The sequence below is a fragment of the Neobacillus camarae genome (genome assembly GCF_054950115.1).
In genome coordinates, this window is record NZ_JBUCKX010000003.1 from 1 (window position 1) to 57,671 (window position 57,671).

Annotated in this window: 39 protein-coding genes and 2 pseudogenes (1 of these 41 running past the window's edge); 7 read left to right on the forward strand and 34 right to left on the reverse strand. The window is 39.6% G+C overall.

Going from position 1 to position 57,671, the window contains the following annotated elements:
• A partial coding sequence (locus ACY8D0_RS15200; RefSeq protein WP_462411377.1) for a TetR/AcrR family transcriptional regulator occupies window positions 1–626 on the forward strand: 626 nt, incomplete at its 5' end.
• A gap of 149 nt (window positions 627–775) precedes the next feature.
• Here ACY8D0_RS15200 and ACY8D0_RS15205 read toward each other — a convergent pair.
• The 6 genes from ACY8D0_RS15205 to ACY8D0_RS15230 all read right to left on the reverse strand — a co-directional run bounded on the left by ACY8D0_RS15205 (window position 776) and on the right by ACY8D0_RS15230 (window position 9,143).
• Window positions 776–1,828: an acyl-CoA dehydrogenase family protein gene (locus tag ACY8D0_RS15205; RefSeq protein ID WP_462411378.1), complete on the reverse strand. Its 1,053-nt coding sequence runs from the start codon at window positions 1,826–1,828 to the stop codon at window positions 776–778.
• Between the two features lie 397 nt (window positions 1,829–2,225).
• Window positions 2,226–3,698: an aminotransferase class I/II-fold pyridoxal phosphate-dependent enzyme gene (locus ACY8D0_RS15210; RefSeq protein ID WP_462412469.1), complete on the reverse strand. Its 1,473-nt coding sequence runs from the start codon at window positions 3,696–3,698 to the stop codon at window positions 2,226–2,228.
• 80 nt (window positions 3,699–3,778) lie between these two features.
• Window positions 3,779–5,092, reverse strand: coding sequence for an aminotransferase class I/II-fold pyridoxal phosphate-dependent enzyme (locus ACY8D0_RS15215; protein ID WP_462411379.1), 1,314 nt, complete (start codon window positions 5,090–5,092; stop codon window positions 3,779–3,781).
• A gap of 29 nt (window positions 5,093–5,121) precedes the next feature.
• Window positions 5,122–6,228: a histidinol-phosphate transaminase gene (gene hisC / locus ACY8D0_RS15220; protein WP_462411380.1), complete on the reverse strand. Its 1,107-nt coding sequence runs from the start codon at window positions 6,226–6,228 to the stop codon at window positions 5,122–5,124.
• Between the two features lie 208 nt (window positions 6,229–6,436).
• A complete protein-coding gene (gene pdxR / locus ACY8D0_RS15225; RefSeq protein ID WP_462411381.1) occupies window positions 6,437–7,879 on the reverse strand; it encodes a MocR-like pyridoxine biosynthesis transcription factor PdxR in 1,443 nt (480 codons plus the stop codon).
• A 388-nt stretch (window positions 7,880–8,267) separates the two neighbouring features.
• The gene (locus tag ACY8D0_RS15230) at window positions 8,268–9,143 is read right to left on the reverse strand and encodes an endonuclease/exonuclease/phosphatase family protein (protein WP_462411382.1); all 876 of its coding nucleotides are present in this window, start codon (window positions 9,141–9,143) and stop codon (window positions 8,268–8,270) included.
• A 345-nt stretch (window positions 9,144–9,488) separates the two neighbouring features.
• Between ACY8D0_RS15230 and ACY8D0_RS15235 the strand changes: the two genes are divergently transcribed.
• Together ACY8D0_RS15235 and ACY8D0_RS15240 are read left to right on the forward strand one after the other, a co-directional pair.
• Window positions 9,489–10,763, forward strand: coding sequence for an FAD-binding protein (locus ACY8D0_RS15235; protein ID WP_462411383.1), 1,275 nt, complete (start codon window positions 9,489–9,491; stop codon window positions 10,761–10,763).
• Window positions 10,764–10,794: 31 nt separating this feature from the next.
• Window positions 10,795–10,977, forward strand: a complete 183-nt coding sequence (locus tag ACY8D0_RS15240) for a hypothetical protein (RefSeq protein ID WP_462411384.1) — start codon at window positions 10,795–10,797, stop codon at window positions 10,975–10,977.
• Window position 10,978: 1 nt separating this feature from the next.
• Here ACY8D0_RS15240 and ACY8D0_RS15245 read toward each other — a convergent pair whose 3' ends face one another.
• The 6 genes from ACY8D0_RS15245 to ACY8D0_RS15270 all read right to left on the reverse strand — a co-directional run bounded on the left by ACY8D0_RS15245 (window position 10,979) and on the right by ACY8D0_RS15270 (window position 15,522).
• Window positions 10,979–11,107 (reverse strand): hypothetical protein, encoded by a 129-nt coding sequence (locus ACY8D0_RS15245; RefSeq protein WP_462411385.1) that lies wholly within the window; start codon window positions 11,105–11,107, stop codon window positions 10,979–10,981.
• Window positions 11,108–11,228: 121 nt separating this feature from the next.
• Window positions 11,229–11,414 (reverse strand): hypothetical protein, encoded by a 186-nt coding sequence (locus ACY8D0_RS15250; RefSeq protein WP_462411386.1) that lies wholly within the window; start codon window positions 11,412–11,414, stop codon window positions 11,229–11,231.
• A gap of 66 nt (window positions 11,415–11,480) precedes the next feature.
• Window positions 11,481–12,479, reverse strand: coding sequence for a type II toxin-antitoxin system SpoIISA family toxin (locus ACY8D0_RS15255; protein ID WP_462411387.1), 999 nt, complete (start codon window positions 12,477–12,479; stop codon window positions 11,481–11,483).
• A gap of 348 nt (window positions 12,480–12,827) precedes the next feature.
• Complete coding sequence (locus tag ACY8D0_RS15260; RefSeq protein WP_462412470.1) at window positions 12,828–13,250, reverse strand: DUF1643 domain-containing protein; 423 nt, start codon at window positions 13,248–13,250, stop codon at window positions 12,828–12,830.
• Between the two features lie 493 nt (window positions 13,251–13,743).
• Window positions 13,744–14,532, reverse strand: a complete 789-nt coding sequence (locus ACY8D0_RS15265; protein ID WP_462411388.1) for an enoyl-CoA hydratase/isomerase family protein — start codon at window positions 14,530–14,532, stop codon at window positions 13,744–13,746.
• Between the two features lie 585 nt (window positions 14,533–15,117).
• Window positions 15,118–15,522, reverse strand: coding sequence for a MerR family transcriptional regulator (locus ACY8D0_RS15270; RefSeq protein ID WP_462411389.1), 405 nt, complete (start codon window positions 15,520–15,522; stop codon window positions 15,118–15,120).
• Window positions 15,523–15,617: 95 nt separating this feature from the next.
• On the opposite strand from ACY8D0_RS15270, the gene ACY8D0_RS15275 reads away from it, so the two are divergent.
• Window positions 15,618–16,448, forward strand: coding sequence for an SDR family oxidoreductase (locus tag ACY8D0_RS15275; protein ID WP_462411390.1), 831 nt, complete (start codon window positions 15,618–15,620; stop codon window positions 16,446–16,448).
• 291 nt (window positions 16,449–16,739) lie between these two features.
• Here the strand turns inward: ACY8D0_RS15275 and ACY8D0_RS15280 are convergent, their stop codons facing one another.
• Complete coding sequence (locus ACY8D0_RS15280) at window positions 16,740–17,222, reverse strand: hypothetical protein (protein WP_462411391.1); 483 nt, start codon at window positions 17,220–17,222, stop codon at window positions 16,740–16,742.
• 557 nt (window positions 17,223–17,779) lie between these two features.
• Complete coding sequence (locus tag ACY8D0_RS15285) at window positions 17,780–18,322, reverse strand: ECF transporter S component (protein ID WP_462411392.1); 543 nt, start codon at window positions 18,320–18,322, stop codon at window positions 17,780–17,782.
• 136 nt (window positions 18,323–18,458) lie between these two features.
• Between ACY8D0_RS15285 and pdxR (ACY8D0_RS15290) the strand changes: the two genes are divergently transcribed.
• Window positions 18,459–19,868 (forward strand): MocR-like pyridoxine biosynthesis transcription factor PdxR, encoded by a 1,410-nt coding sequence (pdxR, locus tag ACY8D0_RS15290; protein ID WP_462411393.1) that lies wholly within the window; start codon window positions 18,459–18,461, stop codon window positions 19,866–19,868.
• Between the two features lie 200 nt (window positions 19,869–20,068).
• On the opposite strand, the gene ACY8D0_RS15295 is transcribed toward pdxR (ACY8D0_RS15290), so the two are convergent.
• From ACY8D0_RS15295 to ACY8D0_RS15305, 3 genes are all read right to left on the reverse strand, one after another.
• Window positions 20,069–21,970, reverse strand: coding sequence for a hypothetical protein (locus ACY8D0_RS15295; RefSeq protein ID WP_462411394.1), 1,902 nt, complete (start codon window positions 21,968–21,970; stop codon window positions 20,069–20,071).
• Window positions 21,971–22,320: 350 nt separating this feature from the next.
• Window positions 22,321–23,496, reverse strand: a complete 1,176-nt coding sequence (locus ACY8D0_RS15300) for a GNAT family N-acetyltransferase (protein WP_462411395.1) — start codon at window positions 23,494–23,496, stop codon at window positions 22,321–22,323.
• Between the two features lie 268 nt (window positions 23,497–23,764).
• Window positions 23,765–24,205, reverse strand: coding sequence for an Lrp/AsnC family transcriptional regulator (locus ACY8D0_RS15305; RefSeq protein WP_462411396.1), 441 nt, complete (start codon window positions 24,203–24,205; stop codon window positions 23,765–23,767).
• Between the two features lie 121 nt (window positions 24,206–24,326).
• Between ACY8D0_RS15305 and ACY8D0_RS15310 the strand changes: the two genes are divergently transcribed.
• Complete coding sequence (locus ACY8D0_RS15310; RefSeq protein ID WP_462411397.1) at window positions 24,327–24,878, forward strand: cysteine hydrolase family protein; 552 nt, start codon at window positions 24,327–24,329, stop codon at window positions 24,876–24,878.
• A gap of 214 nt (window positions 24,879–25,092) precedes the next feature.
• Here the strand turns inward: ACY8D0_RS15310 and ACY8D0_RS15315 are convergent, their stop codons facing one another.
• The 3 genes from ACY8D0_RS15315 to ACY8D0_RS15325 form a co-directional block, all read right to left on the reverse strand.
• Window positions 25,093–26,244, reverse strand: coding sequence for an NADH:flavin oxidoreductase (locus tag ACY8D0_RS15315; protein ID WP_462411398.1), 1,152 nt, complete (start codon window positions 26,242–26,244; stop codon window positions 25,093–25,095).
• Between the two features lie 353 nt (window positions 26,245–26,597).
• Window positions 26,598–27,581: a phosphotransferase enzyme family protein gene (locus ACY8D0_RS15320; protein WP_462411399.1), complete on the reverse strand. Its 984-nt coding sequence runs from the start codon at window positions 27,579–27,581 to the stop codon at window positions 26,598–26,600.
• 74 nt (window positions 27,582–27,655) lie between these two features.
• Complete coding sequence (locus ACY8D0_RS15325; protein WP_462411400.1) at window positions 27,656–28,030, reverse strand: hypothetical protein; 375 nt, start codon at window positions 28,028–28,030, stop codon at window positions 27,656–27,658.
• Window positions 28,031–28,283: 253 nt separating this feature from the next.
• Here ACY8D0_RS15325 and ACY8D0_RS15330 point away from each other — a divergent pair.
• Window positions 28,284–29,480 (forward strand): annotated as a pseudogene (locus tag ACY8D0_RS15330) (IS256 family transposase).
• Between the two features lie 376 nt (window positions 29,481–29,856).
• Here the strand turns inward: ACY8D0_RS15330 and ACY8D0_RS15335 are convergent.
• The 14 genes and pseudogenes from ACY8D0_RS15335 to ACY8D0_RS15400 form a co-directional block, all read right to left on the reverse strand.
• Entirely contained in the window at window positions 29,857–31,824 is a 1,968-nt protein-coding gene (locus tag ACY8D0_RS15335; RefSeq protein ID WP_462411401.1) for a hypothetical protein, read from the reverse strand.
• Window positions 31,825–32,235: 411 nt separating this feature from the next.
• Window positions 32,236–36,696 carry a hypothetical protein gene (locus tag ACY8D0_RS15340; RefSeq protein ID WP_462411402.1) on the reverse strand — a complete coding sequence of 1,487 codons (4,461 nt, stop codon included), beginning with the start codon at window positions 36,694–36,696 and terminating at the stop codon, window positions 32,236–32,238.
• The gene (locus ACY8D0_RS15345; protein ID WP_462411403.1) at window positions 36,689–37,447 is read right to left on the reverse strand and encodes a DUF6063 family protein; all 759 of its coding nucleotides are present in this window, start codon (window positions 37,445–37,447) and stop codon (window positions 36,689–36,691) included. Before ACY8D0_RS15345 ends, ACY8D0_RS15340 begins: the two co-directional genes overlap by 8 nt.
• A 30-nt stretch (window positions 37,448–37,477) precedes the next feature.
• A complete protein-coding gene (locus tag ACY8D0_RS15350; protein ID WP_462411404.1) occupies window positions 37,478–38,965 on the reverse strand; it encodes a hypothetical protein in 1,488 nt (495 codons plus the stop codon).
• The gene (locus ACY8D0_RS15355; RefSeq protein ID WP_462411405.1) at window positions 38,962–40,050 is read right to left on the reverse strand and encodes a Wadjet anti-phage system protein JetD domain-containing protein; all 1,089 of its coding nucleotides are present in this window, start codon (window positions 40,048–40,050) and stop codon (window positions 38,962–38,964) included. Before ACY8D0_RS15355 ends, ACY8D0_RS15350 begins: the two co-directional genes overlap by 4 nt.
• 422 nt (window positions 40,051–40,472) lie before the next feature.
• Window positions 40,473–40,796: a hypothetical protein gene (locus ACY8D0_RS15360; protein WP_462411406.1), complete on the reverse strand. Its 324-nt coding sequence runs from the start codon at window positions 40,794–40,796 to the stop codon at window positions 40,473–40,475.
• A 443-nt stretch (window positions 40,797–41,239) separates the two neighbouring features.
• Window positions 41,240–43,145 (reverse strand): annotated as a pseudogene (locus ACY8D0_RS15365) (DNA/RNA helicase domain-containing protein).
• 232 nt (window positions 43,146–43,377) lie between these two features.
• The gene (gene drmB / locus ACY8D0_RS15370) at window positions 43,378–45,087 is read right to left on the reverse strand and encodes a DrmB family protein (RefSeq protein WP_462411407.1); all 1,710 of its coding nucleotides are present in this window, start codon (window positions 45,085–45,087) and stop codon (window positions 43,378–43,380) included.
• Complete coding sequence (gene drmA, locus ACY8D0_RS15375) at window positions 45,080–48,460, reverse strand: DISARM system helicase DrmA (protein ID WP_462411408.1); 3,381 nt, start codon at window positions 48,458–48,460, stop codon at window positions 45,080–45,082. Before drmA ends, drmB begins: the two co-directional genes overlap by 8 nt.
• A gap of 152 nt (window positions 48,461–48,612) precedes the next feature.
• Window positions 48,613–49,989, reverse strand: coding sequence for a hypothetical protein (locus tag ACY8D0_RS15380; protein ID WP_462411409.1), 1,377 nt, complete (start codon window positions 49,987–49,989; stop codon window positions 48,613–48,615).
• Between the two features lie 24 nt (window positions 49,990–50,013).
• Window positions 50,014–52,299 (reverse strand): hypothetical protein, encoded by a 2,286-nt coding sequence (locus tag ACY8D0_RS15385; protein ID WP_462411410.1) that lies wholly within the window; start codon window positions 52,297–52,299, stop codon window positions 50,014–50,016.
• Between the two features lie 19 nt (window positions 52,300–52,318).
• Window positions 52,319–52,804 (reverse strand): hypothetical protein, encoded by a 486-nt coding sequence (locus ACY8D0_RS15390; protein ID WP_462411411.1) that lies wholly within the window; start codon window positions 52,802–52,804, stop codon window positions 52,319–52,321.
• Window positions 52,805–53,119: 315 nt separating this feature from the next.
• Complete coding sequence (locus ACY8D0_RS15395; RefSeq protein WP_462411412.1) at window positions 53,120–56,419, reverse strand: helicase C-terminal domain-containing protein; 3,300 nt, start codon at window positions 56,417–56,419, stop codon at window positions 53,120–53,122.
• Window positions 56,416–57,671, reverse strand: partial view of a phospholipase D family protein gene (locus tag ACY8D0_RS15400; protein ID WP_462411413.1) — the 3' portion only. The gene runs 517 nt beyond the window's last position; only the last 1,256 of its 1,773 coding nucleotides appear in the window; its start codon lies beyond the right edge, outside the window — the gene reads right to left on this strand; its stop codon occupies window positions 56,416–56,418. The genes ACY8D0_RS15395 and ACY8D0_RS15400 overlap by 4 nt, the downstream gene beginning before the upstream one ends.

Genomic DNA, 57,671 nt, shown 5'->3' on the forward strand with positions numbered 1-57,671 from the left:
TCGCTTCCATTGGGGGATACAAAATGGCTTCATTCAGGGAACAAAAAACGGCCAAGAAAAAAAGAGAGATCCTGCGTTCTGCCGCAGCGGTTCTGGCGGAAAAAGGATATCATGGCACCACTATGGAAGAAATTGCCGCCCAGCTATTGATGACGAAGGGTTCGATGTATTATTATTTTAAAAATAAAGATGACATTCTCTATCATTGCCATCAAATGATCATGGAATTGAGCCTTGAAAAAGTGGAGGAAATTGCGGAAAGTGATTTGAATCCTGTTGATAAGCTGGAGAGTGCCATCAAAGCTCATATCCTGCTTTCTATTGAAGAAAAGTCGATGTTTATGATTATGGATAAACCCTCTCAAAAGTTTACCCCTGAACAGTTTAAAGAAGTACTGGATTCCCAAAAGAATTATGCCCATTATTTTGACAAAATTCTTCAAGAAGGGATTGAAAAACAGGTTTTTGAAATGCAGGATATCAAAATGGTCCGCATGATTATTCTCGGTGCTTTGAACTCCATCCGGCATTGGTACAACCAGGATGGCCCGCAAACAGCGGAAGAAGTTGCCGAAGCTTATGCATCAAACCTCATGAGAATGGTCGTTAAACCCTCCTATCGTTGACTGGAGGGTATATTTAAGTCATTATAGCAATAATAAAAACTAAAGGGGGCTAATCAATCATTAGTCCCCTTTACTTGTTATCCGTTATTTAGGTGACAGAACTACAGGATCCCTCTGTCCAATTAATAAAAAATTTATGTTATCAAAAGCTAACAAAGTGTTTCTAATTGCATGATGGTTGGGCTTAAATTTACTAAGAAATATGACTCTCTTAACCTTCGAAATGTATCATTACCTTGCAAATAGGCCTTCCCGCCTGAGTAAAGCATTTCTGCATGTACCACTTCAGGGGTTAACTTGGCTATATCAAGCCGTGTTGATAATATGTCCCTCCCGATCCTGCTTAAATCCTCATAGCGGGTATATCCATACGTTTTATCTCGTATAATCTGTAATTTATTAATCAACTCTGTAGGCTGAGGTTTTAATTGCTGTTTTACTTCCTTATTTTTCATATGGCTTTTAACAATGGATTCCATAGCAGCCTGTGAAACTCCGATTCCTAAAGAGATTTGGTAGAGCGCCAATATGGGACGGACTTTTGGTATAAATTCGTCCGCGTCATCGGAGATTACCCATTTATCAAGAATAAACACGTTTTCAAAGTAGCAGGCGTATGTTGCACTGCCATTTAATCCTATATAATTTGTTTTACTTTCTAAAGTTAACCCATCTATATGGACGGGTAGTGAACAAATGATTCGTTGTTTTTCATTTAGGGATGCCATGATAACAAACCAGTGATCATCAGCCAAATTTGAAACGTTAAGTAAACTTCCGCTTATCGTAAATCCCCCTTCTGTCCTTTTTGCTGCAAGTCGAACCCTTTCCAGGCCGGCATAATATTTTATGGCGTTCGATATTCCAGTTCCGGCAAGCAGTTCTCCTGATTCAAATAAAGGAAGTAAGTTACTGTGGATATAGGGGTTGCTGCTCAACCTGAAAGACGCCAATGCGGCTAAATGACACCATAAAGTAAACGCTGACGTCATGCAAAACTTTGCGGTTTCCTCTATTAAAAATAGCTCTCTACAGCGGACATCTTTCTGCTGTATAAAGTTTGATTTAAAGAAACCCGCTTTACCCACGGCACTGAGAAATTCTCTCGGATAATAAGCCTCGTCATCAATTTGTGTAATATACGGTTTTATGTGTTGCTGAAGCATTTGGTTAAATATATCCTGTTCTGTCATTTTATCCACCTAGTTCACTCCTGATTAGTTGCTTTCCTCTATAGCTTAATCAAAATACCATATATTGATAGGGTACGGAAAAACGCCGAGTTCCTAATGGAAGGAATTCGGCGGTAGAAAATGAGTTATTTCTGCCAAAGCGTCTTCTCTTGTTTTACTTTGTTAACGAACAATTATGGAAAAAATCTACTAATTGCTATACCCATATGTATCTCAATGTTTATGTTTCACCTAATATGGGCTATTACTGAGTTATCTGAATCCGAAAGATGGCAATAATCAATGCTAAACGCAAGAACATTAAGCTCTTGCGTTCTTTTTATCACCATGAATAGCCTTATTTTTTATAAAATATATCTTTGATAGAATGTGGTGAATTAACATAGAATAAAAACAAATATTTATTTTACTTGAACATGGAATGTTCTTTAATCACACGGATGGTTTTCAATTCCTCATCTTCTGCTCCTTGAACAGGAAGACCGGCTTCGATATTTTTTCTTGTATAGATGATATTATCTTCTGTTATGATTTCCCCTGGTATAAAGATAGGAATTCCAGGCGGATATACCATTACAAATTCTGCAATGATCTTTCCCGCAGCCTGTTCAAATGGAATCACTTCCGTTTCAGAATAGAATGCATCGCGTGGTGTTAACGCTAATGCAGGAATCTCCGGTAACAAGACAGAACTGTCTACATTGGCATCAGCTTGTTTCTTATATTCTTGTGAAAGTTCCGATAAGGCCTGTACTAGTGTCATCAAATTTTCTTCAGAATCCCCTGGTGTCACAATACAAAGGATGTTGTATAGATCAGATAATTCCACTTCAATAGTAAATCGATTCCGAAGCCACTTTTCCACTTCATAACCTGTGATTCCCAGCTCTTTCACAGAAATTAACAGTTTAGTAGGATCCATCGCTACAGCCGCACTGGAATCCAGTATTTCCCGGCCCATACAGTATAGATGGTCTATTTCATTGATCATGGACCGTGTTTTTTCTGCTTTTCGAATCGCGTCCTCCAACAGGGCTTGTCCTTCTGTGGCTAAGGATTTTCTGGCCACATCTAAAGAAGCTAATAATAGATATGAAGTGGAGGTTGTCGTAAGCATACTTAATACCGATTGGACCCGATTGGATGACACCAAATTACCGCGCAGATTCAAAATCGAACTCTGAGTAAGGGAACCTCCTAATTTATGCACACTTGTTGCAGCCAAATCAGCCCCGGCCTCCATGGCGGATAACGGGAGCCCTTGGTGAAAATGAATATGCGCGCCGTGCGCTTCATCTACAAGTACAGGAATATTCCTGGAATGGGCAAGCTTCACTATTTTCCTTAAATCACCCGATACGCCGTAATACGTAGGATTGATTACAAGAACAGCTTTTGTATCCGGGTGTAATTCTAATGCACTCTCAATAGAATCAGGTGCAATTCCATGAGAAATGCCAAAGTGGTGGTCCACTTCGGGATGAAGAAAAATCGGAACGGCTCCAGAAAAGACAATCGCACTCATAATCGATTTGTGAACGTTTCGTGGAACCAAGATTTTATCCCCTGGTCCGCAAACGGACATAATCATCGCCATTATGGCACCACTGGTTCCTTGTACCGAGAAGAAGGTATGCTCGGCACCAAATGCTTTAGCTGCTAACTCTTGTGACTGTTTAATGATTCCTTTTGGGTGGTGTAAATCATCAAGGGGGCCGATGTTGATTAAATCAATGGAAAGTGCATTTTCTCCAATAAATTCTCTGAATTCAGGATCCATTCCCTTCCCTTTTTTATGGCCGGGTATGTGAAATTGGACTGGATTCTTTTCGGCATGTTTTTTTAAGGCTGTAAATAATGGCGTATCAAATTGGTTCATCAATGCGGTGTCACACCCTTTCTCATCTTATATTTTGTAAAATCAAAGTTGCAGCAGATGATTAAGAAGTTGCCGTTGCATCAAACATTGTTTTCAACTTCACTTGTTACTAAATCTTTTATACCCATATAAATCAATTCAAACAGTTCCTCTAAATCTTCTTCTTCCACACAAGAAAAGGCAATTCTTAAGTCTGTTGAGTTAATAGCAATCGTACCCACACCATATTGATTTAACAAATGAAGTCTTAGCTCTTCCGCATCTACATTTAGAAGCTTTAAACACATAAAATAGCCTGAGTTAAATGGATAGAAACTCCAGACAGTCTGATACTTTGTATTTCGTACAATTTCTTTTACCTTAAGTGCTCTTCGTTTCATTATCTCATGTTTTTCCTGCTTTTCAGCTTCAAAACGTCTCGATTGGAGCGAATGCAAAATAATCGTTTGAGACAGGTGGGAACTACTCGAAATCGTTCCTCTAATGAGGCCTTTTGTTTTTTGCTCTAGTGCATCTAATATTTCAGGGCTTTCGGAAGCAAAAGTAAGGAACCCTACTCTTAACCCCCACACATAATTCTCTTTTGTTGCCCCGTCTACTTTAATCGGTAATAAGTTTGGATGAAGCCCGGCTAATCTGCCAAACAAAGATTCCTTAACCGAATCCTCATAAAACATTCCAAAATAGGCATCATCAAGGATGACAGCAAGATGGATCCCTGCCTCTGCTGCTTCTTTTAATACTGACTCAATTCCTTGGACCTCTTCCTCACCTGGAGTATAGCCTGTCGGATTGTTAGGAAAGTTAAGCAGCACGATGGCTTTACCCGTTTCCTTTTGTTCCATTAATCTATCCCTGAGTGCTTGAACATTAAATTTATTACACCCATCAAATAGGCTAAAGGTCTTAAGCTGTCCCCCTCGTCGAATGTGAAAAATCGTCTGATAGTTCCCCCAATATTGATCCGGTAGGATAATCTCGTCATTCTTATCAACAAAAAGATCAGCAGCAATGCTCAACCCATGAGTTAAGGCATTCGTTGTAATGGGCAGGCCGAAATGTTTTTCCCTTAAGGAAGGATTATCCCTTAATAATTTTCGTTTCCATTCCAAACGCAAGTCCACTTTGCCGGGTGGCGGGGCATAAGGATATACTTCATCTGGTGAATAACCGTGTAACGTTTCTTGAATATGCTCAAAATGCATTGGTGCCTTATTTTCGGTTGCCATTCCGATTGTTGCATTAAATCGGGTTGCTTTTTGGCTGGCTTCCGCACTCTGGCTTAAAATTCCTTTTGGATAAAATAGCTTTTTTCCCAATTCAGATAATAGCCTATAGATGGAAGGATTGTATTTTAATAAGTCATCGTTTAGCTTCTTGGCAAGGGCGTTCATTTTGATTCTCCTTTGAAGTTTACTAACTTTCATTTCACGAGGATGGAACCGATGGCCTCTATTAATATCTTATTCTCTTCGCTTGTGCCAACAGATATTCGGATATGTCCCGGTAATCCCCATGTATCCCCATAACGGACGATGACACCTAGAGCTAAAAGCTGCTGATAAACCTCTTTTGCATTGGCTCCAAATTCTACCAAAATAAAGTTACTCATGCTTTTTATATACTTAATCCCAAGTTCTGTCAGAGCATGGTAAAGCTGTTCGCGGCCTTCTGTATTCACTTGTTTTGAATGATAAACATGTTCCTCGTCTGTTATAGCGGCAGCTGCTGCAGCCTGTGCCAGACTATTCACATTAAATGGTTCTTTCACCTGTAGAATGCTTTGGATAATAGACTCTGGTGCCGCACCAAAACCTACCCTTACACCAGCGAGGCCATAAATTTTAGAAAAGGTTTGTAATACGATAATCGGATAATTGGAACGGACAAATTCCAATCCATTTGAATAATCTTCATCTGTAGCAAAATGGCAATAGGCACCATCAAAAACAACTAAAATTGTCCTAGGGAGAGAATCAAGCAGCTTTTCTAGCATCGACTTTGGCATATAAGTACCAGTTGGGTTGTTAGGAGAACAGATATAAATGAGTTTTGTATTTTCCGTCACTGCCGCTAAGATTGCTTCCATATTAAATTGATAGTCACAATCAAGAGGTACTGGAACGACCGTTGCTCCCATTAAATGGGCACCAAAATCATATTCACTAAAGGATGGGAAAGGGACAATAATCTCATCACTTGGCTCAAGATAGGTTTCAGATAGTAAGGTAATTAATTCATCCGCCCCATTTGTTATGATTAATTGTTCCGTTTTTAAAGCCAAGGAAGCAGCAATAGTCTCCTTTAGCTCAACAGCATGTGCATCGGGATAACGATTCAGTTCATTCAGTATATTAGAGATAGCTTCCATCGCTTTTGGCGAAGGGCCAACTGGATTTTCATTGGATGCCAATTTGATGACTTGTGGCAAGCCTAATTCCTGTTTTACTTCCCATAAAGGTTTGCCTGGTGTGTAGGGCTTAATACGATTTAGGGCACCACGTTTCAAAATCTGATTCATTTGAATCACACCTTTCCCTTAATAGTGTTCATTGTTGTGAACTAATTCACACATTTAACTGAGTAACTTCATATATGATCCACATCAATAGACATAGAATAATCCACTTCTTCCATCTTATCGGATTTACAATTTTTATGACCATCCAATAAGCTACTTTTTTTACCATCCACTTGTTTGTTTATCAAAAAAGGATCACGTCCATCACATGATCCTTTTAACTTTCATTATTAATAGATCTAAGTGCTTCCGCAAACCTTTTGATTCCTTCATCAATGGATTCTTCATTTTCCCTGGCAAAGGTGAAACGAACAAAGCCTTTTTTAGATCCCATCGTGTAGCCAGGGACATAAATAATTCCCTTTTTGATGGATTCCTCCAATAATTGTGTTTCATTGATCTCTTGTTTAATCCTGCACCAAATATGAATGCCGCCCGTTGGGGTGGAATAATCCACTTCATCCTTTAAATAACATTCCAGACTTCTTATGATTTGGTCTCTTCTTCTTTCTAATTGTTTGTTTAAATTTGTAATATGGGTATGAAAATTTTCGGATTCCAAAAAATCATTGGCAATCCATTGAGTAAAACTTGCATGGCCAAAATCAATTTGCTGCTTCGCATCTGAAAGTCTCTCAATCACAGAGGTTGGGCCGATGATCCATCCAATCCTTAATCCTGAAGCAACAATTTTTGACAAGGAACTTATATATAGTACATTTCCATTATCATCCATTGATTTTAAGGTGGAGACCTTTTTGCCTGTAAAGGATGTTAAACTGTAAGGGTCATCTTCCACCACCGGAATTCCATGCTCTGATGATAGTTCAAGAATCGCTTGTCTTTTCTTTTCACTAAGGAAAGCACCCGTAGGATTTTGAAACGAAGGATTCAAGAATATCATTCGTATTCGATGTTTTTTATGCAAGGAAAGTAAGTCATCCGGGTTAATCCCATCATGGTTTACAGGAATGTAATAAGGTTTCAGCCCTGCTGATTTAAAAATAGGAAGGTTATAGTTGTAAGAGGGATCTTCCAATGCCACTGCATCACCTTGTTTCAATAGGCATTGAACCACCAAGTGCAAGGCTTGTTGTGCGCCAGATGTAATCAAGATGGATGACGGGTTGGTTTCAATATTTCGATACTGCTTAACATGGTTTGCAATGGTTTCTCGTAATATGGCGTTTCCTTGCGGATGATCATAACCTAGGCTGCCAATAAACGACCGGGAAGAGGTAATTTCCCTTAAGTATCTCAATGGAAATAAATCCTCTGACAGTTCTCCGCTAGCCAGATTGATTAACTTATGCTCCACTGCTTCTTTTCTAATCCTCTGGGTGACAGGTAAGTTAGGTAAAAAGGATCCTGCTTCAATATACCTGTTCCAGGAAGGAATACGTTTTTTGGTAATACCCCAGATATCTTTACTTATGGTGGTGCCGCTTCCTCTATGTCTTTGAATAAGCCCATTTGATTCCAATTCATCATAGGCAGCCACTACTGTACTTCTATTAATATTGAGTTCCTTAGCTAAAGCTCTCTCCGATGGTAATGGCTTATCTGGAGGAAATGTACCATCCGCTATTCCGCTTTCAATATATTCTGCCAGTTGTTTATAAATCGCTTTTTTGACTTGGCGATCTGGTTTCCAATCCATTTTTTTCAGTCCTTATGATGTAGTGGTCCCTTAGTATTATCTTTCTCTTTATATATTTTTAATCCGATTCTCAAGTTCAAAAAAACCTATCGTATAGAACAATAGGTTATTAGGATTACTAGGTAAAACATAATAAATACATAAAGTTATCTTAATGATAGTAAATTTTCTAGCAGTGTTCACCATCCAATCTTTTGTGATTTTCACCATCCACTTTCTGCGCACCTATCGAATCAGTCCAAATGAAGTCGTGGCCATTGGTGACGAACCCATGATATCGTATGCTTTGTCATGTCGGTACTGATGTGGCAATGAAAAAAATGAGAGATGTGATCTAAATCAATAGATTCACAGCTCTCATTTTTTATTTCCTTTCAGAGCATTTGCTTTACTTAAGGCCATTATTAAATGGCTGAGTTCGCTCCAATACAATTTCAGCCGTTATTGGCAAGTGATCCGATGCTAAGGTGTTGATGACTTCTTTTTGTTCTGTTTTAACGTCTGCTGATGTAAAAATAAAATCGATCCGTTTGGTAGGATTGGCAGACGAATAGGTAAAAGCTTCAGGATGATCGGCAAATACATCTTGAAACTGTTCATACATCGGCTGGATTTCCACACTTTCTGGGACGGCATTGAAATCGCCGGTAATCACTTTTGGTCCTTCTGATTGTCCTGCAATCTCCATCATTTCCTTCATCTGGATTTGTCGTTCTGCCGTTGTTAAGGCCAAGTGTGTATTATAAAAGTGAAGCTGATTTCCTTTTACATTAATAGTCGCCTCAAGGAGTCCTCGCTGTTCCGTGTTACCGATCTTTGTAAGGGGATGATTCTCAGAATACAAAATGGGATATTTACTTAAAATCGCTGTCCCATACTGACGGCGCGGCTCGCCTTCCTTTAATGGATCATTGTCCAAATTGGCTGCATACACATAAAACATCCCCAGCCGCTCAGCCAGCCACTTTGCCTGGTCTTGAAAATCGCTGCGTTCCGACCAGTGGTTGTCCACTTCCTGGAGTCCGATTATTTCAGCCCCTTCATCCTTGATGGTTTTGGCAATGCGCTCCAAATCCAATACTCCGTCAACACCTTCAGCGTGATGGATGTTATAGGACATGACTTTCACATTGACCGCTTGCCCTCTGGCGAACTCCATTGGATTTTCTTCAGCCTCTGTTTGCCTTCCTGTGAAAGAAACCATACAAAAGGCAATTGACAGCAGACATAATAACCATTTTCTCCGTTTCTTTATCCTTTTCATCCAAATCATTCCTCCCTAATAGATTTGATTCTATTAAATGGTAGCGAATAAATATGAATGTTTAGTTTATTGAGTGTAAAAAGCGAGTTAAAAAATATTAAGAATTGGTGAAGTATTCAATTAATTTTTAAAAATAGCACTTCAAAGAGGAATATCAATCTCACCAATTCAGTTATAATATTTCTTATTTTACTGTTCAAGGTTTGATGAACGGTCGGTTTTTACAGTCTTAAAGCTCTTCAATTCCATTATGTGTTGGTGTGTAGAATGAGATATTGATTGAAAATTCTTTCTCTTTATGTATATAGTTAAATTCAGTAAAGAAGTTAAAATGGAGTGGAATTCATGGATCGGAAAAGAAGAAATTGGGCTGGTAATTTTGAATATAGTACGACGAACTGGCATGAACCTACATCTGTTGAAGAAGTTCAACAATTGGTTTCAAGTTTAAAAAAGCTGCGTGTAGCCGGAACACGTCACTCGTTTAATAGGATCGCAGATTCTAATGAGAATATCGTATCCTTGCAGAAGCTAAACAAGGTAATAACCATTGATAAGGAAAAGCACACTGTAACCGTAGAAGCAGGAATCAAATATGGGGAACTTTGTCCTGTGCTTCAGCAAAATGGCTATTCTTTACACAACCTTGCGTCCCTTCCGCACATTTCGGTTGCTGGCGCTTGTGCAACAGCCACTCATGGTTCAGGGAATGATAATCAAAATTTAGCGGCAGCGGTACGTGCGATGGAAGTGGTCACGGCTGACGGAAGGATTGTCACTTTTTCCGAAGAAAAAAAGAAAGATGAATTATATGGCGCGGTTGTTGGATTAGGCGGATTAGGTGTAGTCACAAAGTTAACGATAGATATCCATCCAAGCCACCAAATGAGGCAGGATGTTTACGAAAGCCTTCCGTTATCACAATTAGAACAACATTTTGATGCGATTTCTTCTAGTGCCTATAGCGTTAGTTTGTTTACCGATTGGAAGGATGAGAGGTTTAACCAGGTTTGGCTGAAAAGCAAACTGATGGATGATCAGACTGTTTCGTTCGGAGAGGACTTTTATGGAGCAAAAGCGGCCAAAGAAAATCTACATCCTGTACCGGGGGTTGGATCTGAGAATTGCACAGCCCAGCTCGGGGTGCCAGGGGATTGGCTTGATCGCATGGCACACTTCCGGATGGATTTTACCCCTAGTAAAGGTCAGGAGCTGCAAAGTGAATATATAATGGCCCGCGAGCATGCCTACGACGCTCTTCGTGCGATTAGTGAAATCCGTGAACTAATTGCGCCACATTTATTTATATGCGAAGTGCGGACCATTGCGCAGGACGAGCTTTGGTTAAGTCCATCCTATAAGCAAGATTCCGTTGCCATTCACTTTACGTGGCAGGATAAATGGGCGGAAGTTCAACAGGTGCTGCCACGAATTGAATCCCAGCTGGAGCCTTTTCAAGCCAAGCCACATTGGGGAAAATTGTTTACTGCCTCCCCTGCAAAAATACAGTCACTTTACGAAAAGATGCCTGCCTTTCAACAGCTGCTTATAAAGTATGATCCGAATGGCAAGTTTCGCAATGATTTTGTAAATAAATATATATTTAATAAGTCAGAGTGAATGTGCTAAGCAAAATAGGGCCCTCTTCCGAATGAAGGCAAGAGGTCTGCAATCATTTTCCGGCATCTACTTTCCTTGCAAATCAAATCCAGTTGTAATATCGGCTGCTTGGATACCAGGTGTTCCAACATCGGTGAATAAATCACGTAAAATGATTCATGTACAAGAAGGAAAGTATGGCATTGGCCAACTCAATGAATCGAATGATTGGTAGTTCACTTTAACTTCCGTTCAAGCACAGCGATAGCTTTATCAATTTTCTTTATCGTATTACCGAATCCAAAGTTCGGAACTTTGGTTTGAGGTAGAGTGGTTTTTCTCATTTTAGTCCGTTTTAAACCCATAAACTTCCCTCCTGTATAACAACTCCTTGTTATCAAGGCTATACAGGAAAGTGGGTTTTTATACTACAAAAAAAGCAGGGAAATTGTCGAATCCCTACTTTTCTTTTAACCTATTATCTTTTTATCTATTATATATGAGCTCAACGGCCTTGTCATTTGCAGACAATACTTCATTAAATCCTCTTGCTACTGCAATACGTGTTTTCGGTTTTAAAGAGTTATTGGATGCACTTTTTCTTCTGACTTTTACTCTGCCTCTACTTTGTCCTGTTGACTCATGGGCAACTACTGCAACTCTTCTTGTCATCAAAGCATCCCCCTTTACGTTTTATTCTAATTTCATTATAACATACTATGTAACATTATTAATGGTTTAATTTCCACTTGGCCCTGAATGTTCTGGTTGGATTTCCTGTTCCTCTAGTTCAATAGACAACGTTTCTGCTCCTTCATCTTCAACGGTATCAATGTCTGTCATATACCAATCAAAAATCACTAACATATTGAGGATGTGGGAAGCATCAATTCCATCTACCACACCGTTTTTGCTTTCTATCGTCACAATCATGCTATAAAAATCCCCAAAGTACGGTATTGCAATCAATTCTCCTTCTTTAAGAATTAAGGTTTCTCCCACTGAAAAAGAATTCAACATCGCCTCTTTATCTTCCTTCTTCGTCGAAAATTCAATCGCATGTCGGGAGCTAATGTCTCGAATTTGACGCTGAATGCTTTGTTTTTTCTCTTCCTCTGTAAAGGGTGTTTCAAACATGAAAAAAGAAGTAGAAAAGTCCATCACGTTTGAATAGAGCTCAAAATACGCTTTGACTTGTTCTTTATATTCATTCATATTGGTTGGCAATGGTTTATTGTCAAAATAAACATCGGTCTGTTGAATGACCTGAGAAAACTTTTCTACTTTTTTAGAATTCTTCAAGATCACCTTTTTACTTTCCAATAAAGCTTCCCTAACTTCATCATCGTGTTTTAGCTCTGTGTTCCATATTTTTAAGATATTAGGATTTTGAAAGACAGCTAAATCCACAAATAAGGCCAATGCTGATAATTGTGTAAGGAGCTTCCAATTTGTATAATCAATTTTCCCTGAAATATATCCGAATATCATAAAAAGCAGATAAATCGTGTAGAAAGTCCTTCTTATACGGCCTAAGTTGTTGTAATACCCTTTGCTGTTCGTCCAGTAGTATGCCAGTACCACAAGCAGTAATAGAGCAATTCCCCCAAATACAATCTTCATAAAAGAAATATCTAAACCGTACAACAGAAGAAATACAACTCCTACCAATAGCCCCACTGAGCATAAAAACACCCATATAAACTTAATCTTCCACTTCCAAATCTGTACTTCCATCTTTACTCCCCTAACAATAGACAACAATCATTCAATGTATTTACTACTTCATTGTATCAAAAATCGCTCTTTTCCTGTTTTTTTGCTCGGATCGATTTTTAAACAATTAAACCAGAAGGTGAAGTAGATTCATGCTACCGCCATTTCTGTGTGTCCGCTCAAACCTTTTTACAATTCCAGAAATTAATATTTGAAAAGCAGTCAGAACATATTAACTTAGTGAGTACTTCTCAATTTTAAAATTATAAGGGTTATCGGTAAGATACATACTCAAATGTGCAGGATTATATATTTTTCCGTTCTTATCTTCAAATACAATACTATATATTTTCTCCTCATATCCTTGATCTAACAATTTACTCTTCCTAAAACCGTTCTTCGAGCATCATATTTTTCATCAATTCCCCAAGCTATAATTATTTTTGATGCGTTTTTACACTCTTGTAAAATTATTTCGTCATTATTATAATGATTAGCAATCTCCAACTTCTTATTTAACTGCTGTTTATCTTTAGTTATGAGAGGAAACATATTTAATATAACAAGTTCGCTATAGTTCTCTTTTACAGTAATATTAGAGGCTAGCATATTGGTTTTGTCGAATAATAACTCATCAGCGTAAGATGGATTTATTAATAAAAAACATATTTTCCTAGTTGTAATTGATTTTCTATCGGTAAAGTAATTTCTCCTTAGAACAAATCTATGTTTATCGTCTTTTGAAAATATACTTTCAATATTTAGTATGCCTGAATACTGGTTTAATTCTATTAATAATCACTCCAATGAAAATAATAGTATGAATGAATCAAGAATAAATTATTATCACAGATGATTATAACAATTTTCGACATTCGCCTGACAAATCCTTCTAAGAACTTGATTTTATTTTTCAATTGACAATTGAATAACTTATTAAGAAAAAAAAGACCGAACATGACTATTAAGCTCGATCTTTGGTATTACAGCATTTAGATTAATCTATTTTCAAGTCGAGCGGTGCCAGGCATGGATAATTAGGCAGAGTAAAAGTGCTAAGCAAAATAGGGCCTCTTCCGAAAGAATGGAAGAGGCCTTGGCCCGTTATCTGAAAAAAGTCATTCCTGTTTGAGCGTGTGCTTTAACAACTTCCGCTTTCCTTTTGGGGTAAAGTATAAAGGAATTCTATTTCCGCCGGCAGCTCAATCGGTCAACAGTACTATTTTCTTTTCCCATGTTTCCAAAGGAGCCTACAAATCCATCTATTTAGTCTTTATGACAGAAGTTATTCTCCTCGGAACACAGGCTTTCTCTTCTCAGCAAAGGCTTGAATCCCTTCCTGAACATCTTTGGTTCCAAAACATTGTTTAATGAAGCTGTATTCTTGTTTTAGAATCGTTGTAAGATCATTGTCAGGGCTTGCAGCTAGCAATCTTTTAGAAAGCGTCATGGCTACCGCCGGTCCTGCTGCTAATTCCCTGGCAAAATTCATCACCTGTTCCTGAAATTCTTCATCAGGGAATATCCTGTTTACCAATCCAATTCGTTCTGCTTCCTCAGGGTAAATGTCCCGGCCAGTAAAGATCAATTCAGCAGCCTTTGCCTGCCCCACCAATCGCGGTAAAAAGTAAGTCATCCCAGCATCAGGGCTAAGACCGCGGCGAATGTATCCGGCTGTTACCCTTGCATCAGCAGACATGAAGCGGATGTCACAGGCTAGTGCTAGCGCGAATCCTGCACCAGCCGCAATCCCATTGATGGCAGCAATTACTGGCTTATCACATTGAACAATTCCCAGTGCTTGACGGCCAACCCAACCCAATTCATCTAATTTTTGATGACGAGATTGAGCATTAGGATTTCTCTTCGCATAATCACTTAAATCAAGACCTGCACAGAATCCTCGTCCACTGCCGGTAATGACAATGACACGGACTTCATCGTCAGCGGAAGCCTCTGCAATTGCCTGGATAATCTCATGACTAAGGGTATCGTTTACGGCATTCAGGCGCTCTGGTCTGTTCAGCGTTAGTGTTCGGACCCCATCTTTCGTTTCGATAAGAATATGTTCCATGTTTCATTCCTCCTCCATTTCTTTCCCCGGCCCTTTATATTTATAGACTATTCTGACTATTAGTAGTATAACATACTACCCAATTATCCAAAATATCAATCTGCTAGAATAGAAGAGATAATGGGCAAAGAGTCCATTCTCCTTTGAAAATGGCTGCTGTTGCGCATTTTACAAGTTATACTTAACTACAAATAGTAATGAAAGAAGATAAAAACCACGTGAGGGTTATTTCAGAGGACGGACTATCATCCCCCCATTGAAATGGAGAGGATTCTCTTCCTCGTTTCCTAAACCTATTCCGGCACTGACTGGGAATTAATTTATTTCATTTTATTTCTTCGGCTATAATAAAAGTAGATAATGAAAAAATTAAAAAAGACCAGACATGCAGTTACCTGTCCGGTCCAGCACGGTTCCATCAGAATGGGATCGGCTATTATGGGAAAGAGAATCCACCCCGAGCCGCTAACTAAAGGGTGGGTTATTTTTTTTGGTTAAAAGACAGTATTGCAACGATTAGACTGGCAAAAAAGAACGTATGTTCGATAGAATTAAAACTCAGTTGGGTTCAAACTAATGCATGACTTACTCAGTTTGTCGGGCCGTTAACAATGCGTAAGCCTTTTGAGGGTCTTTCTCCAATGTCATTCTGTATTCTAACATGAAGTTAAGCGTATCAAGCATTTGATCATATTCCTCCCTCTTACGTTCAATCTCACTTATCTTTTGGCGAATCCATTCCATTACTTGTCGATTGGTACGAGTATTTGTATCATGATCCAGTAAAATTTCCTTCAGTTCAGTAAGCGAACAGCCCACGCCCTGAAACTTCTTTATGAGTTTCAGACGTTCGATCACCTCGTCTGAATAGTTACGATAATTATTGTCGTCTCGACGGACATGCCGATTGTCAAACAAGCCTTCCTTTTCATAAAAGCGAATGGTATGGGCGGTTAAACCTGTCTTCTTAGCCAATTCCTGAATTTTCATGTCTATCTCTCCTCAAAAAGGCTTGCCTTAGAGTTCACTCTAAAGTTTATACTATCCATATTCAAGACATTAAACAACTGGAGGAGGATTTCATAATGCGCATTTTTGTAACAGGAGCAACAGGCTACGTCGGTTCAGCCGTCGTCCGTGAACTCATCGAAGCGGGTCATAATGTCGTCGGACTTACCCGATCAGACATTGGGGAAGCGAAACTGAAGGAAGCTGGGGCCGAGGTGCACCGAGGCGATCTTGACGACCTCGACAGCCTTCGCAGCGGTGCGTCTGCTGCGGACGGCGTAATTCACCTAGCGTTTAAGCACGACTTCTCGGACTTCGCTGCCTCGCTCGCAACCGATTTACGTGTTATTGAGACGATAGGAAAAGCGCTCGAAGGCTCCGGCAAGGCGTTCGTGACCACCGCTCATGCGAAAGGGACAGCATCAGATAACGCCGTGATAGCACTGGCAAAGCGTGGGGTACGAACATCAGTCGTTTCACTTGCCCCATCTGTGCACGGCGAGGGCGATAAGGGCTTCGTTCCAAGACTGATCAACACCGCACGCGAAAAGGGCATATCGGCTTATATCGGTGACGGCTCCAACCGCTGGCCAGCAGTGCACCGACTTGATGCCGCACAGCTTTACCGCCTCGCATTGGAAAAGGCACCAGCCGGTTCACAGCTGGATGGGGTAGCAGATGAAGGGATCCCATTTCGTGACATCGCGGGTGTCATCGGTAAGCAACTTAACCTGCCAGTCGTTAGCATTTCACGCGAAGAGGCATACAACCATTTCGGCTTTCTCGGAGAGCTTGCTGCTCTTGACATCCCTAGGTCGAGCGTACAGACTCAGGAACTCTTGGGGTGGCGTCCTATGCACCCCACTCTGATCTCGGATCTCGAACAGGGGCACTATTTTAAGAAGTGAACGCCTTTCAGCTTTTATGGGAGATCAATTAGGTAGCTGTTCCTCTAAAAAAAAAACTCAATAAGGCAGAATGCCTTATTGAGTCAATGGGCAGGAAGGAACTTTCAAGGTGTAGCCCCACCTGATATATTTAGTAAGCGCATTAATCAACTTTAAGTTGCCGGAACTACTCATAATCATCGACCTATGTAAGGGCTAAGAATTACCGGCATAAAAGAAGACCATTTCAATGGATGGATGGACGGACTTAGAGTAATAAAAAAACACTAAAAGGGTCTCCGGGCTGTCGTTTCAGATATTCATCTCAATCTCTCTCTTTCCCTTTAATGACATACTTCCCGCCGTGAAAAGCATTAGACACGGAATGAATAGAAATGGATTAATGATAAAGGTGATAATCCCTACCCAACTAAGCCATCGTCTATTTACCCTGGGGTTCTTTCCTAATCTTTTGGGCAAACTTTTCGCTAATGTAATGACATAAAGTATGTATGCAATAATACATTGAAAACTAGCAATCAGAAACCCAACACTCAAATAGGTGGGAGGAATGGCAAAAGGCTTTCCGCCATCTTCTCCAATCAATACTTTCCCCCAAAATGTTAGCCCGATGGTAAAATAGGACCAATTGAATTCGAAGGTGCCATTAGAGCCCCTCGTTTCCATTAACACATTCGCCCAAATTTCAGAGCCTGCAATCATCCAGATGAGGGATAACACCATCCCTAAAACAGAACCACAAACCCCTAATATCACTGATTTTCTGACTTTCATCTCTGCCCCTCCCCCAAATCACGCCTATCTCCTCCTTCGTACGAATGTATATGAGTAAATAGTCGCAATCATTCATGGGGAACTTTCCAAAATTAAATCAATTTACAGTGAAAGAGGTGGAGAAGAACCATGTGACTGAACCAGTATTTATCGGTACCCCTTCATTTTTATTTATGTGAGGCAACTATGGTCTTTAATCAACAAAGAAAGAATCAATCCCACGAAAATCTCGAGGGATTCTTTTTCTTGCCGATCCCTTTTCAACCTTTATCGAATTGCTTTGATTAACCTCTTTGTTCGCACCATAGTATTAGCAGACCAACCACTGGCGTATAGGACCCATGGTCATCTGGAGCTCTCTAACCTATCCAAAGCCTCGTTTTTTTCAAAAATATGCATATTCGCCCTTACTAAAACTATATCCTTTATTATTAGTTTACATAATGTTATTAATGTCTACCATTCTTCGTTTAAACGTTTAAACGAGTAAAGTGGTCCTTATTTTTATCGAAAAATAAAGAAAGCCGTTGAAATTTTATTTCAACGGCTTTTTCATCTTAAATCTGGGTTTTGTCCAGCCTCTTCTGCTGGCCAACCCTATGCTTAAACGCACTTGCAAGTGGCACGACAATGATGCCGGCGATGACGACCTGCATAATGTTGCCAGGGATGGAACCGAACGGCTGGATCCAGTTGCCATAAAGGATGACTTCTGTAAAATAGTAGCCAACGATTTTAATAATCAAGGCAGCCGCAACTGCCAGTGAATGAACGAATGCCTTTTTTCCAGGCATTTTTTCAGCAATAAGGCCCGCTACAAAGCCCATTGCCCCAACGATAACAAACGTAAACGGAGACCATAACGCCCATCCCGAAACAATATCAAACAGAGCCATTCCGAAGGCGCCTGCTATCGCACCAGATTTTTTGCCAAAAACAAACGCAGCAATCAAAAGCGGCACGTTGCCCAAATGGATGAGGCCCCCGTTTCCCATTAGCGGAAGTCGGATGTTGATAAACATAGTGGCCAGAAACGTTAAAGTAATCAGTAGTGCATTAAGAACCAGCATTCTCGTTTTGTTATGTTCTGTCGTGTACATGTAAATCCCCCTGTTTGTGTTCAATTAATAAAAAAGATTCTCCTCTTCTTTCATGATTACTAGTATAATAAAAACTGACAATATAAAAAGTGTCACTTTTTGAAAAAATAACGTGGTCAGAGAGGAGAGGCCCCGTATGGATATGCTTATGTTTGAATTGAATAAAAACACCACAAAACCCTTGTATGAACAGCTTTATATTGGGATCAAAACGGCCATTATGAGCAAACAAATTGAAGTTGGTACGAAACTGCCCTCGAAAAAGAAATTGGCCGATTTTTTAAATATCAGCCAAACAACCATTGAAGTTGCCTATGCCCAGCTGATTGCAGAGGGCTTTATTGTGGCAAAACCGCGGATTGGTTTTTTTGTAGAGGATATTGATGAATTACCGTATATCGAAACCGAACAGGCAGAGTGGCCAGAAGAGGACGCCAAGGAAAAAACAATTCGATTTGACTTTCACCCGGGAAAAATTGACACGGACTCCTTCCCTTTTTCACAGTGGAGAAAGTATGCAAAAGATTTATATGATCGTCCATCAAAGAACCTATTACAGAGTGGAGAACCTCAAGGGGAATACACGTTACGGACTGAAATAGCAAAATACCTTTATCAATCTCGGGGGATAGTGTGTCAACCAGAGCAAATTGTAATAGGTTCGGGAACGGAACAACTCCTTCCGATGATTTTACGACTGCTTGAAAATAATTCAAAATTCGCCCTCGAGAATCCCGGCTATTCAGCCATACCAAGAAATCAACTGCAAAATAGCGCGATCCCGATTCCGGTTGATGAAGATGGATTGATAGTGGATGAGCTTGAAAAAACAAATGCGAATGTGGTGTACATTACGCCTTCCCATCAATTTCCGACCGGTGCGGTCCTTTCTGCAACAAGAAGAACACAGCTATTACATTGGGCAGCAAAAGCTGAGAATCGTTTTATTATTGAAGACGATTATGACAGTGAATTCCGTTACACCGGAAAACCCATTCCCGCCTTGCAAGGGATGGACCAAAATAATAAGGTCATCTATCTGAGTACGTTTTCCAAGTCATTAATGCCTTCATTACGAGTGGCTTATTTTGTTTTGCCTTCCACCTTGCTGAAAAAATATAGGGAAACGTTCAGTTATTATTCAGCGACTGTCCCGAGATTCGATCAGCATATCGTTGCCAGCTTCATGAGAGACGGCTATTTTTCAAAGCACTTAAACCGGATGCGGAAAATTTACCGTAAAAAACTGGATAAACTGACCCATATCTTTAAAAAGTATTATCCTAAAGTCATCATCACGGGAGACCAGGCCGGGATGCACATTTTAATCTCCCTTCCCCTGTCCATAAGTGAAGATCAGTTAAAGAAAGTGGCGGCAGAATGCTCTATCGCCATTTACCCTTTATCGGCTTACTTGTTAAAGCCAATCGAATATAAGTATCCAACCTTTCTGTTAGGGTTTGGCGGCATCCCATTAGAGAAACTGGAGGAAGGCATTCACCAATTAATGCAATGCTGGGGAATAGAAAAAAAATTTAGGCGATAGATTTCATATTTTTCCTATTCAATCAAAAAAATACCGGAGTGAATCTCCGGTATAAAAGTTAAAAGAAATTATAAAATGAGAATTTCATTGTCGGGACCTTTTTTTTCTCCAATCCTTTTTCTTGGTTCTAATTAAACGGTCGAATAAATTTCGTACTGAACTTGTAAAAGAGATTGCACCCTCTATCGGAGGTGTACAAATTAATCAATATAGTCAAACATGAAATATAGCCCCCAATCTTGATCATTAGACCAAGGATCATAGAATCCACCTTTTATTCCATTCACTGTGTATGGGGTTAGTTTTGCACATGACGCACTTCCATCTGCTGAAAATAGATTTAATACTCCTCGTAAAGAAGACTCAGCTTTTTTATAGTATTCAGGATCGCTAGTGATTTCAGCTAAATTTTGATATACCCGTCCCGTATAGGCACTCCAATAATGTGGAAATGTGTCGCCGTACAATTCATTCTTCCCAAACCAGTATCCATCCCAATGTCTGATCGCCGTTTCGTAAAGGTGATAATCGGGTTGAAGACCATTAAACAGTTCTAAAATCTCCACATGTTTTTTTGCTTCATTAAGAAACCTACTATCATTCGTTAATTTATACATTTCTAATAAAAGATTTGCTGCAGGTGCCACAATGGTCTGTTCAAAATTCACTTCTGATTTGGGATAATGGATGCCATAACGAATGATCGTATTCACATGCTCTTCAAAGTAATAAAAAATTTCGTCTCTTTCAGTGTCTAATTTCGCCTCTTCTAGCAAGTTAAGCATTTCAAACATGGGCACCTCAATCGGATAAAAATTTGCTCCACCTTGCTTGTAGTAGGCCAATAATACTTTGGACATGTCCTTCAAATAGTCCTCGCTCTTCCATGTAAAATATAACTCTTTAAATAGAACAGCAAACCAAGAATAGTTATATAAACGATGATAATCATTATTCCTTTTTATGTCATTAAAAACAATTCCTGTCACTTCGTCATAAAGCTCTCGTCTTATATAATCAATATATTTTTTTAAGCTATTTTCCATTTGTTCATTCTCATGGTTTTTGAGATAACGAGCGAGTAAAATCCCCATTCCTACCCTTTCTCTGCCCCCATTGTGGTCATTACGGTGAGAGTAATAAATCTGCTGATCTTCATTATCATAAATTAGATAGGCGCCATCTAAATGGCTATTTACTTTATGGTACTGCTGCTTATTTACAATAAATTCACATCTACTATGAGTAAGTCGATTTATATCGGGCAGGACAAGAATCTTTACTTGAGCAGTTATTCCACTTATTCTTACAGAATAGCAATATTCGCCGGGAACCAAATTTCCCTCTCTAATTTTTAACCTATTTTTTTCTTTCGTATATTCAATTGGACGTCCATCTCTAGAAATGGTAACTTCATGGTTGATTAGACTTTTATGAAACCTGATTTCTATATTCATTTCTTCATGTTCAAATAGGGTGTAATGTTCAGCTTGTATATCTATGTAGTTGGGATAGGCTAATAGTTTATTATAAAAGTCTATTTTACCTTCGTGCCAAAATAGTTCCCATTCAATACGATAAGATTCTCCAGGTGCTAATTCAAATGGAGCTACATGTAACAAAAAGTCTCCCCGATCATTACTCATTAAGGATAAATCACGCTCAACACTATAAGATTTTAAGCTTCCTTTTGTTAAGATTAATCCTAAATGAGGGGCTTCCCCTCCCATTCTCAATCCCATAATATAACTTACCTCTCCGCCACACCAAATGTGAGCATGACATTTTTTCACCGTACAAACCTCTGCTGATTCATAATCATCATTAAATGTTGTGTATATAGAGGTATCCCCTAATTGTGAAAAAATATCAAATTCCGTATTATTCGTAAACGTGTAAACCTCCCGAAGAGTGTTATTTTTAGTAAAAGTCCGCATAACCTTTGTATCTATTCCTTTTGGTGCTCTAATGGTTCCCCAGAATTGTGTTCCTTCCACCCAATTCATTTGATAGGGATCATCCTTATGAGATAATGAGCTTATATATCTGTCTTCCTTATACTCAATGTGAAAAGAACTTTCTATTTTTTCATCCCTATTCATGTGAGCGCCTCCAATTTTAATCATTCATCCCTACCATAACCCTTTATTATTTCTTAATTGCCTGAATTGATTATATGAAAAACATAATTCCTATTAAATATAAAATTCAGTCTTTTTTAATTAAATAGCAGTCCATTTCTATAAAACAGAAATTCTTCTATGTAAAAATTGAGTAACTATGATATTGGGATAATCCTTCCTACCATTTTTATATACCAGAAACATTAATCCAATAAGAAAAAATAGAAAGCCAAAAATAAGTAAGTTTTTCAAGCACTCCTTGCTGATTTTTGGCTTTCTTCAATCAAGAGAGACCGTATTCAGTTGGAGAAGCTCCGTTTGTAAAATGGTTAAAAGAAATCGTAAAACGACGTTTTCATCTTCGGGACCTTTTTTTCAAAAAGCTCCACTTCACTTTTTGAACCCTTTAAATAGCCCATTTCAAAAAGCTCCATTGGTCTTTTGTAACCAAATAAAATGGCGGATAGAGAATTAATCGTTAACTGAATTCCTTTTTTCGGAGGATGGGAACACTGGCCTCCCGTTTTTTCTTTATAGACTTTCATTTCTCCGTTGCCAAGAAAATAGCTCCCGTTATTCCAGGTGGCAAAGGAATCTTCAAGATGCAGGAAGATCGGTTCATTCTCATGCAAGAAAGAAAGTCTTCGTAAGCATGCTTCCGCATCCACCACTCTAGCCATAAAATAGGGTGTTACCTCGGTTTTTACCTTTGGCTGTGGGAGAAAATAAGGAAAAGGATCCCCGCTGTCCAGAGTAAGCGTCACGGTTTCTACCATAGAATCATGCTGGCAGATAAAATTCCAAAGCCCTACTCTCGCTTCCTGGTCAAGGGCAACGAACTCCTCCACTTCCATTTTCCTCTGCTTGACTTGATAGAGGAGATATCCCTTTGGCTCGTTCTCGGAAGTGGAATAGACAGCCACCTGTGAATCCTCATCATAGACATGGTCTTTCCACCATTTAGTGTCCCGCTTTAACATTCCCGTATGTCTGGTGCAAAATTGCTCATACATCTTTTCGATGGCTTCATGATGCGTCTGTTTCGAAAATCTCCTTATGGAGCCTGGCTGGAGTTCGAGGAACTTTAAGTTTATTTTTTCAATGGTTACTTTCTTCTGTTCATTTAAGATTTCCCAGCCAAATTTCCGATAAAATGAAATATCAAATGGGTGCAAAAGCGATACGATTTGATTGTCGTCTTTCAGGTGTTTTAACGCAACCGTGATGAGGGCTTTGACATAACCGGTTCGTCTGTACTCGGGATAGGTAGCAACCCCTGCGATTCCACCCATTGGCCATTCGGCATCCTTCATAAAAATCGTGAAGGGAATGATATGCAGCTTGGCAGCCAAACGATCTTCATCCCATATTCCTAAAATTTTATGGTTTTTCATGGCTTCTTTTCTAGCCGGTATGTCAGCTTCCTGAACCTTATATTGAAATGCATACATGGAAAGGTTCAGTGATTCTACGTATTCGTTTTCCGTGAGTTCCCTAACCTGCATCAAGACCAACCCCTTTGTTTACTCCATCTCAACTATTCTATGAATGTAACTAGAAAATAATATCCAGTTCGTTCCATCGTGCCATTTACGAAAAGACGTATCTTTCTTTGTACCGATAGCAGCTTCCTCTACTGAGTTCCATTCGATTAACCTCCTATCTCGGCTTTATACTACAATACCTATGTAGGGTATATAAACAAAAAATTACTTTTATGACGCATACTACCCAAAAGGATAGTAATTTCATCGGTAAAACCAACATTCTTTTTCATATCGAGGTCAAAGGATTATGTTTTTTAATCTCTTTTATGGATAAAAGTATACTATAATTCCCATATTCGAGAAGTTCATTAAGAAATAGATTCAATTGATCTTGGGATTTAACTTTTATGTTTAAATGGTAACAGCCTTCTCCCGATACTCGGTGAGCTTCAATTACCTCTTTTCGATCATTAATAAAACGTATAAATAAGTCATGGTTTGCTGTTTTCATATAAATAATGACAAACGCTGTAAAGTTCAGTCCTAATTTCAGTTCATCTACTAGTAGCGTGTAGGCTTTAATGACACCACTTTCCTCAAGTTTTTTTATACGATTTCCTACAGCTTGTCCTGTCATATGAATTTTTTGACCTAGGTCTTTCCATTGAACACGTGAATTTTCGGATAGTAACCGAAGGATTTGAAAATCAATATTATCAAGTTCCATAATAAATTCCTTTCACCATGAAATGATTTGTTATAAAAGGGTTTCATCAAAGTATCGATAAAAATCAAGATATTATTTATCATCATTATTGTAATAAATATACTTTAATGAGGTGAAAAAAATGAGTACCGCTTTAATCATTGTCGATATTCAAAATGACTATTTTCCAAATGGTAAGATGGAATTAAGTAATCCTGAAAAAGCAGCCGATAATGCCGCTAAAGTTCTTCATTGGTTTAGACAAAATAACAAAGATAATATTTTTCATGTCCAGCATATCGCGAGTAATCTAGAGTTAGGCTTCTTTCTTCCAGATACGGAGGGAGCTGAAATAAATAATGCTGTTCTCCCATTAGAGCACGAAAACATTATCGTTAAAAATTTCCCTAACAGCTTTTTAAAGACTGGTCTAGAAGGAAAATTAAGAGAAAAAGATGTAACCAAGGTAGTAGTTGTTGGGATGATGACACATATGTGTATTGATGCAACCGTTCGAGCTGCAGTGGATTTTGGTTTTGAAACTACCCTGATTGAAGATGCATGTGCGACAAGGGACTTATCTTATCAAGAGAAAGTCGTTCCAGCAGAACAGGTTCATTTTGCATTTGTCAGCGCACTGAAAAGTATGTACGCCAATGTCATTTCGACCGAGAATTTCCTACAACTAAACTAGACTTGATTAACCACTAAAAAAGTCTATACAAAAGAGGAATTAAATAGGAAGCCTAACATAAACAAGTTGTTAACAACTACTACTTGCGTATGTTTGGCTTCCTTATCTTATAAAAGATATAAAATCATATATTCAGTTGAAAAGGATTTCCCCGTCAACTTTTCTCTTAACTACAACGACGAGCGGCAGTGCTTGCATGGCTTTACAATCTCGTTCAGATTAGATATTTCTCGGATTCTTTCGTATAATGTGTCACTAGGTCAAGTTGACCATTCTTAAGTTTCACTGCCCATTCGGGATCAGCCAGCACTGCACGACCGACTGCGACATAATCATATTCACCTGCTCTAATTTTTTCATCAATCAGTGCTAAATTGTCTACAATGGTCCTGTCAGCATTGTCCTGATTACTCAGGAAGGCACGGTTAATCCCGACAGAACCGACCGCAATCGTTGGCTTTTTCGTAATCCGTTTCGTCCAGCCGGCTAAATTTAAGGATGGATCTTCATCATTAAATTCAGGTTCCCAGATTCTTCGTGTAGAGCAGTGGAAAATATCAACGCCTGCTTCCACCAACGGGGTAAGGAATTGTTCAAGCTCCTGCGAGTTATTCGCTAATTTCGCTTCATAATCAGTTCCTTTCCATTGTGAAAAACGAAGCACAATCGGAAAGTCTGGGCCCACTTCCTTCCGGCAAGCACGGACGATATCTGCCGCAAATTTGGTTCGCTCCCCTATACCCCCGCCATACTCATCATGACGCTTGTTCGTTCGTTCCCAAAAAAATTGATCAATTAAATAGCCATGGGCCCCGTGCAACTCAATTCCATCAAAGCCGATACGCTTTGCGTTCGCGGCCGCTTCAGCGTACCGATCAATCATATCAAGGACTTCCTGTTTTGTTAGCGCTTTTATTTTCTCATTGCTTTTGCCTTTTAAAGTAAATCCAGACGGACTCACAGGTGGTGCCTCAATATTGGGTTCACTGCCTGCTTTTCTGGCTGCGCCTACATGCCATAATTGTGGAATGATTTTGCCACCTGCTTCATGGACTTCATGAACCACACGTGACCAGCCATTTAAGGCATCCTCACCATAAAAACGGGGAATATCGGAGCTTTGTACGGCTGCTGGGTGGTTAATCGCTGTCCCTTCTGTTATGATGAGCCCAATCCCATTCTGTGCACGTTTGCGGTAATATTGTGCCACATTTTCCCCAGGGACCCCTCCTGGCGAAAAAATTCTTGTCATGGGGGCCATCACTAATCGACTAGCTAACTTCTCATTTCCAAACGGTACTGATTGAAACAAAGTATGACCTGCGTACGTTTGATCCAAGGCGAGCACTTCCTTCCACTGCTTCATTTTATTACTCTACCTTTATTTTACAATTGTAATAGACATATAGAAACCGATAAGTCTTATGTTTTTTCACAATCAACATTCGGCAAAGCCAGGCATCCATAATGTCTACCATCCATGTAATAAGGAATTAAATAGTACGCCAAAAATACGCAAGTGTTGCTTCACCACTTGAATAGATCTGACATTTTAACATTTATAACAGGTGTGGCCAATTAAAGATTTTAAAAGAACGATGGATACAGGAATCGATTAGAATGAATTCTCTTTCTGAAATTACGATAAGACCTTTTTATCTTAGAATAAGAAAATCATAACAGTAATTTTCATTATTCACTTATCCCATTTGCTCTGCTTTAGAAATGAATCAATGGTACCCGGTTCTCTATCCTTTCACGAATCGCATCCATCATTTGTTTTGTCTGTTCAGTTCGCTGTTCCGGATGAATTTTCTTATGGAGCACGGCATACAGCAGGAGATCCCGCAGCCGCATCATCAGGGGCAAATGCTCTTTCCATTGGGGCGGTAAAGCGGTGACCGATTCGTAGCCTTGAAGGAAAGAATCCAGAAACTTTTTCGCAAACTCATTCCGTTCGTCCTGCTGCCCCTCGGGATATCGGAAAAGAGCCGAATAGTAAACCGGAATGGCGATGTCGGATGTGAGCCAATGATAGCTGCAGTCATCAAAATCGAAAACATGGATATCCTGTCCGTCATAAAAGAAGTTCCCGGAATGAACGTCCCCATGGATTAGATTGAAAAATTCCTTGCTTGTCGGGAGCCGGTGAAGCTCTCCCAGCAATTCAGCTGCCACCGTCACAAGCTGCTTCTCGCAATCCGGTAGGTAGGTTTCAAAATTCAGGATCAGGTCGTCTTCATTCCAGCGCGGCCTTCTCTTGATACCATCAGGAACCTCATAGGTTTTCGTGACTTGATGCATCTTCCCTATCGTTTTTCCCCATGTAAAAAATAGGGGGGAATCGAATTGTTCCGCTTGAACACTTACAGCTTTCCCCTGCACTTTAGAAAACAGGACGGCGGAAAATGGCGAGGTGCCGATTTGAGCAACCAATTCCCCGTCAATGGACTGAAACGCTTCCGGCACATGGACGCCATTCGCATGAAGAAAGTTCATCCAATCCAGTTCAGAAACAATTCCCCCCTTCTCCCGATGGGACGAATGGGTCAACCTCAAAATAGCTGGTTTTCCTTCCCTCTCTACTTCAAAGACAAAGTTTTCGAAATCACCAAGCTTTTCCCCGATTCGATCCAGGCCAAACAATGTTTGTGCTTTCTTCAAGAAATCATCCGTAAGCAATTCATGGATATAGGGCTCCATTTTCGCCCTCCCCTTTCAGGAATTTATATGTATTGAATGAGTGCATTGCAAAAAGGCTTAAGGTACCTATCAATCTATGTCCTTTTCCTAAATTTTACCTCATCTTTAATATAAAATGGTGTAGAAATTACTCCTAAAATAAGCACATAAGAACCGATTACTAGGTAAGTGGAGGCTGAATAATCCTTAAAGCTAAACAGGCTTGGAGTATTCGTTAGATTGTATAAATATTCCATGACGACAAAAGTATTTAAGACAGTGGTAACAATGACAATTCCTATAAAAAGGAGTTTCTTACCCTCGTGTTTAAACTTCCAGACCCTTAATAATGTACTTAAAAATAGTGAAGGTAAAACATATCCGATGACCAATGCAAGACTTGCACGGATAAGCCACCATATACCATAAAATAACGCATAAAATAGCAATAACATTGCATTCAACTCCATACTAAAAAAAGAAATCTCCTTATTTATATACTATTCTCTTAAACAATTACAGGGAATTTCCACCTGTTTTTTATGACATGGGGCAAGATATTAGGATCTGGAACGAAAGGGATGTAAATACGAAAAAACCCCCTAATACCAAATTAAGGGGTTTTCCCTGACAGTGCGGAAAAAGCTGTGTAAATAAGTTTGTTATCAATCCTCCTTGGCAAGAATTAGGATAAATAATACTTGCTAAGGAGGATTTTTCGACATGAAAATTCCAAAGGAATTGATCAAAGAAATCATAAAGGAACAGAAGTTCACAAGCACCAATCAAATCATGGATACCATTAAAGAAATGTTTGCAGATATCCTAGAGGAAGTGCTCCAATGTGAAATTGAAGAGCAGCTAGGATACGAAAAACACCAACGTCGTGGTAATGAACCTAACAATTACAGAAACGGATCAACCAAAAGGAAATTAAAAACACAATTTGGCGAAGTGGAAGTAAATGTTCCTCGGGACAGAAAGCTCGTACGAGCCACAAATCTTGGACAAATATCAAAGGAATACCGACGGAATGGAAGATAAAATACTGTCACTATACGCTCATGGCATGTCCACAAGAGATATCCAGGAACAGGTCAAAGATCTCTATAATATTGAGATTTCCTCCGAGTTAGTTAGTAAAATCAGTGAGAAAATTATGCCACAAGTGAACGAGTGGCAAAATCGAGCACTTGAAGCCTATTATCCTTTTATTTTCATGGATGCCATTCATTATAAAATTCGAGATAATCATCAAATTGTTTCGAAAGCAGCATATGTTGTTCTAGGAATCAATAATGAAGGGTATAAAGAAATTCTTGGCATCTGGGTTGGGGCAAACGAGAGTAGTAAGTTTTGGTTAGGCGTGTTGAATGATTTGAAAACCAGAGGAGTCAAAACGGTCAATCTTTTCTGTGTGGATGGGCTTTCAGGGCTTAAAGAGGCCATCCAAGCTGTGTATCCTTTTGCCGGTATTCAGCGTTGTATCATTCATCCAAATCCGTTCAAGTACCAAATATGTTTCTTATAAACATTTAAAAGAGTTTGTCGCTGACCTTAAAAAAATATATTCTTCAATTAACGAAGAGTCTGCTTTAGAAAGACTCACTGAATTTAAGGATAAATGGGGCAAAGAATATTTCTGCGGTTAGGTCATGGGAGGAAAATTGGGATATTTTAGCTACCTTTTTCGCATATCCGCAGGAAATTAGGAAAATAATATATACTACGAATATTATTGAAGGACTTCACCGTCAATTTAGAAAAGTAACAAAAACCAAGTCTATTTTTCCAACTGATGATAGCTTAAGAAAAATGCTTTACTTGGCATCTCAAAACATTTCGAAAAAATGGACCATGCGTTATCGAAACTGGGATATGATTTTAAATCAGCTTGAGATTCTGAACCAAACATCATAATTGGGGACTCTGTCCCCAAACCCCTGAAGTTTATCGCTTTTGTTTTCCCTAAAACGGACAAAAAAACGGACCGCACTAAGTCCGGTCCGTTTTAGGGTAAAATCCATAAAACCGCTCAGGTTGCACTTCTGCATTGCCCTATCCTGTTTTATGGTAAAAGCCAATATTATTTTTGACAAACGATGTTTTTTTATACCTATTTATTCTTGCCTTGCGAAGATTGTCAAATAATACTTACACAAGATTTTCCGCAGACCCTTTTCCCTTCATAAAATGATAGTGTGTAACAGTTTTTACTAATTTCATTCGTCCACGTAAAACGGGTATCTACATCACGTAAAAAGGCTGCTTTTAATTGTTGTTAAGCAGCCATGAATTATTTCTCTTCTTTCAATCTTCTCTTTATAGTATCTTTACTCACCTTAAAGTAACCACTTATTTCTTTTAATGTTTTCCTATCTTCGTAAAACATTTTTTTAATCAAGTTGACATCTAAGTCAGGTTTTTGCATTTTGTTGAGATGGAATGCTATCCTTTCATCTATGGTTCCGTTCTCTTTCCAGACTATAAGAAAATGTCTTCCAACACCGAGAAATTCAGACCATTCTTTGAGCGTTTTCTTAATGCCATTCCATTCATAAAAATTATCATAAAACTTAGCAATCCTGCCTTCCATTTTCCCTTTCCTATAATTTCGGATAATCGTATCAGTTGTCACATTCATTTTCTTAGCCCAATAGTCAACATCTCCCGTTTCACCTTTAAACGTAATGGTGATTTTTACAGGCATCTTTTCTATTTCATTTAGATAGTTATTTAATTCATCAATTTTTCTTATATAGTATGTTTGACGAGACCTCGGGAGTTGTTTTATAAATTTATACACACTAATATTACGTGTTTTATTGGTAATCATTACATCTAATTTACTATTACTACTTTCTCTCATGTACACCAATGTTATAAATTTAAAGACCGGTTCATATTTTTCTAGAGTTGGACTACCAGCAATTGTCCATTCTGACAATTTAGCATCTAACACATGGTAATCTTTTAAAATAAAGTCTGGTTTTAAACCATGAATTGTTTTATTTTCAAAAGGAATCCTCAACTCCGTTAACAGTTCCGAAACTAATGTTTGGAACCGATAGCCACAATAACGAGTGGTGTCAATATCATTTCGAACATGATTAAAATTGATTCCAGATGCAATGACAGCTTTTTCCCAAGATCCAAATAGGTTCCCCGCCGTTGTGTACATACCACTATAATACTTTTTGGCATACATCGAGTTTAAAGGAAAATCATTCTCGTGATATTCTTGTATCGTTTGAATGACTTTTTCTTTTGACCAATACCCTTTTTCTTTTGTTAACCTAATATTGTCATATTCAATTCCGATTAATTCTAAGGCTGTTTTTAACTCACCATAATAACGTCTGATTGCTTTCATTAAAGCAGGATTTTTTTTACGAATATTGTTTTCATTTGGATTTTCTTTTTTTGAAAATGTTTTTAACTTTTCTAGAACAAGTTCCTTATTCCATCTCTGAACTTTTCGAAAATCTTCATAGGAAATTCCTGCCCTTTTCAGTGCTTCTTCCCAATTACCAAAATACTTTTGCGCCGCTGCATATAAATCGCCATTGTTCTTACTCACATGGCTCATGCTTAAGTCGAAGTCTTCTTTTTTCAATTGTTTTATGTCCGATATCACTCTATGTCCCGTCCAATACCCATTCGCTTTTTTCAAAGAGATTTCATCATAATTGAGTCCAGCTGCCTCTACGAAATCCTTATAGGAGGAAAAATACGAACTGAATCCATGATAATATTCTTTATGATTTTTTCTGAAAGCCGCATCATTAACTTGTTCGCCTTTACGATAAGAATCTTTCAATTTATGAATTAGTTCATCTTTTGTAAACTTTGAAGTATCAGTACGCATCTTTTCATAATCTAATCCGGCTGCCCTTACTGCATTTTCAAAGCTACCGAAGTATTTTGCAGCTGCATCATACAAATTTTTATATTGTTTTAGTATTTCAATGATCTTTTTATCTTGATTTTTCTTTAATTCATTGATAATCTTCTCATTTGACCATTTTGTATTTTTCAATTTCGTTTCTTCTTTAATTTTTTCATAATCAATATCTAATTTTTCAAGTGCCTCTTTCCAACCACCGAAATAACGTTTGGAGGCACATAATAAATTATTATGGTTATTTCTAATGTAGTTTATATTTAGTGGTACATTTTTATTAACTAAATGATTAATTTCGGATAAAACTTTATCGGCATTCCAACTTACCCTGGACAATTCTTCCTCTCCTTTTTCCTCCAATTAATATCCACTATTTATTTTAAACTAAAGGAGCGATTTTTTTGAAGACCATTATTCCCTGGAAACATTTGAGGAAAGAATTAGTAAAACAAGTCCAGTCTGTTGTTAGGACGTTTTACCTCTAAGCATTTAGACTGTATAAAAAAGGACTTCCCGATTTATTGGGGAAATCCATCATCAGTCCTTATTAAAAAAAGATAAACGTACAATTTCGATTGTTTAATTATTTTCAATTTTCAATCAATGTTAGGGTGATGACTAATAATCATCACCCTTCACCAATTTTTAACCAGTCAGAAAGCAGTAATGAAAGTAGAAAAAGGAATTAGCAGATGATTATAGCTTTGAAAACTATAGTTATATTGCTGAGCCGTTATTAAAGTTGAGATCTTTAGTGCAGTAGAATCTACATTAAAACAAACTCAACTCCAATTCCTCAAATGTCCGTCCACCATGCTGCAAGACTTCCCTAATCATTTCCCCATGTCTCTGCTGGCTCAATTCCAACTTCCAATAAACAGGAAAACGGCGACTTACGTCCAGTTTAATCAATTCAGGCGGAGCCAAGACAATCCATTGAAACCGTAAAATATCGGCGATGGAGAAAATCGGATCCAAAATATGCGCGGATACCGCTTGGCCAAATGGATTATCGGTAATTAAAACAGACCAGTTGTTACTGTGTTCCTGACGTTTGAACGTCATGATCATCATCATAATCATCGTTCTGGCAGCCAGCAGCTGACCGCCGCTCCCCTTGGCTTCCACCTTCGAACCTTTGTTTAACGTCTCCCAATCGGTGTAGTGATGCTTCCTTGGTTTTTCATATAAAAATGCATTGGTCGTCTGCGGCTTATAAATCGCCAGTTTCGGGTAACGATTCCGGAGCGAAATCAGTACTAACTGATTATCATCGATATGTTTCTTCAAAGTACTTTCAGGAATATTTTCAATCGATTCGTCGCTTTCTAGCAGTTGCTCGATGATTTTAGTAAAATACTCTCGCAGTAAGCGGCGATATTCTTCTTCATCAGCGGTTTCAATTTCTTTTAAACGCTCGATTTCCACAAGCGGAAAGGTGTACCCTTCTTTGTTCTTAATTTTCATCCTTTTAACCATGTCTTTTAAGGATTGAAAAATTTGAATCACACGGTAAACGGCCCGGTCCACCCAAATTTCCTGGGCATTCTCGGCTTTTTGTTTGTCATCCTTCAACTTCAGCAACTCGTTTTGGATAAACTCCATCACACTTAAAACAATATTTATCCCCGAATGAATGGAATCACTTTCCAACTGTGGAAGGAGATGATGAAGGCTGCTCCTTAATGGTCCATCAATCCTCTCATCCTGAAGAACCTGGCTCAGATCCTTCAATCGTTCTTTAAACCCTTTATGGTATTGGGATTGCCGATTGGTTAATTCATTATTCCGGCCGATCCATTTATGAATCAGTTTTTCCGGTTCCCGCTTAATGGGGTCTTTATATCCGTCCGGTATTTCACCAACATGCTTAAAATTCGGGACATGCGTTTTTAAAATATCCTGTTGCTTCACTAATTGCTGCCTACGCCATATTAAGTCATTTATAATCTTTTGTTGGTCATTCAAATCTTGCTTGATTTTGGTCAGTGACTCTTCGATTTCTTGCTCTTTATCGGTAAGGTTTACTTCCACCCAAGGCTCGGCACCGCGGTGGTGGTTTTTTAGAATTTGCTGTTCCAGCTTCAACTTATTTTTCTCAATTTGTTCTATCCGTCCGCCAAGACGTTCGGCCTGTCTCTGTTCAGATCCCAACTGACCAAGGAGCTGTTTCAATTCCAACTGTTTTGCTTTAAGTTTTTCCTTCAAGATTTCCTTTGGCACCATTGGGATAGACTTATCGATCCATGCCGGCTCAAGTTCTTCTAAAGCTGTCTTTTTCTGTTGCTGTTCCTTGTGTTGATACTGTCTTTTCGCCTTCTCCGCTGCTAATTCACTGTCCGCATTATGAATCTTTTGCTGAAGGGATTGCCAGCTCTTGACCATCGGACCAACTTCATCAAAGATGAAACGACTAAACAGTGGCGTCTCCTCCTCATTCGTATGGAGAGCCGTGCTTTTTGGAAACTCGATATCAGGAAGAACCTCTCTTAAGGAGCCCGTTTGTAGCTCAGAGTGAATTTTCCATTCATCAAAAGCCCTACTCCAACTGGTTAGACTCCTCTCCCGCTCTTGTTTATCCTGCTCCAATATACTTAAGCGTTTTACCAGTACCGCTTCTTTTGTCTGAGCCTCCGATTTCAAAGAACTATACTCTTGAAACTGCTTGAAAGCCGTTATCCAAGACTCGATCTCGTTTAATTTCTTCAGGCCATTTTGCCGGTCTTGGTCATTTTGTCTCATCTTTTTCACAAGCTCTTTAAAGGTCGAGTCGATTGAAACTAATTCTTCGTCTAATTGCTTCTTCTGACCCTCGAGGTCCGCCAATTGGCCGTTGAGATTTTCCTCTTCCTGAAGGATTTCCTGATAAGTAGTGACCGAAAGAGCTTGGGTCTTCTCCACCAGTTGACCAACATCCGTTTGCCGGGACCTTACCTTCTCTAAATCACGGGTAAAACCAACTGTCAGGTCGGACAGATTTTCCTTCCAGCGGTTCCATTGATTCTGATTGAACGCCATTGAAATTCCTTGTTCCCGGAAAATCTCGAACGGCAGAGCGTATTCCTGATTCATCCGTTCCCGCATAAAAATCGGTACTGGGGAATGAAGCAATAACGTTTGTACACTAGCTTGATGGATGTTCTTTTCCCAATCCTGCTGATGAACCACAATCCCATAGGCCAATAACGGATAACGTTCCATAACTAAGGATTGTTCTTCCTCACTCAACTCCTGAAGCAACTGAGTCCCATACATAGCCGGGATGCCTTCATCCGACAGCAGGTCGGCAATTTTTTTAACATCATGGTTAGCCACCCAATACTCATCATTCACCAAAGATGTATCCAATTGGTGATACCAGTACTCTTTTTGGATATGGTCATATTGGGACCGCAATTTTTCCTCTTCCTGTTTCAACTGCTCGGGGATGTCCAGCCAATCATCAGCAGTAAAAGGTTGAAATTCCTGATCGGATAAAAAATAACGGCTCCAATTTTTGTGAAAGGAATGTTCCGCTTCAATTCGGGCTTCTTTTTTCTGTTTTATTTTTAGCAAGTCAGCTTTTTTACCGCTAATGAGGGCTTCAATCTTACCTAATTGATGCTTTGTCTGCCCCTGCTTTTGCTGCAACAAAGTACTTTCTGCTTGCATTTCTTCTAAAGCCGCCACAAGCTCCTGCATTTCCCTCGAAAGTTTACGCTGAACACTCTCCGCATCACGGTTAACATCCCGCCCGTATTTCTGCTCCATCCCTATCGCTTTTTGGTTATGGGCCTTGATAAAATTCGTATAAGTCCCCAACTTGGACCGAACACCATTCAACTCTTGTTGTTCAAGGTTCGTTTGCGATTGAATGGATTTTATTTCTTTTTCGATTCTCGCCTCTAATGAATGGAACTTCACCATATCATCTCGTATTTCTAGCTCAATCGACTTCCAATTTTCCGCAAGCTGCTGCTCGATTTTTTCCATCTGAACTTTTTCTTCATTCAAATTCTGGGTTTCTTCTAAAAATTGAATCCGAGCATCAATAGATTCCAACGCCTGAGTGGATTCAGCATAATCCTTAAGAGCGATGTCCACCTTCAATCCATGTTCTTCTGTTTCCAGTACTTCTCGCTTCTCTTCTAATTCCTGAACATGCTCTTCAGCCAGTTGAATTTGCCCGGAAATCTCCTCAAACGAACGACATTCTTTTGCAAACTCCAAATTATCCTTTTGCCATAAAAATTCAGCCTGCTGCTTTTCGGTAATCCGCTGATCTTCTTCCCACTTATTCTGGTCAAATTGATAGGTCTGCTTCTGTTCTTCCATTCCAAAATAAAGATAATTCGCTCGGTCGTGATGCTCTTGCACCTCTACCTCCAAGCTTTGCCCTTCTTCCAACGTAACTTTGATCGGCACCAGCTTTTCCTGAATCAGTTGATAAGCTTCCTCCCGTTTTAAAAGCTGGGGCAATTTTTGGGCAATAATCGAATTATCCCGAAAAATCTTAATGAGATTTTCTTCTTGATCCTCTTGCAAATAAGCGCTAATTTCCGGAATAATCAGATGGTGAAACAATCCAAAGTTATCCAAGCCTTTTTTAAAATAATGCTCTATTCCGCCCTCATCCCGGTTAATCTCTTTCATCTGTCGCCATTCCCCTTTTTCTATCCCATAGGACGAGAGATATTGGAAATAGGCATTTTGTTTAGGGCGGGAATAAAATTGAAACTGCTGCTTATGTTTCTTCAGCCAATTCTCCCACTCCTCATAAGTAGTGGTCAGCTTTTTTTCCTCATCATATAAAGGAATCGTGTCAATTGTCCAATCCTCTGGCTTGCGGTATTTGCTCGTATATAAAAAGTACTGCGGTTCGGTATCGACTTCTTCGTTGTCTTGGGCCGTCTTGCGTGCCGTCACACAAATTCCGGTCACTAACCACTCAGCGGGATCCGTATCCAACCGCCATTCTAGCGCCACATGAAAGGTATAGGGATCAAATTGCTGCTTTTCATTATAAAACAGGGCATCAATATGGTTCTCCCCATTCTTTCCCCAAGTTGAAAGCGGCATCAACGCTTGAAAAATCATCTGCAGCAGCATCCCTTTACCGCCGCCGTTGACCAGAGTTAACAAGGCATGCTGCGGCTCTTCCTCATGGATAAAATCAAAAATCGTATTTTCATAGTGTTTTTTCATCTTGTCATAACGCACACCGGTAATCCGCACTTTTTCAATTCTAGGCATCTCTTTCACCCCCACCCGTTAACGTCGTCAGCACAAGGCCACGCATTTCTTCATAGCGCGCCTGCTGGTGATAGCCTTCCTCCAACCGTTCATATAACTCTATTCTAGGAATCACGCGCTTTTCATCCTCGATGATATAAACAAGTCCTTCGTCTCTAAGTACTCTTACCGCTGTATGAATAAGACCAATATGTGTCCTTCTCGTAGAGGAAATTCGTTCGTCCTCGCTATCTGTGTCCGAATCGACCGCCATCGAGCCCCACAGCTCCGCCATTTCATTGATCGCCAGCCCATAGGACTCACTAAACTTCCCTTCAGTTTCCTTGTTCTCCTTATACCACTCCGCCAATAGCTGGGTCATATTTTTTTCCAGCAAATAATAAGAAACACCGGCATGCTCCCAGCGAAGATTGGAGGTAGATGGAATATCAATTTCCGCTAGAAAAACAAAGATAATCAAATTCATTAGGTAAAAATGCCTCTTCGTTTCCACTTCCCCATATCGTTTCTTAAATTGGGTATAAGAAGTGGCAAAAATGGAGCCTTCCGGTCGGGCGACCAGATGAATGCGGTCGGCCGTTTGGATAATCCGTGTCCTCGATTCCTCTGCTAAAACTTTCAAGGCATCTCGAACCCCGTCTTCTTCAAAATAAGGACTCATCATCGGGTCACTCGTCAACACCATTTTCCGATTCAATAATTGAAAAAAGATCTTTGAAGCATTCTGCAGCTGCTGTGTTGAAATACTCAAAACATCACTTCCTTTAGGTGCCTGGCACCATTACTCCGTTATCCGCAAGACAAACGGGGAAATACTTACACCTTTCCACTGAATCATGGGCTGATTGGCGTCAATCGAGGAGGAAATGGTCTTCCCCTCTAGCTTGAAAAATCGATCCTGTCGGCTAACTAAATGAGTGAGCAGGATTAACCGTTCATCCTCATGCTCTTTCTCGGCATCCAATTCCGGAACCACCAAAGACTCACTGTGAAACAGCATCCACAAATCGACCGTTTCCTTTTGTTCCAACCACTTCTCCTGAAGCGACTCGGGAATATCTCGCAATCTGGAAAGATGGAACTCTTCTCTTTCCAGCAGTTCGACAAAGAGTGGTTCCCATAATCGGACTAGTTTGTCCCAATCGACTTCCCGCTTATGATGCACTACTTCTTCGGTTTCCTCTTCGACAACGTCTTCTTTTTCATCTATTAGAATATCGGTTTCCTGTTCCATCCAACCCCAATCCAGCGGGTAAATAAAATGAGGTTTTGGCGAAAACAAAGGTTCTAACAGCATTCCCATATCATCCGGGTGTGGAAGTCCTTCGAGCACCAGCCAATCCTGAAAATAACTCTTCTGAAACGTCACATTCTGCTGTTTCCAAAAGAGATTCGGAAATTCATAGCGGAGCTCAATTTCCAACCGCATATTCTCCACCACATAACTTGCCAACTGGTCATGAACCCGTCTGGTTTGTTCCAGTTTCTCAGCAATTTCATAGTGTTGGTTGGAAGAAGAAATCCGTAGCAGCAGCTGGCGCATTTGCTGAAATCGAGTCCGCTCTTCCTGGAATTGCTGCTTTACCTCTTGTTCGCGGCCGCTCCTAAGTTCATGCTCTTGTTGAAAAATAATCTTCGGATTTCGCTTCATGCTTTCCCGATAATCTAATTCCCTGGCAATCATCCGTTTTACCCGTGCCATCAAATCATCCAAACCGGAAAGCGCCTGTTGGAAATGGCCATTTTTCACTAAGTGCTCAATATACAGCTGGTCAATCGTAATCTCCAGTTCCTGAAGGATTTCCCGGCTCATAAAAATTAATTCTTTTGCTTCATCCGAGCAGCGATACACCGTCTTGCCGCCTTTTTCCCATTGAGAGGTTTCCCGGTCTTCCACTAAATAACGAAACCGATGTTCCTTGATTTCCTGTTCTTTTTCATCAAACCACTTGGCAGTAAACGGCTGATGCAGTTCAGCTTGTCCACTCCATAGCAGCCCGTCTACAAACCTTTGAATCAATTCTTCCTGATTATCGAGCATCAAGCTGATCTGTAATTCGTCAATACAAGATTTCGTAATTCCTACCAAATCCTGCTTTATTCGATCTGGATTATTTTCAATCTCGCGGTAAAAAACCTCCAAGAGGACACTTAGGGCCAGCATTTGTGCATAATCCTTCAAAGCTGCTAGCTGCATGCCAGATCCCAAATTCCATATCGGGTTTAACCGCTTCATTCGTTCCCCAAAGCCTTGCCATCGCGCTTTCATATTGACTCCTTTTTCCGTCCAATATTATCAAGAGACAGTACTTCCTGCGGAACCCTCCGCTTCAACTCCCAAAGCTGTTGGATCTGTTCACCCAAGTCCGGTCGACCATGCTCCTGAAACTCCTCCACAACCCGCTGCAAATAGGTACGATTCTTATTTTGGTTCTTTTCAATGTGGTTACATAATTTTGTATTAAGCATTGCTTCATATATTGAAATAGCCAACTGAATGTTGGCAGATGGATAGGTTTCTTTTAACCTCACATAAATCCCCCATCCTTCTGGATCGATATCCCCTACATAATAAATCGTCATGTCATCTATGTTGGAGATATCATGTAAGAAGTTAAAGCTTTTCTCAATCTTTTTTCCTTCTCCATAAATTAATAAATCCGGTTGAATCCCATTCATATCCTTGCTATGATTCATTAATAATCTACATGTGTGATAAAAAGATTGATTCTCTACGATAAGAACTGTCTTGGCTTTTCGGATGTCACCATTTGGTGCCGGCCAAAAAGCAAACGGCTCACCATATACCTTGGCTTTCAAGTCCTCCAAAGTGATCTGCAACCGTTGCAACAAGGAAGCCCCCTGATTGGCAAGGAATTTCTCTTCACCAAACAGCTGAAACGATCGCTCCTCCCGTGTTACCCAGGAGTATTGTTCGATTTGTTTAAAAAAAGAATAGAGGATTCCGATTCGCTGCCATTCTTTATCTGTTTGCCATTCAGGATGTTGCCGGTATTTGGAGAGATTGAGAACGTCAGATATGGCCAGCATTTGATTGTCACTCCACTGAGCCTCCACAACAGCCTTTTCCAGCCACCAATAATTATGAAGGCTGGGCCTTCTGCCGTTTAAAGGGCTTTTTTTGACGGGTGTGACAATCCCTTCTTCCGTTAACTTATTCATGATTTGAACAAGAGAGTGATAACCGTTTTCCGCTTGATAGCGGATTGGGTCTTTTAATCTATACGTGATGAGGAAATTCTCCAGTTCTTGGATATGTATCTTTTTTCGTTTGTCATGTACTTGACGCCTTTTCAGATAGTCCATTAACCAAATTTTCATCTGATCCTTCATGCCAGTTTCCACCTTTCAGTCTTCCCCTACTATTTTACTAGATACGACAAAATGCGCCAACATTAATTGGCACCACAGGAAAAAAGCAAAAAGGACTAACATGTACCACATGTAGTCTAAATCATAAGCTTTAAATAGTAATATGAACCATTGTACATCACAATTTCAAGTGATTCCGTTTTACACTGACTCTTTTTTTCCTTAATTTGCTAGCATCTTATTCTTATGGTTAAAAAATAACTCGGATAACCACCAGTCAGCCTATTCTATTTTTCGGTTTATTGTTTATCACTTTTTTGATTAGTTTGTGGAACAACGTGTCAATCAAGAAAAATCAGGCGGTCCCTGGTACAGCATTAAAAACATTGTAGGTAAAAGATAAATAGAACGGTTTGGTAACTTGGTACCTTCCCAATGAATGATTAAAAATAGCTTCTATAATGGATGATCATGACAATGAAAGAAACGATGGTGTAGATTAGCGATGTTAGAAAAGCAATAGTAGGTGTAAATTTAAAACTTTGCTTTTTCAATTTGAAATTGGTGGTCTGTGATTGAATCTTTGAGTCTGTATATTGTGATGTAAATCCTCCCTCAGAACGAAAAAACCCAATAATTACAGTGACAACTAATCCAACAAAAAAGGAAAAATCAACGAACTTTACGTTCAAAAAGTAAGTTACCCCATAACTCAAACCAAATAAAACCACCAAAGTACCTACGATGCTTAGTGCCTTTTTCACCATTTCGAGTAATCCCCCCAAGATTCTTGATATGTTAAAATTTTACCACAAATCCCCAACCATAATATAAAAATGGTGGAGGTACATTCCATAATTCAGTTGTGTTCAAACCCTGAATACTCTTCATCTGGAGACTCTTTAGATTATAAGAAGGAAAAAGGAACCAAATCTTATCAACCTTGGTCCCTTTGAAATAATGTAAATTGACTCTGTTCGGATTTTGTATTTCCAACTAAAAATCCCCCATGATTCAACAAAAATTATTTAAACACTAGAATTAATTTGAACCGCTCTAATTCCTATTTATCAATAGGAGTAAAGTCTGCCCTATCAAGTATATTTTTTGCAGCAGTTATTTTATCTCTATATGTTACACTTGGGTCATTTAATACTTTTAATAGCATTTCCGAGCCCGTCTAAAGGGAGAAAGAAAAGATAAACTTGAATTAATACTCGTCCCCATACTCAGCTACACCTTGATAGGACGTAGATAGTTCATAACCAGATTTTTTACCCATCTCATAGCGATCCTTGAGATATAGTGCTAATTTTGAATCTGTGCAGTAAACAAAACACCCCTTTTGGCCCCGTGTCATTAAAGTGCGGTAAGTGTTCCTAATAATCTCATCAGCAAGCTTTTTCGCCTTTTTCGGGTCCTCTTTCAACATTTTTTTCAGACCTTTTAAAGAATTGTCAGTTTTGGCACGTTTCGTATGGTCTGTTATGACATCCCCATTTCGATATCGCATATCATTTCCGATTATCACTCCTACATAGTCAAACTCCAGCCCCTGGCATGTATGTATACATCCGCACTCACTTATCGAGTTTTCATCAATGGCCCAGGTGGCGGTATTTCCTAAATTCCAACTCATTTTAAAGTCATATTTCGGCAATTCGATATCAAAATAATCCGGATTTGTTTGACCGACTTTATCCCAGTTCCAACAATAGCCAGCAACTATCCGGGATTTATTGTTCTTTTTATTTAGCCGCTCAATTTCTTTTCTAAGTTCATTTGGATCGGTGTATACCCTAAAATCATATTGTCCCCCAATAAAATCAGCATTAGCTGTTTCTCTTATCTGCAGCACATCATCTATCCAAGCTAAATACCCATCAGAGCCATTGCAGCGGAATTGAGATTCTAGATTCATGATTGTCAATTCAGCACCGTTTTCCGAAGAGTATTTTTTTATTTCATCAATACTACCTACATCCTTTAAGGTTACTCGCTGCCGTTCATCAATAAAGAATATGGAAAAATTTGAGGCTTGAATTATTTCTTTAGTTTGGTTTTCTCCAAGATTAGAGAACATACCGGATTTTTCATTTAGCCTGTGTGCTTCATCTACAATCAAGGCATCAAACTCATCTTTAGGAGCATCTACATAGCTCCCTGACCCTTTAAATAAATTATCAATTAGCCCTTTTCGGAAATCTCCCTTTAGCTTTGTAGCATAGATGTTTCTATGCGCCGCATTTTTAGTAACATATTGACAGACCATACTCTGTTTTGTTAATTCAACTAGTAAATTGATGGCTAAGACAGACTTACCTGTTCCGGGACCACCTGTGACCAATAGAACTTGTTTAGTATTCGTACGAAGAGCCTCTTTAGCTAGATAGACAGCTTGTTCAAAAACGACTTTTTGATCATCAATCATGACAAATTCTTGGTTCCCTTTTAGCATGTTACATAAGGAATCCTGTAGTGATTTCGATGGTCTTATCCGCCCATGTTCAATTTTATACAGATTCTCTTTATAATCGCCGTATGTTATGTATCTCTTAATAAAATTACGAAGTTTTTGTGCATCTCCTTTTAGAAAAACCGGAGCCTGCTCTATGTAATATTGGTAAACTTTATCTGTTAGAGGATTATGTTCGCCGCTATAACTATAGTTATGTAAATAAGCACAGGGGTACAAACCAATTTCCTCATTTTGTGCATTCTCATTATAATCCTTGATCAATGCTGCATAGGACCATGCTTGGTAGGAAGGATGGGTTGTTTCAACCTTTGCTCTATTTATCACCGTTTTAACAATTGCCTCTTTCCCACTAATTACTTCAACAGCACTCCACTGTTTTAATTCAACAATAACGACGGGATTCTTTTCACCTTTTTTGCCGGAAATTAAAAAGTCAACCCGCTTTGATGTATATGGGATTTTGAATTCAATGGCTACTCCAGCATTTTTTTGGAATCTCGTTATCGCTAAGTACGGGATGCATGAATTGCATGGAGTTATTCCAAGCACGAACTTCCCGTTCATTCACCTTTCCTATTTTGGAATTATAGCTACGACAAATGTTATCTACCAGCTGATCCTGAAAAACATCGTTAATAAATTGTGATTTTGTGGCTTAGTATACAATCAACACAATCATCCTTAATTATTTAATTACTACTAATTATTTTACTTTCTTACGTTATTTTCAAGTCGAATTTTCCAATTAACAAAAAAGAGACAATCCTAAATTTGATTGTCCCCCATTTTTATAATATTCTTATTGGCATCTTTTTGCTTATCAATTATCCGTAACTCTTCATAACCTGCTATTAGACCATAACAGAAACTTACATACGAAAATAAGCTAGCTCTTCGTAGCCAATGATAGACGTTAACATCCGTCTATCTAATAATTGATTATTCCACTCACAAGAGGTCTCAGAAACATAGCTGCAGGAATGGCACGCTGCCCCATTGATGGAGGTCTGCAATTTGAAATCTCCATCCGCACAGTGTGGGTCAGAGGAACAATACTCCATTTTTTCAAGGGCTCTAATAAAAATAGGAACCAATTTCTCTGGTGTTGTTAATTCAATGAGTCCTCCCAGGCTGCCCTCGGAATCAGAAGAGGCCGTATAGATGAGGACTCCCATCATTTCATCACTGCAATATAAACGTTCCCTTAAAGAAGTCGTAGCATAGCCCGAATGAGAGGCAAATTCTTTGATCATCATATGGGAAAAGGTATGAATCAGAATATGTCTCGGCAATAGGGGACGAGGCTGGTAGCCTAGCTGTTCTCGATGATGATTGTATCGGTTGAGGATTTTTGCCGTTTCCTCTTTAACAGCTGCATTTTCTTCCCACTTTATGACCTGATGGAAATCAAACTCAAAAAAGATTCCTTCCCCATGAACATTGATAGCCGGTAACCAATCCTGTTTGTTTCTCATGATGGGTAAGATCTCGTGCTGCTCTTCTGAAAATGGGTCAGGATAATCTAAACGTGTAAACCCTTGGAGCACACGTAGCTCACGAAGTTTGTCAATGCGAACAATCGAACTAAAGTAGGCGTTCAATTCCTCCGGGACAGATACTTCTTTAGACAGGAACCCTGTTTCATAACGATCATCTACATTTTTTCGCTGGAAGGTTCCCCACTCTTGGGTTCGAATTGAATCGTAGGTAAAAGTCTGTCCTTCCCGATGGTAGTATCTCATCGCACGATCAAAATGTTGTGGCGGAATTGATAGCATTCCGCAGATGGCCTGTCTTACTATATCCCCATTTGGTAAACTTTTTATCAAGTTTGTGATACCGTCCCGCAGAGATTCCACCTTCCATTGAAGCTCGTCCTCTACCATTTCCTCCAATGGAATCGATAAGGCACTCGCAATCGTAGGAGAGTAAATATTTGAGGCACTTCGGATCGATGTTTGCATGTCTTCTTGACAATCCGTTCGGTCGCCAAGCCATGGGCGCTCCCCTGTACAGGAAGGTAATACTTTTTTTAGTTCCTCTTTTTTCATGACTTGACCCAGCGACCTATGTTTCTTGCATTTTACACAGGAGACCACAATATCAGATAACGAACCTGCATTTCCCTTTGATTCATACTTCAACACAGGCTTATCACTGCTGCATGGTTGGCCTCCATGCACCCATTCTACCCAAGGGAAATCACTAATATGGCCCTTCTCACAAATTGTCACAAAACGAGCGGGGTATAATTTAACCTCTTTTTGATGTTGCTTTTCACAATAAAAACACGTTTTCCCGGCATAAGGGTCCATCATTCCGCAGCTAGGACAAATACGCCATTTTGGAAAAGGGGTTGCTGTCACTTTTATTTTTTCTTCTTGATCATTGATCAGCCTTAAATAGGAGAGCCCTAGATATCCTTCAAGCCTTTTTTCATGAATTCGATTGGAATAGGGGATTCTCCAATCGTCTGCAGCCGTAATCATGACACTATCCTCGATGAGTTCGACGATAGCGCCAGGGGCGTGATAATGAATCAGCTGAGATGGTCGTAATTTCCCTATCGTTTTACTCATAGTCTCTCACCTCGATCACTTGTATTTCGGATTCCACATTCCGAAGTGAATTTAATACTGGGCGGGCTTCTTGGTAATGGGTTGCTTCTTTAAAATCCTTGATTAGATGAATTTTCCGGTATTGGCTTTGGCGGTAGGAAAGTTTCTCCTGTTCCTGCGCTTGTTGATACCACCAATCGTAGATTTCTTCAATTTCCTTACGCATTTCCTCTTTACTAATTTCCCCGGTTGCCTCTGCACGTTGACAAACAAACTCAAGGATTTCTTCTGTTACAGCATCGGGTTTGAAATCTTTTGCACTCGTCTCGTTCCCAAGATTCTCATGAATTTGTCTAACCGTCCCCACAATTAATCCTTCCATCCCTCTGTCCCGGCAGCCTTGGGCAAATGAGGTGACACTGGTGGATTCCACATACCGATACATCGCTTCATGGAAGGAAAGGAACCGTTCATAGTGGGATAAGTCTCTAGAACGTAGAGAATTAAACAAAGTTAAGACCAATCCCGGATATTTACGGCCAACCCGGCTGGTAGCTTGGATGTACTCAGCTGCTGTCTTTGGTTGATTGTGCATAACCATGACCCCCAGCCGATTCACATCCACCCCGACGGAGATCATATTTGTCGCTAATACCACATCAAGTGCTCCCTCTTCACTATGGCTTCGCTCCATCAATGACAAGAGTTTCGGAATTTCAGATGCTTTTTTTCGGCTGGTCATTTCTTCTGTTTGAAGGTTATCCCAATCATACTTGGACTGGCTTATTAACTTCAGTCGGATGGGTATTTCATCTTTTAACTTTGTAGAGGTACCCGACAATTCTTTAACCGTATTAAAATAACCCAATACTGTCCAATATGGGTCCACCGTCGCATCAGCCTGTTCCTTTCTTATAGAAGCTAGCAAGGCAGCGTAGGCATGAATGGTATGAATGGTCCCGCTGACGCCGGGCGCACAAACTCCCATATACAGACGGCCTGGTTTTTCGGTTAGTGGCACCTCTTTTGAGAAGAATGAATCTCTTGCATCCAAAACAGGCGGAGGAAATTGAGACACTTTCCTCCCATATAGTCGCCTTACCTGTTCTTCGGCCCCTCGAATCGTGGCGGTGGAGGCAATAATTTTCGGACCTCTCCCTTTATATTGAGATAAATAATCGACAGCGATTTCGTATAGACCTGTTAAAGAACCTAATGGTCCACTTATTAAATGTAATTCATCCTGGATAATGAGCTCGGGAGGAATTAATCGATTGATTTTTCTTGTAGGTACTACCTTGCCATTCACTCGGTGGCTTTGCCGATAGTTTGGATCATTGACGAAGCCCTCCACTGGGCTATAATGTGTCTTTCTTCCAAACAATTCCCCAAGACGTTTATTCCATGCGATTTGAGCCATTTTATCAACCGTTCCAATCACCATAGTTGGAACATAATTATAGATTGCTTCATCAATAGTCAAGGCTGGAATTCCCTCATCCTTGGCAAATTCACAATAAATGTTCGGACAAAGAATGGTTTGTTTAGTCGGGGTGACATGGTAATGATGAACCGTTAATTCCGTTCCACACCAAGGACAATGTTCAAGCTGCATGGGATTTCCTTCCTGCACTTCATTTCCTTGCTTAATTTCATTTAATTTTTCTTGGGCTTGTTCAAACTTGTTCGGAGTGGAGGATTGCCCAATCCACAAACCAATACGAAAGGGTTCGGTTCCCCATATTTCTGGGTCCTTTCTTCTAAGAGATTCCGCTGCACAGATCATCGCTGTGGCCCTTTGAAATTGCTGAGTCGTTAATAGCCTTAGCGTATAGCGCATTAAGACGGTCACTCCGGCATAGGTTTCAGGATCCCATGCCGAGCCTCTTAAGCGTCTTAAACCAATGAGAAAAGCAGAGATGCCTAGGTAAGCTTCCGTTTTTCCTCCCCCTGTTGGAAACCACAACAAATCTACTAAATCTCGATCTTGGTGTTCACGGTTGCTGATTCCATTCAAATTCATGAGAAAGAAGGTAATCTGAAATAAACGCCATTCCCCATTGTAAGAGGCTTCTATTCTCTCCTTCTTATCTCGGTAGTGAAGGGAGACAGCGGACTGAGCCTGCTGAAGCGCCATTACTTTGTTGGCAAACTGAAATGCTTGAAACTCAAAGGGATTTCGGAAATCGGTAATGGTGTTAATTCCTTCTATAATTCTAGTAATCATATTTTCAACATTGTCGATATTTTCCTCCGCCACCTTTTGTAAGTGAACCGGTAAGTGAGGCAATTGCTCGTGTTGTTGATGGAGCCAGTTTTGATAGATTGTAGGTATCAGCATCAAGTTTTCCCGCAGTTCGAAAGGTTTCATGGACGCCAAATCCATCATTTTTACATTCAACTGTTCAATGATTCGATGTTCTACCACCGGCAGCTCATAAGAAGGTAGCCAATCGGAGTTAATGGTGCACAGTTGACCATCGATTTGATAACTAACTCCTACACCATGCCCAATGGCATATTCCTTCACGTGTCGGTAAAGCAGTTCATCTTCCAGATTCCATTTATCGGCTTTCGATGAAAAAGCTGCCGCTGCTTCGGCTTGAAAGGTAATCGACATTTGGGTTTGAAACATAATTTCACTTTGGAGTGGATAGGATTCTCTCACATATCCATTCATCAAAAACAAACTAATATGATAGGTTCCTTCCCGCTCTCTTACCTTGCATTTCAGAATTCCAGGTTCTTGTAGCGAAAATTCTCTTGTTTCTGGGATGAAGGTTACTTCCTTCATGACCTGTGTTCGCTTATGTTCATCATCATCGTACATTCCCCAAGATGCAGCTACGGTTATGGGCACAAGTTCCTTCATTCGAAAACTGATTCCCATGGAAGAAGGCCGGAACGGATTCCGGTTTGATAGCATTTCATCCAAATTTTCGGTATTCAATACCTCTTTTGTACGAATATCATTTTCTTCTTCATTCACCACTTCAAAGGTTGAACCATAAGGAGCCAGTTTACCCGTCAAATAAAAAGACATAGGAGGCTTCCGCTTCCCTAATATTTCTTCTTCTTCGAGTGGCCCCACAAACCATTTTTGTAAATCTTCTACTAAATGTGAACGGCGCTCCACGTATGGCGCAAAATGGCTGGGTCCGGAGGCCCTTTTCTCATTTTCTTTCTCTTTTACAGTTACAGGACTTTCATTGCTTTGGATGGATAATTGATCTCCCTCGATCATAAACGTATCAGCATGCTGTTTAGCCCAGCGTTGAAGCTGGTCTTTATTCAAATATAATTTTGGTAAACTTTCGATAATTTCAGACACATTTGCTTTCTTTTCATCCTTAGTGAGAAGAAATTGATAAACTGCCTTTGGTCCAGGTTTCATAAATGGCTCCTTTCGAGAACATGAAAAGAAGTTATTATACTATTATTTTTAATAATGACAGATGTCTCATTCACTCTATACTAGATTACCACCAGATTTGTTATATTGTTAACTTATTTTTCAGTAAACATCTATGAAAAAAAGAACCCCTTTTATGAGGAAAAGGGGGTTAAGCGGTCATATATCTCTATATTATAGTTAAAACAGATCTTTTCCTGCCGCCTTGCTTGGATAACGGTTGACTCTTCCTTAATGATATTTTGATCTTTCAGTTTCTCCATCATGGTCTCGAAGATATTCTCCAACGTGGACCGGACAAATAAACGTTTGACATCATATCTGAGCTCGAAATCTTTCCGCTCCGCATCATTATCATATTTGCCAATAAATAAAGTACGGACAATCTCCCTAACGGTAAATCCCTTGCCCTGGCTTTTATGAAAGATCACCCATAATAGATTTCGATATTCCACTTTTGAAGAGCTTCCATTTGCTAAATCATTTGCCAGTTTTTCAAGCTTACTTGTATTGATCACGAGCATACGTTCATCTTCTTTTTGTACATCAGCTTTATCTAGAAATGGGATCACTTCGTCGGTTACGGGCTTATGAATCAATAAGTCCCACAAGTGATGATGGCTTTCCATTGGGGAAGTATCTTCATTTTCTTCCTCCCCTAGCAGGCTTTCCAAATCGTTGATAAACTCATTAGCAGTCAGGATGGATCCCCTTATTTTTTCGACGTTTTCATGGAAACTTTCATGATTTTGCAGCCATTCAGTATCAAACCATAGGTTTTTGACAGAGTGAATATATTTATTACAGGATTGCTTTGCATATGATTGTAGTATTTGAATGGTATTCTGTAATTCAGTACGGTCTACATCCATGGAAGCTGCTAATCTTAGTGGGTCTATTTGCACCGAAAAGTCCCATTTTTCTTCCCATTTTCCGATAAATTGTTTAAGCCGATCCCCTTTCGGCTGCACCCGATTTTCGTAAAGCGACGAAATTTCGTTCAATTCGCCCTTCCAAAAATGCTCCATCAAGCGTGTTACTAATTGATTTTCGGATTCGGAGATGAAGGATGCTTTACAGGTAAAAGCTTTTACCACCATAAGGATATATTTCAATACATAGTCTACTTGAGTTACATCCTTTATGGATTTTTTTAGGGTATCTTGTAGGATTCCTTGGTCAACATTCCTTAAATTCCTCAGTTCCCATGAGAAGGTTTTTTCCATAGAAAATTCCATTTCCAATGGCAGTTGAAAAAATCCGGTTGCATCCCATTTAGAAAATGGTAGCTTGATAGAGAAATCAGTTCTACTGACGGAAAGGGTTAAAACATCCTCCCCCTCTTTTTTATAGACTAAATAGGCACAGGGGGTCCCAACCAATACCTTCACTTCATCAAAACAGTTTAATTCCGACAATACCCTTTCCAATTGTTCCATTTTGTGAGTAATGGCGGGTTCTGGATTGATGGCCTTCTGTATATCCGATCCAGCTCCTGACAGCAAATTCATCATTGATCACCTTAATTTTTGTATTTAGCTTGCAAGTGTGGTTAAAACATCTACTAAATTTTTTATTTTTTCCTGTTCTTCCATTAATGAGAGCATCTGATTTTTACGGTCTAAGAAACTGACCGAAGTATCCTTCACTAAATCATGCAATTTATTTTCACATTCGGATTGTTTGATAGTAAGTAAATCTTTATACGTTGTCAGATTGGAATGAAAGTCATTTAAAGATTGAAGCAAGGTGTTCAGCCATTGTTTTTTATCAATCGCCGTTTCTTGTTGGTTGGGCTCCACACTCTCGGTCGGTTCTGCAAACGGCCTGACTTTATTAAAAAACTGTATATGCGGCTCCAGGAGTCGATACAATTCTTCAATAGCTGGTAGATTTCCTTTTAAGAATTCATCTTTGACCATTTCTGATACCACTGCTTTAAAGTTACCTTCAACTAGAGATATTTGTTTGATTTTCTCTTCGATTGTTAGGATTAAATCTTCCGTTATTAATTGTGTCAGTCCGCTTAGATCCTCTGGTATGGTTTCCTCTTGTTTAGGCTCTCTATCGACCAAGTGATGAGTGTCTTCCCCTAAACTTTCCGGCTTCTCTTCTTCAACGATTGGGATTTCTGGAACTGTTTCAACCGGTTCTGACATTTCTTGGTTTTCTTCATTTGTATAATATCTAGAAAGTTTGCTAATATTCAGTCTCCAATACCCCTTTTTCCCTTCCACCTGCTCGAAGCATTCATTTCTGCTGAGCAGATTCGTTATGGTATTTTTAGTGGTAGACCGTTTTTCGGTTATTTTATCTTGCAATACAGACCAATGCAGACCTGAAGGGTGAATGGCCAAGGTTTCACACATTAGGCTAAAAATCGATTTATTGACCGATTGGCTTTCCTCGACAATTCTTCCAATATCTAAATATCTTTGCTGTTCGGAAGCGTATCTCTCATCAAAACCAGCCACACTGACTTTCATTAAATACATGACTTGCTTGTCTATTTCAAATCTTAATTTATGACCAGGCTCGATTAAAAAGTCCGCCAAAAAGTCCATTACACCATCACCATAAAAGTAGAACTTGCCCCCTGACTTCTCCCAAAACCATTCATAGCAGAATTCTTCATGCTGGGCCGTTACTTTTCCATGGTCATTCTGCCTAAACAAAATAGACGATTGAATTAGAGCATTAGGAATGATAAAGTAGCCCTTTATCCGGTCATAGTAAGAAATCGTATGATAGGCGTATTTCCTATCTTCATGCTCCATCGCTCTTGCTTGGTTGTCCTCTGGCTTTTCTTTATTACGATTTTCCATTGCTGGCTGATTTTGAGCCGTTTTTAGGGCGTCTGCATTCTGAATGGTCGGTACAGAATTTTTAACGGCATAGTATACCTTGGCTTTCTTGTCCAATTGGAAATCAGGAGCATTCTCATGATAAATCCAGGTATCACCCTGTGTTTGGGTTATTTCAGGAATAACCTGTAACAAATCATGAATGGCAGCTTGATAGATTGGAAACGATGCGTCGGCCGGATTGACGTTGAAAAATTGTAAAACGAGCTCGCTCACGGTGATTTCTTTCTTGCTTTCTCTTATATAATGGATAATTTTATAGCTTAGTCTTCCGATTTCTTCACTGATTTCTATCGGAATTTCAATTTTCTCTTCCGTTTGCCCTAGTGTATGTACCTCTTCCATTCTTTTTATGGCTACCAGATTGCCTGAAAAAACAAAGCGATGGTCAAACTGGGGAAGGAACACCACTTTATTTCTAGGGAGATTATTTTTTTGGACGACTTTGTCTATGACTTTTTCCCGATCCATTTTTAGAATCTCAATATTGTATAGATAATCATATACCAAATCATTGATGATTACCCATTCAGATAGGACCCAGTAGGCCGTATGATCAATCTGGGAAAATCTTATATCGCTTTGCAGCAGCTGAAATAGTGTATCCTCTGATTCGTATACTCGAAGTCTAGTTCTCATATCGGCGATTTTTAGTGGTATTTTACGTTGGTCCATATAGGTAAAAATATGGGTGAGCCTTGGATCAACCTCATCTTTGATGCCCCATAAACCTTCCTCAACCTCTTTAAAGTAGGATTTGGGGGCAAATAGGGCTAAATTTACGATTCTCTCAATTTCTTCCGTAGTAGAGTTCAAATTCATCCAATTTTTCTTTAAATACAGCACAATCTCAGGGTATGGAAGAACATTCCCTGGATTCTGCAGCAAGGCCTTCTTGATCAAACTGATATTACTGTAACAGACTTCGGGTCTGCTTTGTGTATTTAATACTCTCATATAATTTAACCTTCTCCATTTAGTATCTTGGCAGTTCGCTAATTGAATGTGGAAATGAGTTCATTAGTTTTTTGTGATCATTGTAGGAAAGCAACTGGAACTCCAATTCTTCAAAGAGTTCTACTATATGATTTATTGTATCAGAATTAATTTCCGGATACGTATAATTATAATAGGAATCCTTGTTGGGTGACAGTAATGGACTGCGATAATCATGTGCTCTTTCAATGACACTTGAAATATGGAGCAAATCACAGGTCCCTAGGTAAAATCTTACAATAACCGCTTCAATTTCACCTTTTAAAATTCTGGAAGGGCCTCCTTTAAATTGAATGGCGGCAAGTTGTTTTTTGGTATCGAGTTCGGGGTAACTTGTTTTCATAGATTCAGGAATAAAGACTGGAATACTTTCTTTTGCTCCTGTATCCCTTATTTCAAAACCCAAATACACGAATTGTTTGCAAATGAGCCTAAACAGCGACTTTCCATAAGGATCTAACATCATCACATCATTCCCCTTCCCAAGAGCAGTATGATTTAAAAGTGATTTTTAGATGAAAATATATAATAGATTTATTGAACCATGGCTCAACATTTTGCATTGATAACATTTAAAGTAAATTATTAATTCGACAAAAACCTGCAGAAATCCTTTATCACGTAGGTATATACTCCCATCCTTTTCTTTACTGTCAGTCACAATGTTGGCTTCTTGAAGTACTATGAAAAAAGGTATAATCCCTATTTATCCAGAATTATACCTTCCTTCAAATTTAAGTAGGTTGTTTCCTTGAAACGATTAATGGTCTGAAATATAATCCTATTCTGTCACTGCATTGACTATTTCCCTTTCCTTATAATAAGGACTCAAATTCATAAACATTTCTTTTAGCATTACATCTTCAATATCATTCGTTATAAAATACTCAAGCAATTCTTCCTGTCGGGCTTGGCCAAGGCTTAGACGGTAAATGGCCAGTATTTTCATTAGTCGGTCATATTTTGCGATATCCCTGCTTAAAGGATAAGCCGGCACGATACGCTCGATCTTAATATCCGGGTTGCCGGGAAGGCACCAAAATGGTACCAATTCCGATGTATGTTCATCTCTTTCTTCCTTGAGCGCTTCCTGGAATAGCTCCTCCCAAATATTTGAGTGAAAGGAAATCGAGCCATATTTGGCGGCAAGGTTTTGGCGAATGGCAAAGCACTTATACCGATTGATTCTTCCTTCCCGCTGCTCGAGCTCCACAGGGTTTGCAGGAAGATTCCAATGCATGATTTTTCGGCAATAATAATGAAAATCCAAGCCTTCCTGGCCGATAGAAGTCGTAGCCAATACAAACGGACGAAATGGCGAATTGAAGGATAGCCTTATGTTGTCTTTACGGTTCCTGGAATGATCCTCATTACGAGTATCGTAAAAGCCGACCGCATAATTGGTTCGCATTTTGATAAACTGATCCTTCTCCCCCCGTTTCTTCCGGCCATCCTGGAGAATTCTTTCTTTGAACTGTGGGTATGTATCCACATTTAAACTTGCCGTATGCGTTTTAATGGCTTTCACCATCAGTTTCACAAGCTGTTTATTTCTGCTTAGCTCCTCTTTATCCTTTAAGCCGCCTTCTTCTAACAACATATGGGCGTATTCATCAAGCATGGCTTGAATATTTCCATCCACACCATATTTCAGGACATTTTGCCAGTGAGCATCTTGGTTCCGTTTTCCATATTCCAGTTCGACAATTGAAATCGATTCTTGGGTATTAAAACGGTCAAGAATCGTTTTTCCCAACTGAATGGCATATGGGATAGATTGGCTGTCATATTTCCCCATCATTCTTAAGGCACACACGGCAGGGGAACCTAGGACCATATTTACCAATACATCAAGTAAATCATCTGGCTGCTTCCCCAATCCAACTTGCTTAGCGTTTTGAAAAATGGACCTAAGTTCTTCAAAATGTCTGGCTAGAGCGGCTTGGTCATCTATCTCTTTCGTTTCACCCTCATGATCATCCACTAAAAGATGGTCACTGTTCAGCCATTCCTGGATGATTTCCTCTTTCCGATCAAATAACAATGGAGCCGCAAAATACCATCTTTCGTCCTTGCGTCCTTCATCTGTTTTGGTATCACTCGGAATTTGATCAAGCAATTCTTTTAGCTTTAACGTAATTTCTTCCTTTAAGTCCTTAAGTGAAAGTCTTTTATTCAACACTTCTACAGGATTAAATAGCTGAGCCAAGGTCACAGATGGATAAAGAAGTGTCAGTTGGTTCATGTTGGCCGGAGCATTCTCTTTCATAGCAAAGGTCAATCGCGGCTGCGGAAAACGCCTTTTCGCAAAATAACTGCGATTTTCTTTCTTTTTATTTGGAGTTCGCTTAATCAGCTCCCCTACTGTCAACCGTTCGGCTTCATAAGACACCAATGTGGCAATCGCCCGTGGCACCATTTCCCACGCCGAAAAAACAAGGACCTTCGAAAAATCGCTTTGCCCCGCATAACACCCACTAGGCTCATAATAAGGCAAGGAAGGCGGAATCCACAGCAACCGTTCCGCTTGTTTGGGCAGCCCCACTTCTTTCAGTTTGCCTAGCCTGGCGTTTGCCTCAGGCAGCTTTCCATATTTGGCAATCGTGTCCCGATTCATCCATAGGACGGGTTTCCTTGCGAGTTTGATTTTATCGCGATGTTTTCGAAAATATTGGGTCACCTTTTGCTTAAGCTTGTAGTGTTCCATATAGGACAACAAATAGGGGGCGGATTTCACATAGTCCACCGGTACCTTGTCGGTCAACTCCATTTCCTGCAGGAGTCGGTCCATTTCCACAAAGGATAAAACATCCTGTTCGGTAATGTTTAACACATTTTTAGCCATCGAAGACGAGACCAAACCCTCAGCCCCATCCACAAGCATCCGTTCCGTTCTGGCGATTCCCCGATAAAGATAGTCCTCTGCTGCTTGTTTTTTAGCTGTCAGCATAGCAAAGTCGCTGAAGGTAATTTGACTTAAGGCCATCGAAAAGTCATGCCATACCTGGCGGAAGTTCTCTTGATGTTGTGGCTGTTTTTCAAAGAGGAAATCAACCACCTGCATGAACTCTTGGTAATGATCGTCATTTTTCGTTTCCGCCATTTCTTCCAGTGTGGAATACAATTTATACGGTGTGGCTGACAACAGCAAGATCTTGACCGCTTGCTCGTTATCTTTTGGCACATTGAAAAATTTCTTTGCCAACAATGCGGTTTCACTTTCTCCAGCAGCGTTGATTAGCTCTCGAAAGCGCTGGAATTCATCCATGATGACGAGGTCAGCATCCATGAGGTCCATACTGATTTCTGCCATCATTTTACGAATCTTGTGAATGACTCGATTGGCACCGGTTACCCGCTTACCTGGCTGGCCTTCCTTCTTAATTACTCCACAAATTTCAATGATTTGATTTAACAAATTTTGTTCCTGACCAAAGTATGTACTGATTTTCTCAAGAACCGTCTGGCAATAGTCCCCTTTACTTTGCTCGTTGCACTCCTCGACTTGCTTTTCATATTCATTTTTCCACCATTCCCAACTGCCAGTAGCAATGTCCGTCATGAGAATCTCAAATTCTTTCAAATATGGCTTCAATGGCTGATACCTTTTCAAAACAGCAAAGAGCAAGGCTCGCTCTACCACACTTCCACAACCGTTGGTCATGTCAAAGGAAGTCGATGGCGTTAACGGGATAAGTTGAATGTAGCTTTCTTTAATCAACGGGTCATACCTGTCTTTAAATATTTTTAAATGCTGCATGGAAAGTCTCGTATCCGACAAACCCTCGATTGTCACCCGATCATCGATTTTCAATTTGGTCAGATTTTGGCTGGCAATGCCTTGATTCGAGCAAACATACACCACTTTAAAGAGTTCATCGTTTAATTTTTCCTGATGATAGCGGGCGGTTCTCGCCACCACACCTCTGGCAATTAACGTTTTTCCGAGTCCCACTTCATCCGCAACCAGCACCCGGTTATAGCCATTGGTAAATAAATCATGAATTCTATTGACTGTCGCCTTTTGGAAATCCTTCAAGCTCGAAATGATTTCTGCTTCGCGTTGTTTTATATCAATCATCTTTTCACCTTCTTTACTGCTTGGACAAACGTTTCATACAATTGCTGGAATTCTTGAGGAATGATATGGTCGTTATCAATCAGCTTGACTACCTGTTCAACATCTCCGAGTTTTTCCGGTGAACGGGATGCCGCTTTCAACATATTTTCGTAGACAACCGGATATTCACTCAAGCCAGTGTTCCAAACCCCCGAACCTGGTTTTTTCTTGTCCATTTGTTCAAGTGTGGATAAGAGAAAATCATCTGCCAACAAAAAGGCGACATATTTTAAAAACGTATATGGATCCTTAATAATATTGCGGAATATTTCCTGATCCCGTTCTTCCGGTATTCCGGCGGTTTCAATCTTGATAATCCTTTCCAGCTTTTCGCCTTCCATTTCGGCCGTGATTTTATAAAAGTGTCCAAGATCCAGCAAACTTAAATTCTCCAACAAGGTCTCTTTTTTTAGAGGCTGCATTCGCTTGCTTAACAGAGGACCTATTGAAAATTGGATATCTTCCGGGAGGCTGTTAAACGCAATTCGAATGGTGTACGGTTCTGTTTGCTCCAGTACAGCAGCTTTTGGTTTTTTCCGACAGAGTTGTTTGATTCCCTTTTCCAACTTATTAGAAATATCACTTTCAGAGCCAGGTGCTTCCGGGATTATCTCTATTTTTTCGAAAGGATTTTCTTTCTCTTCCACGCCAAATAAATCATCCAGGATGTGGCTGATCTTAAACCCGTATTTCTGATATTTCAGCTTTAACAAAAATTCCACATTTCCATGAAAAGCGTTTTTGGAGCAGTTCGCCGATCCGATATATAAATGGTGCTCATTATGTTTGGTCCGGGCATAAAGTTTTGCGTGTATGTCCTGTGTTTGGGCCACTTCTTTATCCGGATTATCTTCGCTTATCGTTCCTTCACCTTCGATAATCATATCTTTTAAGGTATAGACATCCAAATCCGCTAGCATATTGGGTTCGAGCTTATGTAATTCCGATTTCCTTGTGATTAAGGTTTTGGCAGCTTGTGAATAAGCTAATTTGTGTAGCTCTTTTACGGTCGCCTGACTGATAAACGGGGAAATGATAATTAACTGGTGGTACCGGTCAAAAAGCCCTGTTGTTTCTCCCCCATATCCTGGTATTCCTAGTGGAAAGAATTCAAATTCAGGAATGTGCTTGTCAGCCGGGTCAAAATGAATGTAATCCAGTTCTCCGATGATCTTCCTTATTTGCTTTTTCTTTTGACTGCTTTTTGCATATG

What these genes read in the sequence shown, in the direction of transcription:
- ACY8D0_RS15210 (WP_462412469.1), bottom strand. Translation starts at nt 3,698, where the DNA reads ATGAACCAATTTGATACGCCATTATTTACAGCCTTAAAAAAACATGCC.
- ACY8D0_RS15215 (WP_462411379.1), bottom strand. Translation starts at nt 5,092, where the DNA reads ATGAACGCCCTTGCCAAGAAGCTAAACGATGACTTATTAAAATACAAT.
- pdxR (WP_462411381.1), bottom strand. Translation starts at nt 7,879, where the DNA reads ATGGATTGGAAACCAGATCGCCAAGTCAAAAAAGCGATTTATAAACAA.
- ACY8D0_RS15230 (WP_462411382.1), bottom strand. Translation starts at nt 9,143, where the DNA reads ATGAAAAGGATAAAGAAACGGAGAAAATGGTTATTATGTCTGCTGTCA.
- ACY8D0_RS15235 (WP_462411383.1), top strand. Translation starts at nt 9,489, where the DNA reads ATGGATCGGAAAAGAAGAAATTGGGCTGGTAATTTTGAATATAGTACG.
- ACY8D0_RS15240 (WP_462411384.1), top strand. Translation starts at nt 10,795, where the DNA reads ATGAAGGCAAGAGGTCTGCAATCATTTTCCGGCATCTACTTTCCTTGC.
- ACY8D0_RS15245 (WP_462411385.1), bottom strand. Translation starts at nt 11,107, where the DNA reads ATGGGTTTAAAACGGACTAAAATGAGAAAAACCACTCTACCTCAAACC.
- ACY8D0_RS15250 (WP_462411386.1), bottom strand. Translation starts at nt 11,414, where the DNA reads ATGACAAGAAGAGTTGCAGTAGTTGCCCATGAGTCAACAGGACAAAGT.
- ACY8D0_RS15255 (WP_462411387.1), bottom strand. Translation starts at nt 12,479, where the DNA reads ATGGAAGTACAGATTTGGAAGTGGAAGATTAAGTTTATATGGGTGTTT.
- ACY8D0_RS15265 (WP_462411388.1), bottom strand. Translation starts at nt 14,532, where the DNA reads ATGGAACATATTCTTATCGAAACGAAAGATGGGGTCCGAACACTAACG.
- ACY8D0_RS15270 (WP_462411389.1), bottom strand. Translation starts at nt 15,522, where the DNA reads ATGAAAATTCAGGAATTGGCTAAGAAGACAGGTTTAACCGCCCATACC.
- ACY8D0_RS15275 (WP_462411390.1), top strand. Translation starts at nt 15,618, where the DNA reads ATGCGCATTTTTGTAACAGGAGCAACAGGCTACGTCGGTTCAGCCGTC.
- ACY8D0_RS15280 (WP_462411391.1), bottom strand. Translation starts at nt 17,222, where the DNA reads ATGAAAGTCAGAAAATCAGTGATATTAGGGGTTTGTGGTTCTGTTTTA.
- ACY8D0_RS15285 (WP_462411392.1), bottom strand. Translation starts at nt 18,322, where the DNA reads ATGTACACGACAGAACATAACAAAACGAGAATGCTGGTTCTTAATGCA.
- pdxR (WP_462411393.1), top strand. Translation starts at nt 18,459, where the DNA reads ATGGATATGCTTATGTTTGAATTGAATAAAAACACCACAAAACCCTTG.
- ACY8D0_RS15295 (WP_462411394.1), bottom strand. Translation starts at nt 21,970, where the DNA reads ATGAATAGGGATGAAAAAATAGAAAGTTCTTTTCACATTGAGTATAAG.
- ACY8D0_RS15300 (WP_462411395.1), bottom strand. Translation starts at nt 23,496, where the DNA reads ATGCAGGTTAGGGAACTCACGGAAAACGAATACGTAGAATCACTGAAC.
- ACY8D0_RS15305 (WP_462411396.1), bottom strand. Translation starts at nt 24,205, where the DNA reads ATGGAACTTGATAATATTGATTTTCAAATCCTTCGGTTACTATCCGAA.
- ACY8D0_RS15310 (WP_462411397.1), top strand. Translation starts at nt 24,327, where the DNA reads ATGAGTACCGCTTTAATCATTGTCGATATTCAAAATGACTATTTTCCA.
- ACY8D0_RS15315 (WP_462411398.1), bottom strand. Translation starts at nt 26,244, where the DNA reads ATGAAGCAGTGGAAGGAAGTGCTCGCCTTGGATCAAACGTACGCAGGT.
- ACY8D0_RS15320 (WP_462411399.1), bottom strand. Translation starts at nt 27,581, where the DNA reads ATGGAGCCCTATATCCATGAATTGCTTACGGATGATTTCTTGAAGAAA.
- ACY8D0_RS15325 (WP_462411400.1), bottom strand. Translation starts at nt 28,030, where the DNA reads ATGGAGTTGAATGCAATGTTATTGCTATTTTATGCGTTATTTTATGGT.
- ACY8D0_RS15340 (WP_462411402.1), bottom strand. Translation starts at nt 36,696, where the DNA reads ATGCCTAGAATTGAAAAAGTGCGGATTACCGGTGTGCGTTATGACAAG.
- ACY8D0_RS15350 (WP_462411404.1), bottom strand. Translation starts at nt 38,965, where the DNA reads ATGAAAGCGCGATGGCAAGGCTTTGGGGAACGAATGAAGCGGTTAAAC.
- ACY8D0_RS15355 (WP_462411405.1), bottom strand. Translation starts at nt 40,050, where the DNA reads ATGAAGGATCAGATGAAAATTTGGTTAATGGACTATCTGAAAAGGCGT.
- ACY8D0_RS15360 (WP_462411406.1), bottom strand. Translation starts at nt 40,796, where the DNA reads ATGGTGAAAAAGGCACTAAGCATCGTAGGTACTTTGGTGGTTTTATTT.
- drmB (WP_462411407.1), bottom strand. Translation starts at nt 45,087, where the DNA reads ATGAGTAAAACGATAGGGAAATTACGACCATCTCAGCTGATTCATTAT.
- drmA (WP_462411408.1), bottom strand. Translation starts at nt 48,460, where the DNA reads ATGAAACCTGGACCAAAGGCAGTTTATCAATTTCTTCTCACTAAGGAT.
- ACY8D0_RS15380 (WP_462411409.1), bottom strand. Translation starts at nt 49,989, where the DNA reads ATGAATTTGCTGTCAGGAGCTGGATCGGATATACAGAAGGCCATCAAT.
- ACY8D0_RS15385 (WP_462411410.1), bottom strand. Translation starts at nt 52,299, where the DNA reads ATGAGAGTATTAAATACACAAAGCAGACCCGAAGTCTGTTACAGTAAT.
- ACY8D0_RS15390 (WP_462411411.1), bottom strand. Translation starts at nt 52,804, where the DNA reads ATGATGTTAGATCCTTATGGAAAGTCGCTGTTTAGGCTCATTTGCAAA.
- ACY8D0_RS15395 (WP_462411412.1), bottom strand. Translation starts at nt 56,419, where the DNA reads ATGATTGATATAAAACAACGCGAAGCAGAAATCATTTCGAGCTTGAAG.